General features: G+C 63.6%; 41 protein-coding genes and 1 pseudogene (1 of these 42 only partly in view). 15 read left to right on the top strand and 27 right to left on the bottom strand.

The window, feature by feature from the left end:
- The first annotated feature begins 450 nt into the window (after positions 1-450).
- Complete coding sequence (gene mazG / locus ACUJ46_RS05950) at positions 451-1248, top strand: nucleoside triphosphate pyrophosphohydrolase (protein WP_445389494.1); 798 nt, start codon at positions 451-453, stop codon at positions 1246-1248.
- 11 nt (positions 1249-1259) lie between these two features.
- Here mazG and hflX read toward each other — a convergent pair whose 3' ends face one another.
- The 7 genes and pseudogenes from hflX to dusB all read right to left on the bottom strand — a co-directional run bounded on the left by hflX (position 1260) and on the right by dusB (position 10509).
- The gene (gene hflX / locus ACUJ46_RS05945) at positions 1260-2582 is read right to left on the bottom strand and encodes a GTPase HflX (RefSeq protein WP_445389493.1); all 1323 of its coding nucleotides are present in this window, start codon (positions 2580-2582) and stop codon (positions 1260-1262) included.
- Positions 2583-2587: 5 nt separating this feature from the next.
- Positions 2588-2845 (bottom strand): annotated as a pseudogene (gene hfq / locus ACUJ46_RS05940) (RNA chaperone Hfq); the annotation flags it as partial.
- 177 nt (positions 2846-3022) lie between these two features.
- Positions 3023-4423 carry a nitrogen assimilation response regulator NtrX gene (gene ntrX / locus ACUJ46_RS05935; protein WP_445389492.1) on the bottom strand — a complete coding sequence of 467 codons (1401 nt, stop codon included), beginning with the start codon at positions 4421-4423 and terminating at the stop codon, positions 3023-3025.
- Positions 4423-6708 (bottom strand): ATP-binding protein, encoded by a 2286-nt coding sequence (locus ACUJ46_RS05930; protein ID WP_445389491.1) that lies wholly within the window; start codon positions 6706-6708, stop codon positions 4423-4425. Before ACUJ46_RS05930 ends, ntrX begins: the two co-directional genes overlap by 1 nt.
- An 86-nt stretch (positions 6709-6794) precedes the next feature.
- Entirely contained in the window at positions 6795-8291 is a 1497-nt protein-coding gene (gene ntrC / locus ACUJ46_RS05925; protein ID WP_445389490.1) for a nitrogen regulation protein NR(I), read from the bottom strand.
- A complete protein-coding gene (locus ACUJ46_RS05920; protein ID WP_445389489.1) occupies positions 8291-9409 on the bottom strand; it encodes a two-component system sensor histidine kinase NtrB in 1119 nt (372 codons plus the stop codon). Before ACUJ46_RS05920 ends, ntrC begins: the two co-directional genes overlap by 1 nt.
- The gene (dusB, locus tag ACUJ46_RS05915) at positions 9406-10509 is read right to left on the bottom strand and encodes a tRNA dihydrouridine synthase DusB (RefSeq protein WP_445389552.1); all 1104 of its coding nucleotides are present in this window, start codon (positions 10507-10509) and stop codon (positions 9406-9408) included. Before dusB ends, ACUJ46_RS05920 begins: the two co-directional genes overlap by 4 nt.
- A gap of 82 nt (positions 10510-10591) precedes the next feature.
- On the opposite strand from dusB, the gene ACUJ46_RS05910 reads away from it, so the two are divergent.
- A complete protein-coding gene (locus ACUJ46_RS05910; protein WP_445389488.1) occupies positions 10592-11842 on the top strand; it encodes a bifunctional 2-C-methyl-D-erythritol 4-phosphate cytidylyltransferase/2-C-methyl-D-erythritol 2,4-cyclodiphosphate synthase in 1251 nt (416 codons plus the stop codon).
- Between the two features lie 26 nt (positions 11843-11868).
- Positions 11869-12363: a CinA family protein gene (locus tag ACUJ46_RS05905; RefSeq protein WP_445389487.1), complete on the top strand. Its 495-nt coding sequence runs from the start codon at positions 11869-11871 to the stop codon at positions 12361-12363.
- A gap of 198 nt (positions 12364-12561) precedes the next feature.
- Here the strand turns inward: ACUJ46_RS05905 and ACUJ46_RS05900 are convergent, their stop codons facing one another.
- The 3 genes from ACUJ46_RS05900 to ACUJ46_RS05890 form a co-directional block, all read right to left on the bottom strand.
- Entirely contained in the window at positions 12562-13017 is a 456-nt protein-coding gene (locus ACUJ46_RS05900) for a type II toxin-antitoxin system RatA family toxin (protein ID WP_445389486.1), read from the bottom strand.
- Positions 13004-13927, bottom strand: a complete 924-nt coding sequence (gene lipA, locus ACUJ46_RS05895) for a lipoyl synthase (RefSeq protein WP_445389551.1) — start codon at positions 13925-13927, stop codon at positions 13004-13006. Before lipA ends, ACUJ46_RS05900 begins: the two co-directional genes overlap by 14 nt.
- Positions 13928-14079: 152 nt before the next feature.
- Positions 14080-14751: a nitroreductase gene (locus ACUJ46_RS05890; protein ID WP_445389485.1), complete on the bottom strand. Its 672-nt coding sequence runs from the start codon at positions 14749-14751 to the stop codon at positions 14080-14082.
- 102 nt (positions 14752-14853) lie between these two features.
- Here ACUJ46_RS05890 and pgsA point away from each other — a divergent pair, with 102 nt between their 5' ends.
- From pgsA to ACUJ46_RS05875, 3 genes are read left to right on the top strand one after another with little or no spacing between them, the layout of a single operon-like run.
- A complete protein-coding gene (gene pgsA / locus ACUJ46_RS05885) occupies positions 14854-15435 on the top strand; it encodes a CDP-diacylglycerol--glycerol-3-phosphate 3-phosphatidyltransferase (RefSeq protein WP_445389550.1) in 582 nt (193 codons plus the stop codon).
- Positions 15432-15686, top strand: a complete 255-nt coding sequence (moaD, locus tag ACUJ46_RS05880) for a molybdopterin converting factor subunit 1 (protein ID WP_445389484.1) — start codon at positions 15432-15434, stop codon at positions 15684-15686. Before pgsA ends, moaD begins: the two co-directional genes overlap by 4 nt.
- Before the next feature lie 4 nt (positions 15687-15690).
- The gene (locus ACUJ46_RS05875; protein ID WP_445389483.1) at positions 15691-16119 is read left to right on the top strand and encodes a molybdenum cofactor biosynthesis protein MoaE; all 429 of its coding nucleotides are present in this window, start codon (positions 15691-15693) and stop codon (positions 16117-16119) included.
- A 211-nt stretch (positions 16120-16330) separates the two neighbouring features.
- Here ACUJ46_RS05875 and ACUJ46_RS05870 read toward each other — a convergent pair whose 3' ends face one another.
- Positions 16331-17305: an NADPH:quinone oxidoreductase family protein gene (locus tag ACUJ46_RS05870; protein ID WP_445389482.1), complete on the bottom strand. Its 975-nt coding sequence runs from the start codon at positions 17303-17305 to the stop codon at positions 16331-16333.
- A gap of 55 nt (positions 17306-17360) precedes the next feature.
- On the opposite strand from ACUJ46_RS05870, the gene ACUJ46_RS05865 reads away from it, so the two are divergent.
- Entirely contained in the window at positions 17361-18395 is a 1035-nt protein-coding gene (locus ACUJ46_RS05865) for a 2-dehydropantoate 2-reductase (protein ID WP_445389481.1), read from the top strand.
- Here the strand turns inward: ACUJ46_RS05865 and ACUJ46_RS05860 are convergent.
- The gene (locus ACUJ46_RS05860; protein WP_445389480.1) at positions 18359-19285 is read right to left on the bottom strand and encodes a LysR substrate-binding domain-containing protein; all 927 of its coding nucleotides are present in this window, start codon (positions 19283-19285) and stop codon (positions 18359-18361) included. The two genes, ACUJ46_RS05865 and ACUJ46_RS05860, sit on opposite strands and share 37 nt — an antisense overlap.
- Positions 19286-19348: 63 nt before the next feature.
- Entirely contained in the window at positions 19349-20098 is a 750-nt protein-coding gene (locus ACUJ46_RS05855; protein WP_445389479.1) for a sulfite exporter TauE/SafE family protein, read from the bottom strand.
- Positions 20099-20304: 206 nt separating this feature from the next.
- Between ACUJ46_RS05855 and epsC the strand changes: the two genes are divergently transcribed.
- Positions 20305-21000, top strand: a complete 696-nt coding sequence (epsC, locus tag ACUJ46_RS05850) for a serine O-acetyltransferase EpsC (protein ID WP_445389478.1) — start codon at positions 20305-20307, stop codon at positions 20998-21000.
- Positions 20997-21332, top strand: a complete 336-nt coding sequence (locus ACUJ46_RS05845) for a DUF2794 domain-containing protein (protein WP_445389549.1) — start codon at positions 20997-20999, stop codon at positions 21330-21332. The genes epsC and ACUJ46_RS05845 overlap by 4 nt, the downstream gene beginning before the upstream one ends.
- A gap of 79 nt (positions 21333-21411) precedes the next feature.
- On the opposite strand, the gene ACUJ46_RS05840 is transcribed toward ACUJ46_RS05845, so the two are convergent.
- From ACUJ46_RS05840 to hisI, 6 genes are all read right to left on the bottom strand, one after another.
- Complete coding sequence (locus ACUJ46_RS05840; RefSeq protein WP_445389477.1) at positions 21412-22371, bottom strand: NAD(P)H-dependent flavin oxidoreductase; 960 nt, start codon at positions 22369-22371, stop codon at positions 21412-21414.
- Between the two features lies 1 nt (position 22372).
- Positions 22373-24547, bottom strand: coding sequence for a 3-hydroxyacyl-CoA dehydrogenase NAD-binding domain-containing protein (locus ACUJ46_RS05835; protein ID WP_445389476.1), 2175 nt, complete (start codon positions 24545-24547; stop codon positions 22373-22375).
- 46 nt (positions 24548-24593) lie between these two features.
- Positions 24594-25805 (bottom strand): acetyl-CoA C-acetyltransferase, encoded by a 1212-nt coding sequence (locus ACUJ46_RS05830; protein WP_445389475.1) that lies wholly within the window; start codon positions 25803-25805, stop codon positions 24594-24596.
- Between the two features lie 72 nt (positions 25806-25877).
- The gene (locus ACUJ46_RS05825; protein WP_445389474.1) at positions 25878-27674 is read right to left on the bottom strand and encodes an acyl-CoA dehydrogenase C-terminal domain-containing protein; all 1797 of its coding nucleotides are present in this window, start codon (positions 27672-27674) and stop codon (positions 25878-25880) included.
- 17 nt (positions 27675-27691) lie between these two features.
- Positions 27692-28069: a MerR family transcriptional regulator gene (locus ACUJ46_RS05820; protein WP_445389473.1), complete on the bottom strand. Its 378-nt coding sequence runs from the start codon at positions 28067-28069 to the stop codon at positions 27692-27694.
- Positions 28070-28396: 327 nt separating this feature from the next.
- Positions 28397-28744 (bottom strand): phosphoribosyl-AMP cyclohydrolase, encoded by a 348-nt coding sequence (hisI, locus tag ACUJ46_RS05815; protein WP_445389472.1) that lies wholly within the window; start codon positions 28742-28744, stop codon positions 28397-28399.
- Between the two features lie 123 nt (positions 28745-28867).
- On the opposite strand from hisI, the gene purF reads away from it, so the two are divergent.
- Together purF and ACUJ46_RS05805 are read left to right on the top strand one after the other, a co-directional pair.
- A complete protein-coding gene (purF, locus tag ACUJ46_RS05810; protein ID WP_445389471.1) occupies positions 28868-30352 on the top strand; it encodes an amidophosphoribosyltransferase in 1485 nt (494 codons plus the stop codon).
- Positions 30352-31098, top strand: coding sequence for an SDR family NAD(P)-dependent oxidoreductase (locus ACUJ46_RS05805; RefSeq protein WP_445389470.1), 747 nt, complete (start codon positions 30352-30354; stop codon positions 31096-31098). The genes purF and ACUJ46_RS05805 overlap by 1 nt, the downstream gene beginning before the upstream one ends.
- A gap of 11 nt (positions 31099-31109) precedes the next feature.
- On the opposite strand, the gene ACUJ46_RS05800 is transcribed toward ACUJ46_RS05805, so the two are convergent.
- Both ACUJ46_RS05800 and ACUJ46_RS05795 read right to left on the bottom strand, forming a co-directional pair.
- Positions 31110-32765, bottom strand: a complete 1656-nt coding sequence (locus ACUJ46_RS05800) for an amidohydrolase (RefSeq protein ID WP_445389469.1) — start codon at positions 32763-32765, stop codon at positions 31110-31112.
- Positions 32762-33619: an NAD(P)-dependent oxidoreductase gene (locus ACUJ46_RS05795; RefSeq protein WP_445389468.1), complete on the bottom strand. Its 858-nt coding sequence runs from the start codon at positions 33617-33619 to the stop codon at positions 32762-32764. The genes ACUJ46_RS05800 and ACUJ46_RS05795 overlap by 4 nt, the downstream gene beginning before the upstream one ends.
- Positions 33620-33757: 138 nt before the next feature.
- On the opposite strand from ACUJ46_RS05795, the gene ACUJ46_RS05790 reads away from it, so the two are divergent.
- The 3 genes from ACUJ46_RS05790 (at position 33758) to ubiG (ending at position 37168) form a co-directional block, all read left to right on the top strand.
- Positions 33758-35002, top strand: a complete 1245-nt coding sequence (locus ACUJ46_RS05790; protein ID WP_445389467.1) for a threonine ammonia-lyase — start codon at positions 33758-33760, stop codon at positions 35000-35002.
- Positions 35003-35535: 533 nt separating this feature from the next.
- Positions 35536-36318 carry an arginyltransferase gene (locus ACUJ46_RS05785; protein WP_445389466.1) on the top strand — a complete coding sequence of 261 codons (783 nt, stop codon included), beginning with the start codon at positions 35536-35538 and terminating at the stop codon, positions 36316-36318.
- A 94-nt stretch (positions 36319-36412) separates the two neighbouring features.
- Positions 36413-37168, top strand: coding sequence for a bifunctional 2-polyprenyl-6-hydroxyphenol methylase/3-demethylubiquinol 3-O-methyltransferase UbiG (ubiG, locus tag ACUJ46_RS05780; RefSeq protein ID WP_445389465.1), 756 nt, complete (start codon positions 36413-36415; stop codon positions 37166-37168).
- 48 nt (positions 37169-37216) lie between these two features.
- Here ubiG and ACUJ46_RS05775 read toward each other — a convergent pair whose 3' ends face one another.
- The 3 genes from ACUJ46_RS05775 to ACUJ46_RS05765 are packed head-to-tail and all read right to left on the bottom strand — an operon-like array spanning position 37217 to position 39058.
- Positions 37217-37768, bottom strand: a complete 552-nt coding sequence (locus ACUJ46_RS05775) for an LptA/OstA family protein (RefSeq protein ID WP_445389464.1) — start codon at positions 37766-37768, stop codon at positions 37217-37219.
- Positions 37765-38406 (bottom strand): LPS export ABC transporter periplasmic protein LptC, encoded by a 642-nt coding sequence (locus ACUJ46_RS05770; protein WP_445389463.1) that lies wholly within the window; start codon positions 38404-38406, stop codon positions 37765-37767. The genes ACUJ46_RS05775 and ACUJ46_RS05770 overlap by 4 nt, the downstream gene beginning before the upstream one ends.
- A gap of 40 nt (positions 38407-38446) precedes the next feature.
- A complete protein-coding gene (locus ACUJ46_RS05765; protein ID WP_445389462.1) occupies positions 38447-39058 on the bottom strand; it encodes a ribonuclease D in 612 nt (203 codons plus the stop codon).
- Between the two features lie 429 nt (positions 39059-39487).
- Between ACUJ46_RS05765 and ACUJ46_RS05760 the strand changes: the two genes are divergently transcribed.
- Entirely contained in the window at positions 39488-40156 is a 669-nt protein-coding gene (locus ACUJ46_RS05760) for an NUDIX hydrolase (protein ID WP_445389461.1), read from the top strand.
- Positions 40157-40174: 18 nt separating this feature from the next.
- Here the strand turns inward: ACUJ46_RS05760 and metH are convergent, their stop codons facing one another.
- The 3 genes in view from metH to metF are tightly spaced (each overlapping or abutting the next) and all read right to left on the bottom strand, a layout consistent with a single transcriptional unit that may run on beyond the window.
- Positions 40175-42784 (bottom strand): methionine synthase, encoded by a 2610-nt coding sequence (gene metH, locus ACUJ46_RS05755; RefSeq protein WP_445389460.1) that lies wholly within the window; start codon positions 42782-42784, stop codon positions 40175-40177.
- A complete protein-coding gene (locus tag ACUJ46_RS05750; protein ID WP_445389459.1) occupies positions 42781-43836 on the bottom strand; it encodes a homocysteine S-methyltransferase family protein in 1056 nt (351 codons plus the stop codon). The genes metH and ACUJ46_RS05750 overlap by 4 nt, the downstream gene beginning before the upstream one ends.
- Positions 43833-43855 carry the 3' end of a methylenetetrahydrofolate reductase gene (gene metF / locus ACUJ46_RS05745; protein WP_445389458.1) on the bottom strand. The gene runs 904 nt beyond the window's last position, so the window shows 23 of its 927 coding nt (coding positions 905-927); the start codon falls outside the window, past its right edge; the stop codon is at positions 43833-43835. The genes ACUJ46_RS05750 and metF overlap by 4 nt, the downstream gene beginning before the upstream one ends.

Below are 43855 nucleotides of genomic sequence, written 5' to 3'. Positions count from 1 at the left end.
ATGACCAGCCCCCACAAGCGTATGCGTCAGGACATATAGACGAACTTAAGTAACACAAATCCGAGCCTCGAAAACCCAGATCGTGGCACCGCCGTCCACATGTCCCTTCATATAAACCAACAATGAGAAAAAGCGTCACAGGCACCCCGCCGGTTTTTTTACCGGCCAAACCTTTCGGTCTGTTGAGGATCAACTCTGCTTCGTGAACTCGCCGTTTGGGGCAGTTCAGCGAAGCAGCGTCGCTGTGGAGGCGGCTTATGGCGATCTCGTCGGGGGCCGTCAACAGCTATTTTCAAAAAATGTTCACGGTTCTGAAAAAAGCGCTCGTTGCGCCTCTCTGCCCCCTTTTCAGTCCCTTCCTGCGACATGCCTGACAGGCGACGTAGCGATCCTTGCTCTTAAGGCGCCCACGCTCTTGAGACGCAAGCCTGCACATGGGAGATACGCTTTATGATAAATGACCCCGACACCCAGCCCGACACCCAGCCCGACACGGGGGCAGAGCTGATGCGTCTCCACGCGATCATGGCTCGCCTGCGGGGCCCCGATGGCTGCAGCTGGGACCGCGCACAGACATTCGACACCATCGCGCCCTACACGCTGGAAGAGGCGTACGAGGTGGCTGACGCCATCGAGCGCGGCGAAATGGCCGATCTGTGCGAAGAACTGGGAGACCTGCTGCTCCAGGTGGTTTTCCATGCGCGCATGGCTGAAGAGGCAGGACATTTCACGTTGTCCGATGTTGCCCGCAGCATCTGCGAAAAGATGGAGCGCCGGCATCCCCATATCTTCGGGCCGCATGCCATTCCCCTATGCGCCGAGGAAGTTAAGGCGAATTGGGAGAATATAAAGGCACGTGAAAAGCACCGGGAATCGCAGCTGGATGGCATAGCCCTCGCCCTGCCCGCCCTCACCCGTGCGGACAAGATCGGCAAGCGCGCGGCACGTGGCGGTTTCGACTGGCCCGATGCCAGCGGCCCCAGGGCCAAGATCCTGGAAGAGCTGGAAGAACTGGAAACGGCGCGCACGCAGGAGCATCGAATCGAGGAAGCAGGCGACCTGCTTTTCTCCGTCGCCAACTATCTGCGAAAACAGGGAATCGACCCTGAAGCCGCCCTTCGTGCCGCCAACCGGAAATTTGAAGGCCGATTCCGGCTTATCGAAAATCAGCCCGGTTTCCTCGACATGGATACAGACGAGAAGGAAGCCCTATGGCGGCAGGCGAAGGAAGGGACTCTGGGGCGCTGAGAAAGGAAGGATCAGAGTGTCCTGAATTTCGCGCCCGCCTTTTCCGTCAGCCGCACCTTCAGGCGGATCATGCCATCTTCCTCGGCTCGCGAAACCACCTCGCCATTGGCGTAAAGCCAGGCAAGACGCTGGCCGTCCGACGGGTGCAGGCTGATCGTCTCGAGCATGGTGGGCGCCGAAAGCCTTTCCGACAATATCGTCTTCAGCCTGTCTATTCCCTCACCAGTCAGAGCTGAGACCAGAACGACATCCTTCTGCCGTGCGGCGCGCTCCGCTTCCTCATCGCGGCGTTCAGGGTCCAGCAGATCGGCCTTGTTGAGGACTTCCAGAATCGGCACCCTGCCCTCGCCTTCCAGCACGTCAAGTCCGTCGAGCACGGCATGCACATCAGCCGCCTGCGCCTCGGTGTCAGGGTGCGCGAGATCGCGCACATGAACGATGAGGTCGGCTTCCGTGACTTCCTCAAGGGTTGCGCGGAAGGCTGCCACCAGCTCGGTCGGCAGGTCCGAAACGAAGCCGACCGTGTCGGACAGGATCACCTTGTCATGCCCCGGCAGGCGAATCGCCCGCATCGTCGGATCGAGTGTTGCGAACAGCAGATCCTTCGCCAGCACCTCGGCTCCAGTCAGCCGGTTGAAAAGTGTGGATTTCCCGGCATTGGTGTAACCGACGAGGGCAATCACGGGGTGTGGTGCACGTTGCCGGCGCGCCCTGTGCAGGCTGCGGGTTCTGCGGACGGATTCCAACTCTTTCTTCAACCGGGCAATCCGGTCCCGCAGGAGGCGCCGGTCCGTCTCGATCTGGGTTTCGCCCGGACCGCCCAGAAAGCCGAAGCCGCCACGCTGTCGCTCGAGGTGGGTCCAGCTGCGCACAAGCCGGCCAGCCTGATATTCAAGATGCGCCAGTTCAACCTGCAGGCGACCTTCGGCCGTGGCGGCGCGCTCACCGAAAATCTCGAGAATGAGACCGGTTCGGTCAATGACCTTGGCTTTCAGCCCTGTTTCGAGATTCTTCTGCTGTACAGGCGTGATGGCGGCATCGATAACCACCACCTCCGCACCATGCGCCTGAACGTCGGCCGCCAGTCGCTCGAGCTGGCCCTTCCCCAGCAAGGTGGCCGGGCTCAGGGCCCGAAGCTTCACGATCACTGCATCTCGAACATCGAGACGAATGGCCTCGGCGAGCCCGCTGATCTCTTCAAGCTTGGCTTCCGGCGAACGCCGGGCATCAGCCGAACCGCGCGCGATCAGCGGATGCACCACGATGGCAGGCGCGCCAAAGCTGGTGCCCCGCGCCTGATCGAAGCCGCGCGCGGGGCCAGTCACGTTGCTCAATCCTCGTCGTCCGTGCGCTCTGCCTCGAAGAGCTGCACCGGCGCTGCCGGCATCACAGTCGAGATCGCATGCTTGTAAACAAGCTGCGAATGTCCGTCCCTGCGGAGGAGAACGGAGAAATTGTCAAACCAGGTAATGACACCCTGAAGTTTCACGCCATTCACAAGGAACATGGTGACAGGGATTTTCTGTTTGCGAACGGCGTTCAGAAACACATCCTGAAGATTATTCGCCTTGTCGCTGCCCTTCGATTTGTCTGACATTCCCTTCACCTTTCCGGTCTTGGCGGGCAGTGGCGCCCGCACCCGCGCCGTTGCCCGGCGTCGGCCGACGGGCCAAGATGGCCCGACTGGCGGCGAATGTAGGCACTGACCCGGCAGTTCACAACCATGCAAATAAATGAAGGAAGGGAATATTCCGGCCAGCGTCATTGCCAGTCATTACTGATTACCGGAATCGCCATCCTCGCGCTCGCTTTCCGTTATGCCCAGGGCCTTCAGCTTGCGGTGAAGCGCCGAGCGCTCCATGCCAATGAAAGTCGCAGTGCGGCTGATATTGCCTGAAAAGCGGCGGATCTGCACTTTCAGATACTCGCGTTCGAATGCTTCACGCGCTTCCCGCAAGGGCGTTCCCATGATCGATTTCGCTGCATGGTCGGGCACCAGGCGCGTCGGCTCGGCCGTCAGTTCCGGGGGCAGATGCTCCAGTTCGATCCGAACCGTGCTGTTGGCGGGCGCCAGAATTAGAGTCCGCTCCACGATGTTGCGAAGCTGGCGCACGTTTCCGGGCCAGGAAAAGGCCTGAAGGGCGGCCATCGCATCGGGGCTTATCTGCGGTGTCTTCACCCGCCGTTCCCCGGCAAGGCGGGCAAGGAAATATTCGGCAAGGAACGGTATGTCTTCCCGGCGCTCTGCAAGGGGGGGCAGGCGCACCGGCACCACGTTCAACCTGTAATAGAGGTCTTCGCGGAAGCGGCCTGCCTGAATTTCCACGGCAAGATCGCGTGCGGTGGCAGACACCACCCGCACATCGACCTTGATCGACCGGGTGCCACCCACACGCTGGAAACTCTGGTCGGTCAGCACACGCAGGATCTTCGCCTGTGTCGTCAGGGGCATGTCCGCCACCTCGTCGATGAAGAGCGTGCCGCCATTGGCGACCTCGAGCAATCCGGGGCGAATGAGGTCGCCGCCCTGCTCTTCCCCGAAAAGCTCCTCTTCCACCCGCTCGGGCTCCATGCGCGCGGCGGCAACCACCACGAAGGGCCTCTCCGCCCGGTTCGACCAGTTGTGCAGCAGCCGGGCGGCAACCTCCTTGCCCGAGCCGGCCGGCCCCTGGATCAGGACCCGGCTGCCTGTGGCCCCGACGCGCTTGATGGTGGCGCGGACGGTATTGATCTGCTGGCTGGACCCGGTGAGTTCATTCTCCATGCCCACCAGGCTTCGCAGTTCATCCACTTCCCGGCGCAGGCGCTCGGTCTCGGTCGCGCGGGCGACAGCCATGAGAAGCTGGTCCGCCTGGAAGGGTTTCTCGATGAAATCCCATGCGCCGCGCTTGATGGCGGACACGGCGGTATCGAGATTGCCATGGCCCGAGATGATGAGGACCGGGAGCCCGGGGTCCTTTTCCTTGACCTTGTCCAGAAGCTCCAGGCCATCGAGGCGCGAGCCCTGCAGCCAGATATCGAGGATGAGAAGCGCCGGCCGTCGCTCGGCAATGGCGGCAAGCGCCTCGTCGCTGTCTGCGGCGGTTCGCGGCTGGTAGCCTTCGTCTTCGAGCACGCCGGCAATCAGGGCGCGGATATCGGCTTCATCATCAACAACCAGAATATCGAGAGGCATCAGCTGTTCACCTGTTCCAGATCATCATGGGCGCCGGGAGTGGAAAGAAGCGCGTGGTTCGCTGTCATGTCGAACTCGATGGACAGGACAGCGCCACCCTCGGGCCTGTTGCGGATGTCGAGCCGGCCGCGATGGTCCTCGACAATGCGCTTGACGATTGCGAGCCCGAGCCCCGTGCCACGCTCGCGCGTGGTCACATAAGGCTCGAACAGGCGGTCACGCAGCTGCCCGGGAACGCCGACACCTGTGTCGGACACTTCGATCAGCAGCGCACCGTCATTGAGGGAAATTCTTGTCAGAACCTCAGGTTCCACATTTTCATTTTTAGAATGAATAGATTCCGAGGCATTTTTCAATATGTTTGTGAACACCTGCGCTATCTGCCTTCGATCACACACAAAGGGGGGCAGCGCCTCCGGAACGACAAGCCGGAAGTGAATGTCCGGGTTGGCGACTTCCATCAGAAAAACTGACTGTTTCGCAATCTCTCCAATGTCTTCCTCGCTGAAGCTCGGAACCGGCATGCGGGCGAATGCGGAAAACTCATCAACCATTCGCCGCAAGTCGCCGACCTGCCTGATGATCGTGTCCGTGAGATCGAGAAAGAGCTTGCGGTCGGCATCTTCCGAAGGCTTGAAGCGCCGTTTAAGCCTCTCGGCAGAAAGCACTATAGGTGTTAAAGGATTCTTGATTTCATGAGCAATACGTCGCGCCACATCCGACCATGCCGCGCGGCGCTGGTCAGCCAGTTGCTGGGAAATGTCGTCGAAGGTCAGGATGTAGTTGCGCGCCTGCCCGGCATCCGCGGTCAGGCGAACGGCAAGCGTCTGCGTTTCCGAGCCGGCCCGGCCATGCGGACGGGCGCGCCGCACTTCGGCGCCCGCAATCCCTTCCCTGCGCGCCGTCTCCAGAAGATCGGCGAATTCCGGCACGGCATCCTCCAGCCTGCGGCCGGCAAGCCCCTGTGGCCCGCAGTCGAGAAGCGCTTCGGCACTGTCGTTCGCCAGCTGGATGACACCATCGGCATTGATCGAAAGAACGCCGGCTGAAACGCCCGACAGCACCGCCTCGATGAAGCGCCGGCGCTGGGCCGACTGTCGGCTGGCGCGGGTCAGCTCTTCCTTCTGCGCCTTGAGCTGGCTGGTCATGCGGTTGAAGCTGCGGGCAAGATCCGCGATTTCGTCGCCTGCCCCTTGCGGGTTGACGCGGGCGTCGAGATCGCCCTCGCCCACACGCTCCGCCGCTTCGGCCAGCGCCCCGATGGGCGAGACGATGCGCGACGCCAGAAGGATGGCGAACCAGATGGCCGTTGCCACGACAAGCAGCGCCACGGCAAGGAGGATGAGGTTGAAACGCCACTGCAAGGCACGCGAGCGCTCTGTCAGGTCCTTGTAATCCGAAAGCGCTGCCTGGGTGCGGGCCACCTGCTCCAGCACGCGCGGCTCGACCCTGCGGCTCACATAAATGAAAAGCGGCTCGTCAACGCTCAGCCGCACCACTGATTCCACCCGATCGCGGGCGGAGGCAATGACAACGGCCTCGCCCTGCGGAATTGTCGCATAGTCGATCTTCATGTCGCGCAAGCGCACGGGGGCACCATCGATGCTGGTTTCCGCCAGGATCTCAGGCTGTTCAGCCCCCGGCTTCAGGACGGCTGCCTCGGAAAGATTGCGCGCCGCCACCTGGAATGCGAGGCCATCCCGGAAAGATTGCGACGCGATCCCGAAATCCATGGAATAATTCGAGACATCCCGCCCCATGGCGATGATGTCATCCAGAATGCGGGACTTGTTCTCTTCCACATAGGCCTGCGCCACGCGGTCGGCATTGTCGAGCACGGTGCGCGCGCGATCGGAAAACCAGAATTGCACGCCGAACTGGAACAGAAGCGAGGCGAAAATGACCACGAGAATGCTGGGGGCGGCTGCCAGCGCCGCGAAGAGCGCCACCAGCCTGACATGCAGCTGGGCGCCGGCACGTCGCGCGCGGCGATTGGCGATCAGGATCGCGACACGCCTGGCAATAAGCAGGAGCAGCGCCAGAAGCGGCACCATATTCGCAAGCAGCAGGATCGTCACGAGCTGCGGCGAGAACCCCTCGGCCGGGGCGCGCTGCCCGGTCAGGACTGCGTAGGACGCCAGGCCGATGATGAGCGCGATGGCGGCGAAGCCGATCTCGAGGCCCGGAAAACGATCCGGACTGGCAGCCCAGCGGCCAAAACGCCTGCGCGCCAGTCGCCAGCCAAGAGCGACACGGTTGCGCGGGAATGTCAGCCTGTCTGCCATGCCGATGCATGGCTAGCAAAATTCCGTGGCAAAAGGAACACAGTATGGCACCAAAGCGTGGCGAACGGGCGACTCCCCATCGCCGCTCAGGCGCGGCCGCGTCCCGTATCCGCCTCCACACCCCGATCCGTCAGTTTCTTGCGCAAGGTGTTGCGGTTGAGCCCCAGAAGCTTCGCCGCCTTCAGCTGGTTTCCCCGGGTCAGGATCATGGCTGCCTCAAGCAGGGGGCGCTCGAATTCTTCCAGCAGCCTGTCATAAAGACCGTCATCGGGCATGGTATCCACCTGGACAAGATGGCGCTGCATCCATTGGCCGACAAGCGCCTCAAAACTGCCAGCAAGCATGTCGCCGTGCGCTGCAGGCCCCGTGCCGTCCGCAGGCAGGCTGCCCTGCCCACCAGCATCGTCCACGCGCGCAATCCACAGTTCGGCGACTGCGGCGCTCACCACCTCGTCACGCGCAAGGGCCGCAAGGCGGCGCATGGCATTTTCGAGCTCGCGGACATTGCCGGGCCAGGGCTGCTCCTTGAGCCAGGCGATGGCGCCAGGATCCAGGCTCTTGCGCGGCAGGCCTTCGGCTGCGGCCCGTTCCAGAAAATGGCGCGCAAGTTCGGGTATGTCCTCCCGCCGCGCCCGCAGCGGCGGAAGCCTGACGGGAACGACATTCAGGCGGTAATAAAGGTCTTCGCGAAACTGGCCCGCATCGATCAGCCGTCGCAGATCCTTGTGCGTGGCGGCAACGATGCGAACATCGGCCTTCTGCGATCGGGTTCCGCCGACGGTCGTGAACTCACCCGACTGCAGCACACGCAGAAGGCGGGTTTGCGCATCCATGGGCATGTCGCCGATTTCATCAAGGAACAGGGTTCCGCCCTGCGCCTGTTCGAACCGGCCGGTGGACCGGGTGGCGGCGCCCGTAAACGCGCCGCGTTCATGGCCGAACAGCTCGCTTTCAATGAGTTCGCGCGGAATGGCGGCCATGTTGATGGCAACGAACGGGCCTGAACGGCGAGGCCCCAGGTCATGCAGCGCACGGGCTACCAGTTCCTTGCCGGTGCCGCTTTCTCCCAACACCATGACTGTCAGGTCCGTCGGCACGACGCGGGCAATCGTCCGGTAGACATCCTGCATCGCAGATGATCGGCCGATCATCGGCAGGGCCTCGCCCTGCCCCGGCGCCTCGGGCGCGGGCGCATCCACCCTAAGACCTTCAATCGCACTCTGAACTGTCTTCGTCAGCTCATTGAGATCAAACGGCTTTGGAAGATAATCAAAGGCACCTTTCTCAGTCGCGCGAACGGCCGTCGAAAGCGTGTTCTGGGCGCTCATCACGATCACGGGCAGGCCGGGGCGGCGCGCCGTGATGGCCGGGATGAGATCGAGCCCGTTGGCATCGGGGAGAAGAACATCGGTGATGAGCACATCGCCGACCCCCTCTTCGATCAGCTTCCAGAGGCCGGCCGCACTGTCCGTGGCGCGAACGAGGTGGCCCGCACGCATAAGCGCCTGACGAACAACGGTGCGGATGCCCGCGTCATCATCGACAACAAGAATTGTTGCCGGGATCTCTGCAGGACCGATCATCATTCCTCCGCTGCAAGTGGCAGCAGCACGCGCATGATCGTGCGCCCATCCTGCCGGTCATATTCAACAACGCCACCATGATCGCCAATGATCTTCGCAACCAGTGCAAGCCCCAGCCCGGTGCCGCCCTCGCGCGCGCTGACAAAGGGGTCGAACAGATGGTCCACGATCCCCGGTGGTGCGCCAGGGCCTTCATCGATCACGCACACTTCAAGCGGAAGCGAAACACGGGCACCGCTGCCGGAAGAACGGACGCGAAGACCATGCCTGAATGCAGTCGTTAACGTTATGACTCCATTGTTTTTAGAAGCTTCAGACGCATTCTTCACAAGATTCAGAAAGGCCTGGACCAATGCGTCACGGTCGCAGGATATCGGCGGAAGGGAAGGATCGTAGCGCTCGCGGAACTGCACACCCTTTGCGAAACCAGTTTCTGAAATCTTTTTTACATGCCCAAGAATAGAATGGATATTTTCACGGGAAAAAATGCGTGGCCGCGTGTCCGTGAAGCCTTCCATACGGTCGATCAACGCCCGGATGCGGTCAACCTCCGACACGATGAGGCTCGTCAGTTCACGCCCCTCATCATCCGTGGAATCGGCCAGCAACTGCGCCGCTCCGCGTATGCCGGAAAGCGGGTTCTTGATTTCATGCGCCAGCATTGCGGCCACACCGACAGCCGAACGCGCCGCCCCCTGCTGCCCGACCTGGCGATCGACGATCGATGTCACGGCGCGCGGCTGGAAGCTGATTGCAAGCCAGCCCTCTCTGTCGGGAAGACGTCCGACGAGTATGTCGGCGCGAACGCGCCGCCCGCCCACAAACTCGATCATCAGATCATAGGCCGCAATGTCCGTACGACTCTCGACAGCATCCTGGACGAGGGCGCGCACCGGGCTGTCCTCGGGAAACAGAAGCTCCCAGCCCTTATCGCTGAGCTGGGCCTGGCTGATATTGAGAAAGGTTTCCGCAGCACTGTTCGCGAGCGCAACACTGCCATCAGGGGCAAGGAGCAGCATCGGCGCCGGCAAGGCGTTCCAGACGTCGGCGGGATGCGGCAGGCCTGCTTCCCGGGGCGCACTCCCGGATGCACTGCCAATAGCAGCCCCTTTCGTCATGCAGCCGCCGGAAGATTGCCAGCTTCCCGATCGATATGCTGATCCTCATGCTGATCCTCATGATGATCCTCGATCCGGTCGATCTGGGCATCGTAGAAATCCCGGACCATGCGCACGACCTGCCCGGCATCGGCAATCTGGTTAACCTTATTCCGGAATTCAGCAGAGCCGCGCAAGCCCTTGGTATACCACCCAAGATGCTTCCGCGCGATTCCAACGCCTGACTGGCCGCCATAAAGGTCGAGCATGTCCTCATAATGGGCAAGCACGATGTCACGCTGGCTCGGCAGATCGGGCGCGGAAACGGCGCCCCCGCCAGCCAGATCCGCCATCACCTGCGCAAGGAGCCATGGCTTGCCATAGGCGCCGCGCCCTACCATCACGCCATCAGCACCTGAATGCCGAAGGGCCTCACGGGCATCTTCCGGGCTGCAGATGTCACCATTGACAATGACCGGCAGGGACACGGCCGCCTTGACCTTCGATACGAAAGTCCAGTCCGCAGTGCCTGAATAGAGCTGGTTCCGGGTGCGCCCATGAACCGTGATCATCCTGACACCAAGGTCTTCGGCGATACGCGCAAGCTCAGGCGCGTTGAGACTGGAATGGCACCAGCCCATGCGCATTTTCAGCGTAACAGGAACGGAAACAGCTTTCACTGTTTCCTCAATAATCTGAGACGCCAACTTCAAATCCCGCATGAGATGCGAGCCGGCGTGTCCGTTAACCACTTTCTTGACCGGGCAGCCCATATTGATGTCGATGATGGCAGCGCCCCGCTGCTCGTTGAGGCGTGCGGCTTCCGCCATCACGCGCGGTTCGCACCCGGCAAGCTGCATCGAGACAGGCTCTTCGCAAGGATCCCATTCGGCCTTCTGCAGGGATTGCCGTGTTTCCCGGACCATGGCTTCGGACGCAATCATTTCCGTCACCGTCAGTCCGCAGCCGAAATGCTTGACCAGCTTTCGAAACGGCCTGTCCGTCACGCCTGTCATGGGCGCCAGGATCACCGGAGAGTCGATGCGGACGGGCCCGATCTGGATCGGACCGACCGGGGCCGGGTCAGAATGCGAACCAGGCTGATTAGAAGTATGTTGCATCATTGGATTGCCTAAAAAAGAGGCACGGACATAGGAGATCCGCCCCTTTTCGGCAAGGGCAAGAGCGACTATGGGCACCCCCATGACTGCGCCCAACACTGCCCGCACCAAAGCGGACACTGGCACTGCAGCCGCATGCACTGCGGCCATTGTCGTCGCGGCTGGCAAGGGTGTTCGCGCGGGCGGCGGGCTGCCGAAGCAGTATCGATTGCTCGCAGGCAAGCCGGTACTGCGTCACGCCGTGGAGGCAATGTGCGGGCATCCCGGCATCGGCCCGGTGCTGGTCGTGGTTGCCGAAGGCGAGGAAGAGCACGCAAACGCGATACTGCAGGGCCTCGATGTCGCCATCTGCATTGGCGGCGACACCCGCCAGCAATCGGTGCTGCGCGGCCTGGAGCAACTGGAAAGGCTGGAAGCGGACGGGCCTGTGCCAGCCAATGTCCTTGTCCATGATGCTGCAAGGCCGCTCGTGCCTGCCGACATGATCGACCGTGTCATCGCGGCCCTGTCCGTGGCCCCCGGCGCCTGCCCCGCCATGCCGGTGGTGGACAGCCTGCGCCGCGGCGAAAGCGTCATCGAGCAGGAGGTCGCGCGCGATGGCCTGTGGCGGGTGCAGACACCCCAGGGCTTTCATTTCAAACCCCTGATTACGGCACACAGGGCAGCTGCCGAAGGCGCGACGGATGACGCCGAAATCCTGCGGCGCGCCGGCCATGCGGTGCGGATTGTGGAAGGGGACGAGCGCGCCATGAAACTGACCCTACCGGGTGACTTCGACAGTGCCGGCCGCTTCCTTGACTGGGACATGGTGACGGGCACAGGCTATGATGTGCACCGCTTTGGGCCTGGCGATCATGTCTGGTTGTGCGGCGTGCAAATCCCGCACGATCACGGGCTTATCGGTCACAGCGATGCCGATGTGGCGTTGCACGCCCTGACGGACGCGATATTGGGCGCACTTGGCGCCGGCGACATCGGCACACATTTCCCGCCCTCGGATCCGCAATGGAAGGGAGCGCGTTCTGGCCAGTTTCTTGCGCATGCCGCCGGGCTCGTTTCAGCCGCTGGCGGGCGGATCATTCACTGCGACATCACACTCATCTGCGAAGCGCCCAGGATCGGCCCGCACCGGCCAGCCATGCTTGCCGAGCTGGAACGACTGCTAGAGGCGCATCAGCCAAGGCTCAGTGTCAAGGCCACCACGACCGAGCGCCTGGGTTTCACGGGGCGGAAGGAAGGAATGGCCGCACAGGCATGTGCGACGCTGAGGCTTCCTGCCCTGCCGCCGCCAACGCCGGTGCGCCCGTACAGGGGCGACGGAACCAGCGCGTGAACCAGACGATGAAAGGGAGCGGGCCAATGGGCTTCGACACCGAACTGACGGAACTCGCGCAACGCGTGGTCGTGGAAAACCGCGCCGCCGGACGTCGCATAACGACGGCCGAAAGCTGCACCGGCGGCCTTGTCTCGGCGGCGCTGACCGAAATAGCCGGCGCGTCCGATGTGATGGACCGCGCCTTTGTCGTTTATTCCAACGAAGCCAAAATAGAGATGCTGGGGGTTTCGGAAGACATACTGGCGACACTGGGCGCCGTATCCGAAGCAACTGCCTGGGCAATGGCGGAGGGCGCGCTTGCGCGCAGCGACGCCGATGTGTCCGTGGCCATATCCGGCGTTGCAGGCCCCTCCGGAGGGTCTGACAAAAAACCCGTTGGAACAGTGGTTTTTGCGCGCGCTCTCAAAGATAGTGGAAAGGAACCAGTCGTCGCCGACACGCATCATTTCGGCGATCTTGGCCGTTCCGAAATCCGTCGGCAAGCAGCCCTCGTCGCCCTGAGACTCCTTCTTCCCTGAGCCATGGGTTCACATTTGCATTAACTATTTTACAAAACTCGCAAATGATTGAAAAACCTACAAATTAACTTTTTGATCGCACAATTTGCGCCAATTCTTTTCTTTATTATAAATCAATCTAAATCAGTAATTTACCACAGATTATTCAATAATTAATAAGCCCAAAGCAGGGCAAGGATGCCCTTGGCATGCATGCGTTCAGCCTTCTGCAACTGCGTCGCGCGCACCATATAACCTGATCGCCCGGGCCTCGAAACTGGCGACCATTCTCTTGAAGGCTTCATGGAAGAATGCGCCTGCAAGCTTTTCAAAAAGCTTGGATCTGAATTCGAAATCCACGGAAAATTCAACCCGCGTCCCGCCACTCTCATGCGGGAAAAAATGCCAGTCGTTGCGCAGATGCTTCAGCGGGCCGGAAACATAATCCACGTCGATGTGAGACGGACGCGATAGCCCGACCCTGCTGGTAAAGGTCTCACGCAAGCTTTTGAATCCGACGGACATGTCGGCAATCATAAGGTCCGCCCTGCTCTCGCGTACACGCACGGCCGCAACCCAGGGCAGAAACTCCGGGTATCGGCGGACATCGGCAACCAGATCGAACATCTCTTCCGGCGTCCAGGGCAGGACGCGGGTTTCGCTATGACGCGGCAAGACCCTCGCCCTTCCCCTCCTGCGAGCGGCCATGCTGTGCGTCACGTGCGGCTTTCAGCTTCGCGAAATCCGCGCCGGCATGATAGCTCGATCGTGTGAGCGGGCTTGAAGCAACCAGCAGGAATCCCTTGGCACGCCCGATCGCGGCATAGCTCTGGAAGGTCGCCGGCTCCACGAACTCCACAAGCTTCGCATGGCGCGGCGTCGGCTGAAGATACTGGCCGATCGTCAGGAAATCGACATCGGCGGAGCGCATGTCGTCCATCACCTGGTGCATTTCGTGCCTCGTCTCGCCCAGCCCCACCATCAGGCCGGACTTGGTGAAAATCGTGGGATCGAGCTGCTTCACGCGATCGAGAAGGCGCAGCGAATGATAGTAGCGCGCGCCGGGCCGGATCGTCGGGTAGAGCCTCGGCACAGTCTCGAGATTGTGGTTGTAGACATCGGGCCGCGCATCGACGATGCGGGCAACGGCCTCATGCGCCTTGTTGCGGAAATCGGGTGTCAGAATCTCGATGGTGGTGCGCGGCGTGCGCTTGCGCAATTCGCCAATCACCTTCACGAACTGGCCGGCGCCGCCATCGGGCAGGTCGTCGCGATCGACGGAGGTGATCACGATATGCTCCAGCCCCAGCTCGGCCGCTGCTTCGGCGACATGGGCTGGCTCCAGCGGATCCACGGCATTGGGCATGCCGGTCTTCACATTGCAGAAGGCGCAGGCGCGCGTGCAGGTGTCGCCAAGGATCATCACCGTGGCATGCTTCTGCTGCCAGCACTCGCCAATGTTCGGGCAGGCCGCTTCCTCGCACACGGTGTTCAGCTTAAGCCGCCGCATCAGCTTGCGCGTTTCGGCATAGGCTGGCGAAGTCGGCGCACGCACGCGCAGCCACTCGGGCTTGCGGGCGCGCATCGCGCCCGCACTGTCGCCCACGGCGGGTGCAGCGGGGCGGTCTGAGGCGTTTCCGGTCATGGTGCCCGGCATAGACAAGTCCCTGCCGCCGGGCAATGCGCCCCGACGAGGCGACCAGCCGCGAAACGTCGCGGCTGGCCACTCCCTTGCTGTCAGATTCCGTGGAAGCTGGCAAAAGCCTCCAGCGGCTGCCGACGGGAGCGGAACTGGTTCGCCTTGTCGTCCGGGTCCGCATAGCCGATGGCCATGCCGGTGAAGAGCATGCGCTCGGCCGGAATATCGAGGAACTTCCCGATCGTCTCGGGGTAGATCGCCCAGCATTCCTGCGCACAGCTGTCCAGGCCTTCCTCGCGCAGCAGCAGCATCAGGGTCTGCAGATACATGCCAAGATCGGACCATTGCGGCGGGCCCATGGTGCGCGCCACCGTGCAGAACAGGGCGACAGGCGCCCCGAAGAACTGGAAGTTGCGCGCAAACCACATCCGGCGGGCCATCTTGTCCTCGCGCGGAATGCCGAGCGCCCCGTAGAGATCCTCGCCAACCTGGAAACGGTTGCTGGTGTAGGGCTCGTTCAGCACCTTTGGGTAGATGTCATATTCCGTCGGCTCGCCGGCGGGCTGCTCGGCGACGCGCTTTGCCATGATGGCCTTGAGCGCATCGAGCCGCTCACCGCCGACGACATCAATGTGCCAGGGCTGGATGTTGCCGCCCGATGGCGAGCGGGCGGCCATTTCGACAACACGGCGAATCACCGCCCCGTCGACAGGCTTGGGAAGAAACCCGCGAACGGAACGGCGGCTGTCTACGGCTTCACTGACATTCATCTCTTGTCCATGCCTCTTTATACTGAAGGTGGAAGGGCGATCTTGCGGCCCGATGCCGACGTGGTTGTTCGTGGCCTTCCGATTGCCTAAGGAAAGCCCATGCTGTCCAGCCTCCCCAATCTGCTGACGCTCAGTCGCATACTGGCCGTCCCGCTGTTCGTGGTGCTGATGTGGAATGCGGGCTGGGTGGGCTACACCCTTGCCTTCATCCTCTACTGCATCGCCGGCCTGACCGATTACCTCGATGGTTATCTCGCGCGGGCCAAGGGCACCGTGTCCAGGCTGGGCGTCTTCCTCGATCCGGTGGCGGACAAGATCATGGTCGCCGCGGTCATCGTGATGCTGATCCACAATGACCTCATCGCCGGCTGGCATGTCATTCCGGCGCTCGTCATCATCCTCAGGGAAATCACGGTGTCGGGCCTGCGCGAATTCCTCGCAACCGCCCGCATCTCGCTTCCCGTATCGCAGCTCGCCAAATGGAAGACGACCTTCCAGATGGTGTCCCTTGGCGCCCTCATCCTGGCGCCGGCCAGCAGCCACTGGTGGCCGGCCCTGCCCTCGCTTCCGGTCGGCATCGTCGCGCTCTGGGCCGCCGGCCTGCTCACGCTGGTGACCGGCTGGGATTATCTGCGCGTCGGGCTTCGCCACATGACGGATAGAAGTGCAGGCGAGCAGCAGTGACGGTCCGGCTTCTCTACTTCGCGTGGGTGCGCGAGCAGATCGGCAAGGCCAGCGAAGAGCTGACGCTTGAAGCACCGGCAACCCTTGCCGCGCTGATGGATCGCCTCGCCACCCTTGGCGAAGGTCACGCCCTTGCGCTTTCACGGCGCGACAGGCTGCGCGCGGCCATCAACAAGGATTTCGCGACGCCAGACAGTCTCGTGCAGCCGGGCGATGAAGTGGCCATCTTCCCACCCGTCACAGGCGGATGAAATCATGTTTACTATCAAGGTTCAGGAAGAAGACTTTGATATTAAATTGGAACATGGCGCCATTTCCACCCTTGGACCGCATGTTGGCGCTGTAGTCAGCTTCGTGGGTCAGGTGCGGGATGAGCCGCTGGAACTCGAACATTATCCTGGCATGGCTGAAAAGCAGATGGAAAGCATTCTTCAGGCAGCGCGTGAACGCTGGCCGCTGATTGGTGCGTGCGTCATACACCGTCATGGCAGTCTGAGTGTCGGCGACCAGATCGTTCTGGTGATTACTGCCAGCGAGCACAGGGCCGCCGCCTTCGAGGCCGCCAGCTTCCTGATGGACTGGCTCAAGACCAGCGCACCCTTCTGGAAGCGCACGCAAACCGGCTGGGTGGAAGCCAGGGACAGCGATGACAGGGCAGCAGAACGCTGGAACAGCGATCTATAAAATATTGAAGAATATGGTTAATTACCACAGTTAACCAATAATCGACAGTCGCCCGCCAGGGGTCCGCCCGTCGCCATTGCTGTCAACCGTTAACTATTTATTCTGTTTTCATAATCAGTGTCTTGGTGGTCGTACATAAGAAAAGGGGCGAGGCATTCCTGCCCCACCCCTCAAGCATCACTTTCGGTCTGCCGGTCAGATGGTCTGGCCGTCAGACGGTCAGGATCACCTTGCCCTTGGCCTTGCGGTCCATCAGCATGCGGATTGCCTCTGCCCCGCGCTCCAGTGGCAGATGGGCCGACACATGCGGTTTCAGCTTGCCTTCGGCATACCAGCGCATCACTTCCTGCATGTTCTCGGCATGAAGCTTCGGTTCCTGGGCTGTGAAGGCCCCCCAGAATACACCAACGATCGAAGCGCCCTTGATGAGCGGCAGGTTGAGCGGCAGCTTCGGGATCTCTCCGGCGGCAAAGCCGATGACGAGATAGCGGCCATTCCAGGCGATCGAGCGGAAGGCCGGTTCGGCATAGCGGTCCCCCACCGGATCATAGACGACATCGACGCCCTTGCCGCCGGTCAGCTCCTTCACGCGCTGCTTCAGGTCTTCCCTGTCGTAGTTGATCGTGGCGTCGGCGCCGTAGCTGCGGCAGAGTTCCAGCTTGTCTTCCGATGACGCCGCGGCGATCACGCGCGCGCCCATCACCTTGCCAAGCTCGACCGCCGTGAGGCCTACACCGCCTGCTGCCCCCAGTACGAGCATGGTTTCGCCCGGCTTCAGCTGCGCGCGCTGCTTCAGGGCATGGTGCGAGGTGCCATAGGTCATGGTGAAACCAGCCGCCACGTCGAACGGCATGTCCCCCACCATGGGGAGCACGCGGGCCTCGTTCGCGAGGAAATATTCCTGGAAGGCGCCGTTGCCGATCATGGCAATGACCTTGTCACCGGGCTTGTAGCGGGTCACGCCTTCGCCAACTGCATCGACGATGCCGGCTGCCTCGCCGCCCGGGGAAAAGGGCAGCGGCGGCTTGAACTGATACAGGTTCTGGATGATCAGAACGTCCGGGAAATTGACTCCGGCCGCCTTCATGGCGATCCGAACTTCGCCAGGGCCGGGTTCGGGAATGGGCAGATCCTTCACCACCAGTTTCTCTGGTGGCCCGTGCTCCACACAAACAAGCGCTTTCATGTCAGTCTCCCTCGGTGCATCTGGGGTGTAGCAGGAACAGCAAAGGGGAGGAACCATGGCAGGGGAACGCACAAAAATCGCAGTATTCGGGGCGGGCCTCATCGGCATCTACCTTGGCGGGCTGCTGGCGCGCAGCGCAGACGTCACCCTGATCGGCCGTGAAGCGATGCTCGCCCCTCTCGCGGATGGCCTTCGCGTGACCGATGCGGAGGGAATGGACGTCAGCGTTCCGGCATCCGCGCTCACATGCACGCCCAGCCCCGAAGGGCTTGCCGGCGCAGACCTCGTCCTCGTGACGGTGAAAAGCATGGCGACGCCAGAGGCTGCAGCCGCCATAGCGCGCCATGCGCCGGCGGATGCGCTCATCATCTCGCTGCAGAATGGCGTTTCCAATGCGGATGTCCTGCGGAGCGCCCTGCCCGCGCACCGCGTGCTGGCCGGCATGGTGCCCTTCAATGTCGCGCAGCGCGGACCTGCCCATTTTCATCGCGGCACGGGCGGCGGGCTGGTGGTGGAGGATTCAGCCGTCCTTGCCCCCTTCGAGCCGCTTTTCGAAGCCACCGGGGTTCCGATTGCAAAAAGTTCAGATATTGTTTCAATTCAATGGGGCAAATTGCTGATTAACTTGAATAATGCAATAAATGCACTTTCCGGCATCAGCCTCGCCAACGAACTTCGCCAGCGCGATTACCGTCGTGTCTGGGCCATGCAGATGGAAGAAGGGCTGAAGCTGTTGAAGGCCGCCGGGATCGAGCCCGCCGACGCAATCGCCATACCGGTGAAGCTCATGCCCCAGATCCTGCGCCTGCCCGACAGGCTCTACCGCTATGTCTCGGCCCTGTCAGGCGGCGGCAAGGTGCGGGTCGATCCGCATGCGCGCTCCTCCATGGCCGATGACCTGGCGCGCGGCCGCATAACCGAAATCGATTATCTGCAGGGCGAACTGGTCCGCCTTGCCCAGCGGCTCAATCGCAAGGCGCCGGCCAATGCCCGGATGGTGGAGCTTGTGCGCGCTGCCGAAAAGGGCGCGACCCCATGGGCCGCAGCCGACCTCTACCGGGATTTGCGTGACGCCGTCCGCGCCTCATAGGCTTTCCTGAGAGACTGGGCGAACAGCCGGTATTCATCCGCCCGCGGGCTGGATGGCCGCCAGGCAAGGGCGATGGTGCGGCGGGCATCAGGGCTTTCCAGCGGTCGCGTCTCGACATGGGTATTGCCCAGAATGCCGGCCTCTATCGCCATTTCCGGCAACAGGGTCATGCCGATCCGGTTTTCCACCATCTGCACCAGCGTATGCAGCGAGGTGCCCAGGACAGACTGGTCCGGCCTGAAGGTGGCGCGGCTGCAGGCAGCGAGCGCATGATCCTTCAGGCAGTGCCCATCCTCCAGCAGCAGCAGGCGGGATTCGTCGATCCACTCGGGCGCCACGGTGCTAGGTGGATCGGGCAGGTCCTGTTCGTGGAAGGCAAGGCGGATCGGGTCTTCGAAAAGAACCTCCGTCTCCACCTCGCCGCAATCATAGGGAAGCGCCAGCAGCAGGCAATCGAGCTGGCCATGGGCCAGCGCCTCGCAGGCCTGGCCGGACTGTTCCTCACGCAGGAAGAGTTTCAGTTCCGGCCATTCTGCGCGCAGCATCGGTAGGATGGACGGCAGAAGGAAAGGCGCGATGGTCGGTATGACGCCAAGCCGCAGATCGCCCGCAAGCGGCTTTCCCGCAGCGCGGGCCAGTTCCACGATTGCATCGGCTTCGGCCAGGAGCCGCCATGCGCGCTCGACGATGGCATCCCCCAGCGGCGTGAAGCGCACGACACGCCGGTTTCGCTCGACCAGCACGACACCCAGCAATGTCTCGAGTTCGCGCAGGCCCGCTGACAGGGTGGACTGGGTGACATGGCAGGCCTCGGCCGCCTTTCCGAAATGGCGGTGGCGCTGAAGGCTGACGAGATACTGGAGCTGCTTGATCGTGGGCAGGTAGATCATGCACAGGACTTAATCGTCAAAGGCGATCAATTCAATTTGATTTCAATGAAAAATCGATCATGCTCAAAGCAGTATGCGCGAAAATCCGTAAAGGCTGGTGGCCAGCAGAAGCAGCCCGACGAGGCGAACGAGAATTGCAGCCGGCAGATGCCTGGTGAGAAGCGCGCCGAAAGGCGATGCGATGACGGCCCCTATCAGCAGGCCGAGAACGGCCGTACCGAAACTTTTCCAGCCAAGCGTCATCAGGAAGGTGACCGAACTGGCGACGGCGACGAGAAATTCCGCCATGTTGACCGTGCCAACCACCTTGCGCGGCCATGCGCCCTGGATGATGAGATTGGGCGTGACGATCGGCCCCCAGCCACCGCCGCCTGCGGAATCGAGGAAGCCGCCCGCAAGGCCCAGCGGCTCGACGATGCGCGGTTCGCCATGGTGCGCATGATGGATGTGCCGGCGCAGCAGCAGCACCAGCCCAAGCCCCCCCAGGTAGATCTGGATGAGAAGCTTCGCCATCTCGACCGGCAGGCCGACCACGAGATAGGCGCCGGCAATGGCACCGATCACGCCGGGGATGGCAAGCCGCCAGAAAAGCCGCCAGTCGACATTGCCGGCAAGGGCGTGGCTCAGCCCGGAAATGGGCGCGGTCACGACCTTCACGGCGTGAATGCCAGCCGAAGCGCTGGCCGGCGGCACGCCGGTGGCGATCAGGACCGATGAGGAAATGATCCCGAAGCCGCCCCCGAGCGCGCCATCGATCAGCTGCGCCACAAAGCCGACAGCGACAAAGGTGAGAAGGATCAACTCGAGGTCCATGGACCACTGCTTGCGCGCCGCTGCGGCGGCGCGCAAGATAGTTGCCCTGCGCCCGCTGCAATTCCGGCTATGGGCCAGCTTTCGGCCATGATCGCACGCACCCATGCCCCCCGGAAAGCGACCGGCCTGCCGGCTTTGGCAGGGCCACTGGCGGCGCGAGGCACAAAGCATTATGTTGCCGTCTTTGGTTCCATGAAGGCGATGGGATGCTGAAAGCCCTTGGCAGCTATCTTTCCAGCATCCGCGCGCGCGATCCTGCGCCGCGGTCCCGCTGGGAAATCCTCACCTACCCCGGCGTCTGGGCCGTGGGTTTCCACCGCATTGCCCATGCGCTCTACCGGGCGGATCTATTTCTGCCGGCCCGCATGGTGAACCATCTGAGCCGTTTCCTGACGGCCATTGACATCCACCCGGGCGCCACGATCGGGCGCAATCTCTTCATCGACCATGGCTTCGTGGTGATCGGGGAGACATCGACCATCGGCGACAATGTCACCATCTATCAGGGCGCCACGCTGGGCGGAACGAACCCGACGACCGGAATCGGCGGCAAGCGCCACCCGACCATCGGCGACAATGTCATCGTCTCGCTCAATGCCGCCATTCTTGGCCCCATCCATGTCGGCGAAGGCGCGAAGATTGGCGCAAGTGCTGTTGTCACGAAGGATGTGCCGCCCGGCGCCACCATGGTCGGCATTCCAGCCAAGCCGGTGCCAGTGCTGGTGAAGGAAGAACCGGCCTTCGTCCCCTATGGCACGCCCTGCAGCGAGAAGTTCGACCCTGTGAGCCAGCGCTACGAGCTTCTGAAATGCGAACTCGAGACGCTGCGCGCACGGCTCGATGCCATGGCCCAGGAAGAACAGACGGCACGCAAGGCTGGAAAGGCTGGCGACGCCGCCTGATGAGCGTAACGCCCTTGTTTCCGGCGCCACCGGTCCAGATAGTCTTCGACCGCCTGGAGCTGGACAGGATCATGCAGCTTTACGGCCGCATGGTCGCAGCCGGCCTGTGGCGGGATTATGCACTCGACCTCGGGCGGGATCGCGCCGTCTTCTCCGCCTTCCGCCGGTCAAGCGAACGGCCCGAATGCAGGGTGGTGAAGGAGCCGGCGCTCAGGAACCGTCAGGGCCAATATGCCCTCATCGGCGAAGCCGGCCAGACGCTGAAACGCGGCAACGAGCTTGAAGCCGTGCTGGCGCCCGCCTTTCGCAGGCTGCTGAAACTGGCTGACTGAGCAGGCGTCAAAAAAGGCAGGGCGCGGATCAATCCGCGCCCTGCCTCAATCTTCCTGTTCGCCCTGTCAGACGATGCTGTCAGACGATGTAACGGTTCATGCCCCGGATCACCTCTTCCGCTTCGGCAAGCGTGCGGCGGATGATTTCGGCCGAAGGCAGAACTTCGCGCACGGCGCCCCCGCCCTGACCGGCTGCAAGGCACATGGTTTCAGGGTCGACATTGTCCACCACGCCCGCGATCGGGCCAAGGCGGTTCAGCTGCGCCGATTCCAGCGCCTGATGCGGGAAGGGCTTGGCTTCCCTGGTCAGATATTCATCGGTCGTCTTGTTACGGATGGCGCGCAGCGTCTTGCCGGTGAAGCCACGCGAGATGACGGTCGCGCTCTCGTCCATCTGCACGATGGCGTCCTTATAGGCCTGGCCCGCATGGGCTTCGGTCGAGGCAATGAAGCGAGTGCCCATCCACACGCCCTGGCAGCCCATGGCAAGCGCCGAGGCAAGGCCACGGCCGTCGAAAAGGCCGCCGGCCGCCACAACCGGGATCTTCACCGCATCCACGACCTGCGGCCACAGCGCGACGGAAGCAACGGCGCCGGTGTGGCCGCCACCTTCGGTTCCCTGCGCGATCACGGCATCGCAACCGGCCTGCTCGGCCTTGCGGGCGTGGTCCACCTTGCCGATCACGGCCATGACCAGAAGGCCCGCATCCTTCAACTTCTTCACGATCGGATAGGGCACGCCAAGGCCGGCGATGAAGGCCTTGGCGCCACCGGCGATGATGACATCGACGGCTGCCGTCAGGCTTTCGGGATCAGCTGCCAGAAGGTCAACGCCAAAGGGCTTGTCCGTGAGCGAGCGGACCTGCGCCATCTGCGCCTCGATCATCTTCGGCGGCACACCCGCCATGCCAAGGGAACCGAACCCCCCGCCATTGGAAACGGCCGCGACCACCTCGGCATAGGAGACGCCGCCCATGCCGGCCAGCATGATCGGATGATCGACCCCAAGAAGGTCGCAAAGGGGGGTTCGGATACTCATGTCAGGCTACCTTTCGTGCTGCGTTGCCATAGAAAGTCTCACCGCGCGCAGCCATGTCGCGCAGCATTTGCGGGGGCAGGAAACGCTCGCCATGGCCGCTGGCCAGACGGTCCAGCGTCTCGACGACATGGGCAAGGCCGGCCGTGTCCATCGCGCTGAACGGACCGCCCGTGTGCGGTGCGAAGCCCCAGCCGAAGATCGCGCCGAGATCCCCGTCCTGCGGAGTCTCGAGCACGCCTTCGGCAAAGCAGCGGGCACATTCCACCAGCTGCCTGTAGAGAAGGCGTTCCTTGAGGGCGGCCGGGTCCGGCTGGTTCGTGGCCAGCGGGAAATGGGCCGAAAGTTCGGGCCAGAGATGCTTCTGCGACCCATCCTGCGGATAGGCGTAGAAGCCCTTGCCGTTCTTGCGGCCGTAGCGGCCCAGATCCATCATTGTTTCGATGACCTTCTCGCCCGGACCGGGCTTGTAGGCATCGCCGAGATCCTTCTTCGTCTGCTGCGCCACCTTGTAGCCAAGGTCGAGCCCGACCTCGTCGTTCACGGCCAGCGGACCGACGGGCATGCCCATCTGGCGGGCCACATTCTCGATTGCCGCCGGCGCCACGCCCTCTTCGAGCAGGGCGAGCCCTTCCTGCACGAAGGTGCCGAAGCAGCGGCTGGTATAGAAGCCGCGGCTGTCGTTCACCACGATCGGGGTCTTGCGGATCTGGGCGACATAATCGAGCGCCTTGGCAATGGCTTGCGGCCCGGTCTTCTTGCCCACGATGATTTCGACCAGCGGCATCTTCTCCACGGGCGAGAAGAAGTGGATGCCGATGAAATTATCGGGCTTCGTCCAGGCTTCGGCCAGCCCCGTGATCGGAAGGGTCGAGGTGTTGGAGCCGAAGATGGTGTCGGCTCCAACGACGGCTTCCGTCTTCTTCGTGACATCGGCCTTGATCTCGCGGCTCTCGAATACCGCCTCGATGATGAGGTCGCAGCCCGCAAGGTCGGCATAATCGGTCGTCGGCTTGATGCGGTCGAGGATGGCGGCGGCCTTCGTCTCGTCCATCCGCTTCTTCTTCAAGCGGTCAGCCGTATAGGCCTTGCCCTTCTCGGCTGCTTCCATGCTGGTGTCGAGAAGGACCACCTCGATCCCGGCCTGTGCCGAAACCATGGCGATGCCGGCGCCCATCAGGCCTGCGCCCAGCATGCCCAGTTTCTTCGTGGGGCTGGCGGGCACGCCCTGGGGACGGCGCGCACCCTTTTCGGCCGCCTGCTTGGAAACGAACAGCGTGCGGATCATGTTGCCGGCCTGCGGATCAGCCGCCACCTTGGCGAAATATTTCGCTTCGAGCCGGGTCGCCCTGTCCATCGGCAGCTGCGATCCCTCGTAAACTGCCGAAAGGATCGCCTTGATCTGGTTCATGTTCCCCATGGTCTGGCGATGCGCCATGGCGGTGGCGCCCATGAAGGTCTGGGCAAAGGCCGGGTTCATGTGGCCAACCCCGCCGGGGAAACGGAACGTCTTTTCGTCCCATGGCTGCACATGCTTGCCGGGGTTTGCCTTCACCCAGGCCCTGGCGGTTTCCAGCACCTCTCCGGCAGGCACGACGGCCTGAACCACGCCAAGGCCCAGCGCTTCCTGCGGGCTCATGTTCTTGCCCTGCAGCAGGAACATCAGCGCCGGCTGCACGCCCATCAGGCGCGGCAGGCGCTGCGTGCCCCCTGCGCCGGGCAGCAGGCCTACGAGCACTTCGGGAAGGCCCAGCGTGATCTTCGGATTGTCGGCCACGACACGGTAATGGCAGGCCAAAACGATTTCGAGGCCGCCGCCCAGCGCCAGACCGTTGACAGCAGCGGCCACGGGCTTGCCGCAGGTTTCAAGGCTGCGCAGCAGCAGGTTGAGCCCGCAGACGGCATCATAGATCTGTGCCTCGCGCGACTTTCCGTCCCCGCCGGCAGCGGCCGAAAAGTTCATGCCCTTCAGGTCCGCCCCGGCGACAAAGCCGGAAGACTTGGCCGAGGCGAGGACGGCGCCCTTGACGGCGGGGTCGGTCTTCAGCCGCTCGACGGCGGCGGCAAGGTCGCGGGTCACGGCCTCGTTGATGACATTCATCGACAGGCCTGGGCAATCGATGGTGAGGGTCAGGATGCCGTCTGCATCGAGATCCTGGCGAATGGCTTGTTCGGTCATGTGTCTCTCCAGAAGTCAGGTAACGGGATGGCCGGTCGCTGGCGGATCAGATCCGCTCGATCACCGTCGCCGTTCCCATTCCGGCCCCCACGCACAGCGTCACCAGCGCCGTCTCTTTGCCCGTGCGCTCCAGTTCATCGAGCGCGGTGCCAAGGATCATGCCGCCGGTTGCACCCAGCGGGTGCCCCATGGCGATCGCGCCGCCGTTCACGTTCATCTTCTCGTGCGGGATGCCGAGATGCTTCATCATCCTGAGCACCACCGACGCAAAGGCTTCGTTCAGTTCAAAGAGGTCGATGTCTGCCACCGTCATGCCCAGCCGCTTCAGCAGCTTTTCCGTCACCAGCGCCGGCCCGGTCAGCATGATAAGCGGCTCCGAGCCGATGGAGGCCATGCCCTTGATGCGGGCGCGCGGCTTCAGGCCATATTTCTCGCCGATGGCCTTGCTGCCAACAAGAACGGCGGAAGCGCCATCGACGATGCCCGAACTGTTTCCGGCATGGTGCACATGGTTCAACCGCTCGACCTGCGGGTATTTCAGCTTCGCGATCTCGTCGAAGCCCGGCATCTGCTCGCCAAGGGCAAGGAAGCTGGGCGCCAGACTGGCAAGAGACTGCATGTCCGTCTGCGGGCGCATATGCTCGTCATGGTCGAGCACGACTTCTCCGATCACGTCCCGCACGGGAATGATGGACTTCGCGAAACGGCCTTCCTTCCAGGCGGTTGCGGCGCGCTTCTGCGATTCCACCGCATAGGCGTCCACATCCTCGCGCGAGAAGCCGTCGAGCGTCGCGATGAGGTCGGCGCCAATGCCCTGGGGCGCGAAATAGGTCTTGAAGGCGACCGACGGGTCCATCATCCAGGCGCCGCCATCCGAGCCCATGGGCACGCGGCTCATGCTTTCGACACCGCCGCCGATGGCGAATTCCGCTTCGCCGGCGATGACCTTGGCGGCAGCCATGTTCACGGCTTCGAGGCCTGAAGCGCAGAAGCGGTTGACCTGCACGCCGGCCGTCGTTTCGGAATAGTCTGCATTGAGCACGGCGACGCGGGCAATGTCGGCGCCCTGCTCGCCCACCGGTCCGACACAGCCGAGGATCACGTCATCGACGTCGCTGGTGTCGATGCCGCTCCTGTCCCGGATCGCCTGCAGCATCTGGGTTGCAAGCTGGATCGGCGGAATCTCGTGCAGCTTGCCGTCCTTGCGCCCCTTTCCTCGCGGGGTGCGTACGGCATCATAGATATAGGCCTCGGCCATGTGTCTCTCCCTTGCAAACGGGTGTCGGATGCCAGCCTGTTCCGCAAGCTGGCACAAGTTTCAGAAACGCGGTCAGAATGCGTCGGCGGGCATCGCCATGAGGGTTTCGGAACCAGCCTCAACCTGCGCGGCAAGCATATGGGCCGCCGGCATCTGCCGTTCGAAGAAATGTTTTGCCGTCAGCAGCTTGGCTTCAAGGAAGAGGGTGTCAGCATCGCCATCGTCGAGCTGGCGGCGGGCGACATCCGCCATCTTCAGCCACAGCATGCCAAGGGCGTTGATGGCCATCAGGCGCAGATAGGCAGTGGCGCCGGCGCCTGCATTGTCTGGGTTGGCCATGGCGTTCTGCATCAGCCACATGGTGGCCGCCTCAAGCTTCGCCTTGCCGCCGGCAAGCGTTTCGGCATGGGCGGCCAGATGGGTCTTGCCGCGTGCGTCGGCGATGGCTGCATCCAGTTCGCCCAGGAACGCCCTGAGGCCTCGGCCGCCATTCTGCATCAGCTTGCGCCCCACGAGGTCGAGCGCCTGAACGCCGTTCGTGCCTTCATAGATCATGGCGATGCGGGCATCGCGCACGAACTGCTCCATGCCCCATTCGGCGATATAGCCATGGCCCCCGAACACCTGCTGGGCATTGGTTGCATGGGCATAGCCCTCGTCTGTCAGATAGGCCTTGATCACAGGAGTCAGCAGAGACAGGAGATCGTCGGCCTTCTCGCGCTCTTCGGCGCTCTCCGCCTTGTGCGACAAGTCCGCCTGCAGCGCCGCCCACAGGGCCAGTGCGCGGCCACCCTCGTTGAAGGCGCGCGCATCCATCAGCATGCGCCGCACATCCGGGTGCACAAGAATCGGATCGGCCTTGGCCTCCGGGTTCTTCGTCCCGGTCAGCGCCCTGCCCTGCACCCGGTCACGGGCATAGGCCACGGCATTCTGATAGGCCACTTCCGACTGACCAAGCCCCTGCACGCCAACTCCAAGACGGGCGACGTTCATCATGACGAACATGGCCTTCAGGCCCTTCATCTCCTCGCCCACGAGATAGCCGGTCGCGCCATCATAGTTCATGACGCAGGTGGCGTTGCCGTGAATGCCCATCTTGTGCTCGATCGAGCCGCAGGAAAGGCTGTTGCGCGCGCCGGGCGTGCCATCCGGGTTCAGGATGAACTTGGGTACGATGAACAGCGAAATGCCCTTCACGCTGTCCGGCGCGTCCGGCGTCTTGGCGAGCACGAGGTGAATGATGTTCTCGGCCAGGTCATGTTCGCCCGACGAGATGAAGATCTTGGTGCCGCTCACTTTCCAGCTGCCGTCGGGCTGCGGCTCGGCACGGGTGCGGATGAGGCCGAGATCGGTGCCCGCGTGCGGCTCGGTCAGGTTCATCGTTCCTGTCCAGCGGCCGGAGATCATGTTGGGCAGATAGGTGGCCTTCTGCGCGTCGGAGCCGGCGACGTTGATCGCGCTGACAGCGCCCTGCGTGAGGCCCGGATACATGGAGAAGGCCATGTTGGCGGCCGTCTGGAATTCCTCCAGAGCGCTGCCGAGCACATGGGGAAGCCCCTGGCCGCCATATTCCTTCGGCGCCATCAACGTGCCCCAGCCGCCCTCGCGGAAGGCCGCATAGGCTTCACGAAAACCGGTGGGCGTGGTGACGCTGCCATCGGCATGGCGGGTGCAGCCTTCGCTGTCCCCCACGGCATTCAGCGGCGCGAGGACCGATTCGGCGAAGCGCCCCCCTTCTTCCAGAATGGCGCGCACCAAGTCGCGACCTGCATCCTCGAAGCCGGGAAGATGGCGGTGGCGGTCAAGCTCGAGCACATTCTCGAGCACGAAGAGAGCGTCCTTCACAGGTGCGCGGTAGGTTGCAGGCATCGGAAAATCCCTTTCCTTCAGAGCTTTTTCTCGATCGAGCGACAGAAGTCCTCGAGTTCGGCGATGGTGGCATCGATGGCGGCGCGCTGTTCCATGAGGGCGGAAATCCGCTCCCGGCTCTTTGACAGGGCCGCCTTCAGCTGGCCGCGCCTTGCGGGGCCGGGTGCATAGAGATCGAGCAGATCCCGGATTTCGGCCAGGCTGAAGCCGACGGAGCGCCCGCGGAGGATCCAGGCGAGGCGCGCCCGATCGGCTCGGGAATATAGCCGCGTGGACCCGCGACGGGCGGGGTGAATAAGCCCTTCGCCCTCATAGAAACGGATGGTCCGCGGGGTCACGTCGAACGCCCGCGATAGCTCCGTGATCGTAAAGGTTTCGCCAGTCTCCTCGCCCATGAAGATGAGCTTATTTTACCTTTACGTTCGCGTCAACATGGCACCAGAAACGAGGCAGATGATGAAATAAATTTTACATTAAAACAATTTGTTGACGGTATTTTCTAAACTATTTTGCCAGAAGGAAAAATCCGCCCGCCACCCCGCATGATGCAAGGTGACGGGCGGACATGTTCCGACCCTGAAAACGATTCCCGAAGGAATCACGGCCCCCGGCGCAGCGCCGGGAAGAGGCTGACAACCCTATACGCGCGTAGCGTCGAAATGTTTAGTCACATGATGTGACACGAGGCCATTCCGGCAGCGCACGGGCAAGGATCACCCTGCTCAGCCAGCCGGCACGAGGCTGCCGTCAGGCTCCAGCCGGCGGAAAAAGCAGCCTGGGGCACCGGTGTGGCAGGCCGGCCCTTCAGGAATGGCGCGCAGCCACAGGCAATCCTGATCGCAATCGACGAGGATTTCGGTCACGTTCAGGAAGTGGCCCGAGGTCTCGCCCTTCAGCCACTGCGCCTGCCTGCTGCGCGACCAGAAATGCGCCCTGCCCGTCTCGCGGGTGCGGGCGATGGCCTCGGCGTTCATGTGCGCCACCATCAGCGGCGCACCGGTTTCGGCGTGCACGACCACGGCCGTCACAAGGCCGGCGGAGTCGAATTTCGGGGAAAACATGTCAGCCATGCGGCCTTGATGACCTTTTGATGACGGATAGGGTAGCGACAAATCGCTGCGGAACGCCTAAATGCCCCGGCGACAAGCAGCCCACAAGGCAATCAGCAAGACAATCAGAAGGCAGACGGACCGATGGCAGCGGACGAGGTTGGCCAGATCATGCCCCTTTCGACGAACCCGTTTGATGATGACAAGCTGCGCGAGGAATGCGGCGTATTCGGTGTCTGGGGCGCATCCCAGGCAGCGGCGATGGTCGCACTTGGCCTGCATGCGCTGCAGCATCGCGGCCAGGAGGCTGCCGGCATCCTCAGCTTCGATGGCGCGGAGTTCCACGCCCATCGCGCCATGGGCCATGTTGCCGGCAATTTCGACCGGCCGGATGTGATCGAGCGCCTGCAGGGTGAGGCCGCGATCGGCCACAACCGCTATTCGACAACGGGTGAAACAGCCCTCAGGAACGTCCAGCCGCTCTTCGCCGATCTCGCGACCGGTGGATTTGCCATTGCCCACAACGGCAATCTGTCGAACGCCATGACGCTGAAGGCGGAACTCATCCGGCGCGGCTCCATCTTCCAGTCGACGTCCGACACCGAGGTCATCATCCACCTCGTCGCCACTTCCACTTTCCGCACCCTGCTCGACCGCTTCATCGATGCGCTGAAGCAGGTGGAGGGCGCCTATTCCCTCATCTGCCTGACCCGCGAGGGCATGATCGCCTGCCGCGACCCGCTGGGAATCCGGCCGCTGGTGCTCGGCAGGCTTGGCGATGCCCATATCCTCGCCTCGGAAACCGTGGCGCTCGATATCGTCGGAGCGCATTTCATCCGCGAGGTGGAACCGGGCGAACTCATCCTCATCAACAAGGATGGCATCACGTCGCTCAAGCCTTTCGGATCGGAAAGCGGGCGCCCCTGCATATTCGAGCAGGTCTATTTCTCCCGCCCCGACAGCTTCGCCGACGGCCTGTCCGTCTATCAGGTGCGCAAGGCCATCGGTGCAGTGCTCGCCGAGGAATCCCCGGTCGAGGCCGACATGGTCGTGCCCGTGCCCGACAGCGGCACGCCGGCCGCGATCGGCTACGCCCAGGCCGCCGGCATCCCGTTCGAGCTGGGCATCATCCGGTCGCACTATGTCGGGCGCACCTTCATCCAGCCCGGCGACCATATCCGCCACCTAGGCGTGAAGCTGAAGCACAACGCCAACCGCGCGATGATCGCGGGCAAGCGGCTCGTGCTGATCGATGATTCGGTCGTCCGCGGCACCACCTCGGTCAAGATCGTGCAGATGCTGCGCGAAGCCGGCGCCACGGAAGTCCATCTGCGCATTGCCAGCCCGCCCACGGCCCACAGCTGCTTCTATGGCGTCGACACGCCCGAACGCTCCAAGCTTCTGGCCGCGCAGATGAACATCGAGGCGATGCGCAGCTATATCGGGGCCGACAGCCTCGCCTTCATCTCCATAGACGGCCTCTATCGCGCGCTTGGCGAAAAGGGCCGCGACAGCGGTTGCCCGCAATATTGCGATGCCTGCTTCACCGGCGATTACCCGACCCGCCTGACCGACCAGGAGTCAGCCGGCAATGGCGCCTCCCTGACACTGCTGGCGGAGTCGCGCTGATGTCGGCCGCTTTCCAGGGCAAGCTCGCCCTCGTTACCGGTGCCAGCCGCGGCATCGGGGCATCCATTGCCCGCACGCTCGGCGGTAAGGGCGCGCATGTGATTCTGACGGCCCGCACCGAAGCCGGGCTGATCGAAACCGAAGACGCCATTCACGCCGCCGGCGGCAGCGCTACCATCGCACCGCTCGACCTGCAGGCCTATGATGACATCGACCGGCTGGCGGCAGCACTGGCCAGCCGCTGGCAGTCGCTTGATCTGCTTGTTCTGAACGCGGCCACGCTTGGCACGCTCACGCCCCTGCCCCACGCCACCCCGAAAGAGTTCGAGCAGGTGATGGCGCTGAACGTGACGGCGCAGTGGCGCCTGATCCGCGCCTTCGACGGACTTCTCCGGCGCGGCCGGGGAACGGTCGTCGCCCTCACCTCCTCCGTCGCCACCCAGGCGCGCGCCTATTGGGGGCCTTATGCCGCCTCCAAGGCCGCATTCGAGATGATGGTGGCCGTCTATGCCGATGAAATGCGGGCGCTCGGCGTCAATGTCCTGCTGGTGGATCCGGGCGGCACGCGCACATCCATGCGCGCCAAGGCCTTTCCGGGCGAAGATCCGGCAAGCCTCAAGACCCCGGATGTGGTGGCCGAAGCCATTGCCCGGGCGCTCCCCGGCCTGAAGCCGGGCTGCACCCGCCTGAAGGTGGCGAAGGACGGATCGGCAAGCCTTGAGGACATGCCCTCAAGTCTGGGCTGAGCCGCGCTTCCTCAGTCGCGGACGAAGACGCGGCGGCCAGCCAGCCAGGTTTCCTCGACATGGATGCGGTGCAGCGCCTCTGGCGGTGCGCGGAACGGGTCAGTGTCGACAAAGATGAAATCCGCCCAGTAGCCGACATCCAGCCGGCCAACCCTGTCTTCGGCAAGGCCGGCATAGGCTGCATCGTGGGTGAAGCCCGCCAGCGCCTGCTCCAGCGTCATCGCTTCTTCCGGCCGCCAGCCGCCCGGGGGCTGCCCTTCCCTGTCCTGCCGCGTAACGGCGGCATGGATGCCGTAAAAGGGGCTGGCAGGTTCGACCGGCGTGTCCGATCCAAGGGCCAGCTGCACGCCGGCTGCCCTCAGCTTCGCCCAGGCATAGGCGCCGGTCAGCCTGTCGGGGCCGACACGAGTCTCGGCCATGGCCTTGTCCGACGTGGCATGCACCGGCTGCACCGAAGCGACGAGTTGCAGTTCGGCAAGGCGCGGAATGTCAGCGGGGTCGATCAACTGCGCATGCTCGATACGGTTGCGGAAGCGATCGCCATAGGCCGGGCGGATTTCGGCGAAGCTGTCCAGCACTTGCCGGTTGGCGGCATCCCCGATGGCATGGGCCGCCACCTGATAGCCAAGGAAGTTTGCGCGGCTGAACAGGTTCTTCATGCGTGCATCGTCAAGGAAGCGCAGCCCGCTGGTCGCCGGCTCATCCGCATAGGGGGCCAGAAGCCATGCGCCCCGGCTTCCCAGTGCGCCATCGGCATAGAGCTTGATTCCCTGCAGCCTGAGCCTGTCTCCGTAGAGCCAGGGCGTCGGACGCAGCGGCGAGATTGCCTCCATCGCGGCCATGCCGTCGGCATAGCCGGTAATGCGGATGGTGAGCCGCCCTTCGTCACCAAAACTGCGGTAAAGCGCCCAGGATTCCGGGGTCACGCCCATGTCGTGCATGCCCGTAAGCCCCTGTATGGCGAGATGCTTCAGCGCAGCCTCGAAGGCCTTTTCCCGCTCGCCCGCGCTCGGAGGCGGGACATGCCGCTCAACCAGGTCCATCGCCGCATCGATGAACACGCCGGTCGGGTTCCCGGCCGCATCGCGCAGGATCCGCCCGCCCTTCGGATCCTTCGTCTGCCGGTTGATCCCGGCAAGCTTCATGGCCGCGCTGTTGGCCCAGCCGGCATGGCCATCGGCGCGCACAAGCCATGCCGGTTTGTCGACGGTGACGGCATCCAGTTCGGCGGCGGTCGGAAAGCGGTCGAGACCCCAGCGCATCTGGTTCCAGCCGCGTCCGCTGATCCAGCTCAGGGTGCCGTTCGAACGGACATGCGCCGTCACCCGCGCCTGCGCTTCGGCAAGGGTGCGGGCGGGCGCAAGATCGAGCTGGCGCAGGCCGAGGCCCAGCCCCATGATATGGCCATGGGCATCGATCAGGCCGGGCAGCAGGGTTCGACGGTTCGCGTTCAGCCTGAAATCGCCCGGGCCGATCTTCGGCTCCTGCGCGCCTTCCGGCAGAACAGCCATGACCCGGCCGTCATCGCCGACAAGCAGGGTGGAAAAGCGCATCCAGCGGCCGGCGGAATCGATCGTATAGCCATTGGCGTTGACAATCAGCGTGCGCGCGGCGTCCGCCGGGCCAGCCAAAAGCAGTGCCAGCGCCGCAATTCCGGCGCGGATCATGGCAGGCGCCGGATAAGGGAAGAGGTGTCGTCCCGGCCGCCGCCAAGCTTCTGCACATCGGCGTAGAACTGGTCGACAAGTGCTGCCAGCGGCAGGCTCGACCCATTGGCGCGCGCCTCTTCGAGAACAAGGCCGAGGTCCTTGCGCATCAGATCGACCGCGAAACCGAAATCGAAGCGGCCCTCGACCATCGTGCGGGCACGATTGTCCATCTGCCAGCTCTGCGCCGCCCCCTGGCCAATGGCATCGATGAGGGCATCCGTATCGAGCCCGGCCTTCAGGGCGAAATGCAGCGATTCCGAAAGCCCCTGGACAACGCCGGCGATGGCAATCTGGTTCGCCATCTTGGCAAGCTGGCCATGGCCGGCCGGGCCGATCCGCACCACTTTCCTGCCATAGGCCGCAAGAAAGGGGCGCGCCGCCTCGAAGGCGGCCTGGCTGCCGCCGCACATGATCGCCAGCTGCCCGGCCTCGGCGCCGGCCTGCCCGCCTGACACGGGCGCATCCAGGCAGTGAAGACGCGGGTGATTATCCGCCAGCTCGCGGGCGAGGCGGGCAGAAATGGTCGAGTGGTCGATGAAGAGCGCACCATCGGGCAAGGCCTGAAATGCGCCCTCCACGCCTTCGGTCACCTGCCGCACATCGTCATCATTGCCGACACAGGTGATCAGAATGTCCGCACCGCGCGCGGCTTCGAGCGGGGTTGCGCATGCAATGCCGCCATGGTCGGCCGCAAAGCATTCTGCCTTTTCAGGCGTGCGGTTATAAAGGCGCAGGCTGTGGCCGGCGGTGGCGAGGTGGCGTGCCATGGGCCGGCCCATGACGCCAAGTCCGATGAAGGCTATCGTTCCCATGCGCCTGCTCTAGCGGCAAGCCCGCCACCCGCAAAGCCGCAATGCGAGGCGCCAATCGGGCATGCCTGTCCGGCAAGGTTGCTCCATGCGCATGGCTGGTCTAACCCGCAGGCCTTCAACCATCACGGAAAGCCACCCATGGCCAGCCTTGCCACCGATCCTGCACAAAGCCTCGCAATCACGCCCGAAGACGTGCGCCGTGCGGCCGAGGCCATTGGCAGCCAGGTGGTGCGAACCCCGACGCTCGAATCCCGAACATTGTCGGAGCTGACTGGCGCGCGGGTATTCCTGAAGTTCGAGAATCTGCAATTCACCGCCGCCTACAAGGAGCGTGGCGCCCTCAACCGGCTGCTGAGCCTGACAGCCGAAGAGCGCAAGCGCGGTGTCATTGCCATGTCGGCAGGCAATCATGCGCAAGGGCTTGCCTATCACGCCCGCAGGCTGGGCATTCCGGCCACCATCGTGATGCCGCAGTTCACCCCCCTCATCAAGGTGCAGCAGACCGAGGGCCATGGCGCGGACGTCGCGCTTCATGGCGAAAAGCTCGAGGAAGCGACCGCCCACGCCCATGAGATCGCCGAAAAGCGCGGCCTCGTCTTCGTGCACCCCTTCGACGATCCGCTGGTGATGGCTGGCCAGGGCACCGTCGCTCTCGAAATGTTCGCCGACGCCCCCGACATCGATACGCTGGTGGTGCCGATCGGCGGCGGCGGCCTGATTTCCGGCTGCGCGGTCGCGGCATCCGAAGTCGCGCCCAACTGCGACATTGTCGGTGTGCAGGCCGAACTCTACCCGTCGATGAAATCCGCAATCGAGGGCCAGCCGATCATTGCCGATGGCGACACGCTGGCCGAAGGCATTGCGGTCCGTACGCCGGGCAGGCTGACGCTGGAGGTGGTGCGCAGGCTGGTGTCCGATATCCGGCTTGTATCAGAACGGGATCTGGAGCGCGCGGTGTCCATGCTTCTGGCCATCGAGAAGACAGTGGTGGAAGGCGCGGGCGCGGCTGGCCTTGCAGCCCTGCTGGCCCATCCGCACCGGTTCCGCGGTCGCACTGTCGGCCTTATCCTGTGCGGCGGCAACATCGACACCCGGCTGCTTGCCAATGTGCTGCTGCGCGATCTTGTCCGCTCCGGTCGCCTTGCCCGCCTGAAGATCCGACTGAAGGACAGGCCCGGCCAGCTGTTCGGCGTGGCGCGCGTGTTCGACCAGCAGCAGGTCAACATCCTCGAAGTGTCGCACCAGCGCATCTTCACCAACCTGCCGGCAAAGGGGCTGGTCACCGAGATCGAGTGCGAGACTCGCGGCGCCGACCATCTCGACCGGCTGATCGAGGCGCTGCGGGCGGCGGGCTATGACGTGAGCCGTGTCGAGCTGGCCTGAGGCCGGCAGACACCTCCATTACGGATGCATCGCCAGCGCACATCGCCAGCACCTCGGCTAAGGATATTGGCAGGCAGGCGGCCGGAAGTTTCCAGACCCAGCACAGGCGTGAAGACTTCCAGCCACCGGCTCGACAACAGGACGGAGGGGTCCTGCGCAACATATGGGTGCCTTGCGGCGCTTTCGGGCATGGTCTCGCCCATTACCGGCTGGCTCTGGTGAATTCAGCTCCCGGCAGCCGGGCTGCTGCTTCCCGCGCCGGATGCTGCGCCCTTGCCGGTTTGAAAGCCCGGGCTTCGATGATTGCGCCTTTCCCGGCTGTTGTGCATGATCCGCAGGCTTGCAGCCTGGGCCCGCAGCGTTGACAGGCTGCGGCCGTTCCGGTGGCGGAACTGGAATGATGAGCAAACGGAGCAGTCGGTGACGAAGGCAATGGGAAGCAGGGCGGGCATGGACGATCTGCAATATTCGCTGAAAGGCCAGCGCGGGCTGCCCAGCATGCACGCTGCGGCAAGCCACATGGCGCCGCACCCATGACCGACCAGTCCGGCCGCTTTCCCCGCTTCTTCGTCACGGCGGAAAGCCCCTGCCCCTATCTGCCTGACAGGCTGGAACGGAAGATCTTCGCCGAACTGCGTGGCCCCGATGCAAGACGGATGAGCGAGGGGCTTGGCCGCATCGGCTTCCGGCGCAGCCAGAATGTCGTCTATCGCCCCAGCTGCGAGGGCTGTTCGGCCTGCGTGTCCGTCCGCATCGTCGCGCCGGATTTCAGGCCAGGCCAGTCGCAGCGCCGGCTTCTCAGGCGCAATGCCGATCTCGATGTCGCCGCCTGCGACCCATGGGCGACAGAGGAGCAGTTCAACCTTCTGCGCCGCTACCTGCACCATCGCCACCCGGACGGCGGAATGACCAGCATGGATGGCTATGATTTCGCGGAAATGATCGAAACTTCCCCGGTTGACACGGTTGTCGTCGAATATCGCGAGCCTTCCAGCAACGGACAGCCGGGACGACTCGTCGGCGCCTGCCTGACCGACAAGCAGTCGGACGGGCTTTCGATGGTCTATAGCTTCTACGATACCGGGCCGGATGCCCGGCCCGGCCTCGGCACCTACATCATACTCGATCATGTGATGCGCGCCGCGCAGGTGGGCATGCGCAATGTCTATCTGGGCTATTGGGTGAAGGGATCACCCAGCATGGATTACAAAAGCCGCTTTTCGCCGCTCGAAATGCTTGGCCCCGCAGGCTGGATGCCGATGAAGCCGCCGGAAGCCGGCACCACCGGCCGCAGCATGCAGGCCGTGGCCGAATAACTGCCCTGATAACTGCCCTGATAAATGTCCTGAACCCGGCGGATGCCTTCGCGCCGCATCGACGCGAAGAGGCAACAGCGCTAGAAGACTGCGCATGAACAGCCAGAGCCGGACCAGCAGCAGCGGAACAGCCCATGCGGGCAATGTCGCCCTTTTTGGAACCCTCGCGGCGGACTGGTGGGATCCCGAGGGGCAGTCACGGCTGCTGCACAGGATCAATCCGGCCCGTCTTGGCTTCATCCGGGAGGCCGCCGTCTCCCACTTCGGCCTCGACCCGCGCGCCCGCAAGGCCCTCAAGGGGCTGAAAGCCATTGATATCGGCTGCGGTGCCGGGCTGGTGGCGGAACCGCTCGCCCGCATGGGCGCCGAGGTGTCCGGCCTTGATGCCGGCGAGGATGTCATCGCCGCCGCCCGCGCCCATGCGGCCGGCCAGAACCTTGTCATCGATTATCAGACGGGCGAAGTGCTCGATCATGCCGCCCGCAATGCCGGCGCCTATGATCTTGTCACCTGCCTTGAAGTGGTCGAGCATGTGGAAGATGTGCCCGCCTTCCTGGGCGCCCTTCGCCGCCTGCTGAAGCCTGGCGGTCTTCTCGTCTTTTCAACGCCCAACCGCACGGCGCTCAGCTATGCCGTGCTGATTGCCGGTGCGGAAAAGCTCACCCGCCTGATTCCCGAGGGCGGGCACGAGTGGAAGAAGTTCCTGACACCCGATGAACTGACCCAACGCATGGCGGTCGCCGGTCTCAGGGTGGACAGGCTGAATGGCCTTGGCTGGGGCCCCCTGCAAGGCTTCGCCATCACCAGCGACCTGTCGGTGAACTATATAGGCACCGCCCTGCCCGTCTGAACGGATGGCGGCAGAAAGGACCAGCCCTGACTGCCGCGTGCGCAGGCCTCAGTTCTTTCGTTCGGGAACGGCGAAGCGGCCGGTCACACGGCTGCCCGGCTGGCCGGTAGACGTGCGGCCATCCATGGTGGACCGCCCGGTCGACAGGTCGATCGTCAGGCGGTTGCCCGTCACGCGCGTGGTGCCCTGGCTCAGTTCGACACTGCCGATCAGCGTGAGAACGCGCTGATCCACATCATAGATTCCAAATCGCGCCGTCGCCCGCTCCGAAGGAGTGGCGAGACGCACCTTTCCATCGGCGTCCAGCCGCTGGATCACCGGGTCGCCGCTGGCCGGGCGGGTATAGGCGACACGGATGCGGTTCGCTTCCAGCGAAAGCGTGCCCTGCCGGACGCGCACATTGCCGGTGAAGATCGCCTGATTCTCCTTGTCGAGAACATCGATCCTGTCGGCATCGACATCGATCGGGGCCTTGCTGTCCAGCCCGCGCAGGGCCGATGTCGTGATGCCCTGCGCCACAAGCGGGGCGATGGGAGCAGCCGCCACCGGAAGGGCTGCCAGCACGATGGCGGCCAGGGGTTTCATGCTGGAAATGGTCATGGCAGATCCCGGTTCGGTGTGATCCTGAGCTTCACGCCGCCTTCCATGCGCACGTGTCGCCCGTCAATGTCGGCGGTGAAACTGTCGGCCTGGAAGCTGCCCATCGGCAGTTGCCCGGAAACCGGCTCGGCAGCGGTCACGCGCTTGGCGTTGATGTCCACCTCGATATCGTTTCCGTCAACGCTGTAGCCCGATTCAGACCGCGCGACGACCGGCCCGCGCACGACCAGCCGGTTTTCCTCGATGAAGAATTCGCCTGCGGGGGCCGTCACCCTCGCGGGCCCGTCAGCCTGGCTTATCTCCGCCGCAAGGCCCCTGAGCAGGACCACGGGCACGCTGCTTGTCTTTTGCACGCCGGATTGCGCACGAATGCTGAAGGCTTCCCCCTGCGATGTCTCGCCCCGATAGGTTGCCTCCTGCATGCGCATCCGCTCGTCCGCGCGGGCTGCACTGTCCTTCGAAAGCAGAAAGCTGAAATCGCGGGTCATGGAGGCGGGAAGCAGGACCATCGCCGCCAGAATGACAAGCGAGAGGCCCGGAAGCGCCCATTTCGCAACAGTGAGCACGCCATCGCGCCGGCTTCCCGGCAGCATCTGCCGGCGCCGCGCGGCCAGCTGCCTGACAGCCATTTCAGACATGGGCTCGCCCGATCATGATGCCGTTCGGTCCCGACAAGGCTCAGACATGGGCGAAAATGTCGATTTCCGGCCAGCCGGCCAGATCGAGTTCGGCCCGCCATGGCAGGAAATCGAAACAGGCCCGCGCAAGATCCGTGCGCCCTTCGCGTTCCAGCCGATCGTTGAGGATGGGCATCATCCGGTGCAGGTAGCGCACGTCGGACGCTGCATATTCCTTCTGCGCCTCGGTCAGCACCGGCGCGCCCCAGTTGGAGGATTGCTGCTGCTTGGAAATCTCGGCGCCCAGAAGCTCGCGCACCAGGTCCTTCAGCCCGTGGCGATCCGTATAGGTGCGGATGAGCCGGCTTGCCGTCTTGGTGCAATAGACGGGCGCTGCCACGACCTGCAGATAGCGGCGGATGACGGCCAGATCGAAACGGGCAAAATGGTAGATCTTAAGCCGCGACGGATCGGCAAGCACGCGCCGCAGTTTCGGTGCCGAATAATCGCCAGACAGGCGAACCAGATGCTCATCTCCGGCGCCGTCCGAAAGCTGCACGAGGCAAAGACGGTCGCGCTGCGGATTGAGCCCCATGGTCTCGGTGTCGACAGCAATGGGGCCGGGCAGGAAAATGTCGCCCGGCAGGTCATGTTCGTGAAGATAGATTGCCATGCGTGTGCGCCTTAGGGCCTTCGGGGCGTTACGGCAATCGGGGGCTTTGCCACGGACGGCATGCGCCGGGAGCATGCTGTTGCGATCAGGGGGCTGGCCGGGCTGAATTGCGCCAGGCGCAGCATCCGGAAGGCAAGCAGCATCAGGAAGACGAGAGGAAAAAGCCCAGCAGCAGGGCGTAGCCGGTCACCAGCCCGGACAGCAGAGCCATGACAAGATCAAGACGACTGGCGCCTTTCCGCGTGCGTGCCATGCGATGCCTCGCTCCCTTCAGTGAAGCAGGCTATGCAATCCACTCTCCCTGTCAAGAAGAATAGGCATGTTGCTGGACTCAGACAGGATTCCCGGCCAGGATTCCAGCGCCGCTGGCTGCATCCCGCGCTTTCGGCAGGCTGGACTCGTGGCGCCCGCGGCCGCAACATTGCCCGCATGAAGGTTCCCACTCCACGCGACGCCGCCACGCTCATCCTCATTCGCCGCGATGCCGAGCGGCCGCGCATCCTGATGGGGCGTCGTTCGGGCGGCCATGATTTCATGCCCGGCAAATGGGTGTTTCCCGGCGGGCGGATCGACAGGGCCGATTATGCAGCCCCTGTGGCAGCCGATCTCGACCCGGAAACCCATGGCGCCCTCGCCGGGACGGCGCGTCTCGCACGCCAGCAGGGCGAGCGACTGGCACGCGCCCTGGCGCTGACCGCCGTGCGGGAAACCTTCGAGGAAACCGGCCTCATCCTCGGCCGGAAAGCCGATGCCACGCGGGCGCCATCCTGCTGGCGGCCCTTCATAGAAACCGGCTATGCCGCCGATCTGTCGGGCCTGTCCTACATCGCCCGCGCGATCACGCCGCCAGCCCGGCACAAGCGTTTCGACGCCCGCTTCCTTCTGGCCGATGCGGAAAGGCTCGCCAGCCTCGAACCCAAGGACAGCCGCGAGCTGGGCGAACTGGCCTGGTTCGAGCTGGCCGACGCCCGCGACCTCGATTTGCCAACGGTTACGCGCGCCGTCCTCGACATCGTGGAGGGCCACCTGAAAGGCAGCCCGCCCGGCGAGCGCCCCTTCTGGCGCTGGACCCGTTCCAACCCGAAGAGCGCGCTCTAGGCTTTCCCCCGCCCCTTATCAGCCGTCGAGGTTGGGACGCAGCCACTGCCGCGCCTGATCGAGGCTGACACCGCGGCGCTTGGCATAATCCGCCAGCTGGTCCTCGCCCACGCGCGCCACGCCGAAATAATGGCTTTTCGGATGCGCGAAGTAGAAGCCCGAGACTGCCGCAGTCGGCAGCATGGCGAAGCTTTCGGTCAGAGTGATGCCCGTGGCGTCCGTTGCATGCAGCAGATCGAACAGCAGCGGCTTCAGGCTGTGATCCGGGCAGGCCGGATAGCCGGGCGCCGGCCTGATCCCCTGATATTGCTCACGGATGAGGGCCGGATAATCCGGCGCCGCCTTCGGCTCATAGCCCCAAAGCTCGGTGCGCATCCGGAAATGCAGGGCTTCGGCCATGGCCTCGGCGAAACGGTCGGCAAGCGCCTTCAGCAGGATGTCGGAATAATCGTCATGGGCGGCACGGAATTCCGCCAGCTTCTCCTCGATGCCATGGCCAGCCGTCACGGCGAAACCGCCGATCCAGTCCGCATCGGGGCTGACGAGATCGGCAAGGCATTCATTGGCCCGCCCTTCCCGCTTCTGCACCTGCTGGCGCAGCATCGGCAGCCGGGCGATGGGCGCATCGCGCGCTTCATCGGCAAAGACGAGGATGTCGTCACCGTCCCGGCGGACCGGCCAGATCGCGGCGACGGCCCTGGCGGTCAGCCATTTGCCTGCAATGATCCGCTCCAGCATCGCCTGCGCATCCTTCCACAGGTTGCGCGCTGCTTCACCCACGACTGCATCCTCGAGGATGGCCGGGAAATTTCCGTGCAGTTCCCAGGCGCGGAAGAAAGGGGTCCAGTCGATAAAGGGGGCCAGATCCTCCAGCGGCCAGTCCGCCCATTCCCAGCGGCCCGTGGCAGCCGGCTTCACAGGCGGCTCGGCTACGAAATCGATCGCAAGGCCATTGGACCGCGCATCCGCGATCGACGCCAGTGCCGACTGGCCGCCCTTCCGCCTGTCGCGGATGTCGGCATAGTCGGCGGCGATACCGCCGACAAAATCCACCTTAAGCGTATCTGACATGAGGTTGGATGCCACGCCGACGGCCCGGCTTGCATCGAGAACATGGATGGTCGGCCCGGAATAGGCGGGCGCGATCCTGAGGGCGGTGTGCACCTTCGACGTCGTCGCACCGCCGATCAGAAGCGGCATGGTGAAGCCGGCGCGCTCCATTTCGGTCGCCACCGTCACCATTTCATCGAGCGAAGGCGTGATCAGGCCCGAAAGCCCGATCATGTCGGCCTTCTCGGCCTTCGCCGTTTCCAGGATCTTCGCCCATGGCACCATCACGCCCAGGTCGATCACGTCGAAGTTGTTGCACTGCAGGACAACGCCGACAATGTTCTTGCCGATGTCGTGAACGTCGCCCTTCACGGTTGCCATCACGATGCGGGCCTTGGGGGCCGCACCCTCTTCCTTCGCGGCCTCGATATAGGGCACGAGATGGGCCACGGCCTTCTTCATCACGCGGGCGGATTTCACCACCTGCGGCAGGAACATCCTGCCCGTGGCGAACAGGTCGCCCACCACGTTCATGCCATCCATCAACGGGCCTTCGATCACGTCGATCGGGCGGGCGGCCGCCAGCCGCGCTTCCTCGGTGTCGGGGATCACATGGGCATCGATTCCGTGCACCAGCGCATGTTCCAGCCGCTTCGTCACCGGCAGGTCGCGCCAGGCTTCCGATTGCTTCACGGCCGCCTCGCCCTTGCCGCTGAATCGGCCGGCGAGCGTGATCAGCCGGTCCGTCGCATCGGGGCGGCGGGCCAGCACCACATCCTCGCAGGCTTCGCGAAGCTCGGGATCGAGCGCGTCATAGACATCGAGCTGGCCGGCATTGACGATCGCCATGTCCAGCCCGGCGGGGATGGCATGGAAGAGGAAGACCGAATGCATCGCGCGGCGCACGGCTTCGTTGCCGCGAAAGGCGAAGCTGAGGTTCGAAAGACCGCCCGAAATCCGCACGCCCGGGCAGCGCGCCTTGATCTCGCGGCAGGCCTCGATGAAGTCGAGGGCGTAGCGGTCATGCTCCTCGATACCGGTTGCCACGGCGAAGATGTTCGGGTCGAAGATGATGTCCTCGGCCGGGAAGCCGATGCCCGTCAGCAGGCGATAGGCCCGCTCGCAGATCTCGATCTTGCGGGCCGCCGTATCGGCCTGGCCCGCTTCGTCGAAGGCCATGACGACAACGGCCGCGCCATAGCGGCGGATTGTGCGCGCCTGGGCGAGGAAGGGCGCCTCCCCTTCCTTCAGGCTGATGGAGTTCACCACCGCCTTGCCGGCGACGCATTTCAGGCCTGCCTCGATCACCGACCATTTCGAGCTGTCGATCATCAGCGGCACGCGCGCGATGTCAGGCTCGGCCGCCAGCAGCTTCAGGAAAGTGGTCATGGCCAGTTCGCTGTCGAGCAGGCCTTCGTCCATGTTGATGTCGATGATCTGGGCGCCATTCTGCACCTGCTCGCGCGCGACATCGAGGGCGGCGGCATGATCGCCGGCGACGATCAGCTTGCGGAACTTCGCCGAGCCGGTGACGTTCGTGCGCTCGCCGATGTTGATGAAACGATTGGCTATGGTCATTGGAACACCGTGGCTTCCAGGCCCGAGAGACGCAGCGCCGGCTCGGGGACAGGGAGTTTGCGTGGCGGCAGGCCCTTCACGGCCCGGGCGATGGCGGCGATATGGGCTGGCGTCGTGCCGCAGCAGCCGCCCACCACGTTGATGAGGCCGGCTTCGGCCCAGTCATGGATGAGGGCGCCGGTTTCGTCTGGAAGTTCGTCATAGCCGCCAAACGCATTGGGAAGCCCGGCATTTGGATAGACCATGAGCAGCGCATCAGCCTGGCGGGCCAGAAGCTGCACATGGGGGCGAAGCTCGGTTGCGCCGAAGCTGCAATTGAGGCCGATGGTCAGCGGCTTCACATGGGCAAGCGACACCCAGAAGGCCTCGACCGTCTGGCCGGACAGATTGCGCCCGGCAAGATCGGTCAGCGTCATCGACAGCATGACCGGAACGCGCCGTCCAAGCGCTTCTTCCGCTTCCATGGCGGCAAAGGCCGCCGCCTTGGCGTTCAGCGTGTCGAACACCGTCTCGATCAGGATGAAATCGACACCGCCTTCCAGCAGTGCGTCGATCTGCTCGCGATAGACCGCCTTCACCCCGTCGAAATCCACTTCGCGATAGCCGGGGTCTTCCACCCGCGGGCTCAGCGAAAGCGTCTTGTTGGTGGGGCCAAGGGCGCCGGCCACGAAGCGGCGGCGGCCATCGGCCCTGGCGGCGGCATCGGCCTCGGTGCGCAGGATGCGGGCCGCGGCGCGGTTGATGTCGGCCACCAGCGCCTCGGTGCCATAATCGGCCTGGCTGATGGCATTGGCGTTGAAGCTGTTGGTGGCAAGCAGGTCGGCGCCGGCGTCCAGATAGGCGCGCGCGATCCCGGCAATGGCATCGGGCCGGGTCAGGTTCAGAAGATCGTTGTTGCCCTTCTGGTCATGCGTGACGGCAAGGTCGCCGCGATAATCCTCTTCCTTCAGGCCAAGGCCCTGGATGGCGGTGCCATAAGGCCCGTCCTTGACGAGGATTCGGCTTGCGGCGGCCGCACGGAAGGCGGCCTCGGCATCGGATGGTGCGATCATTTCGCGCGGACCCCAAGCA

The organism is Sandaracinobacteroides sp. A072 (assembly GCF_052616365.1).
This window is presented reverse-complemented; position numbering and strand designations above follow the sequence as displayed.

Excerpts from the sequence above, each read along its gene's own strand:
- mazG (WP_445389494.1), top strand. The coding sequence starts at position 451 with ATGATAAATGACCCCGACACCCAGCCCGACACCCAGCCCGACACGGGG.
- ntrX (WP_445389492.1), bottom strand. The coding sequence starts at position 4,423 with ATGCCTCTCGATATTCTGGTTGTTGATGATGAAGCCGATATCCGCGCC.
- ACUJ46_RS05930 (WP_445389491.1), bottom strand. The coding sequence starts at position 6,708 with ATGGCAGACAGGCTGACATTCCCGCGCAACCGTGTCGCTCTTGGCTGG.
- ntrC (WP_445389490.1), bottom strand. The coding sequence starts at position 8,291 with ATGATCGGTCCTGCAGAGATCCCGGCAACAATTCTTGTTGTCGATGAT.
- ACUJ46_RS05920 (WP_445389489.1), bottom strand. The coding sequence starts at position 9,409 with ATGACGAAAGGGGCTGCTATTGGCAGTGCATCCGGGAGTGCGCCCCGG.
- dusB (WP_445389552.1), bottom strand. The coding sequence starts at position 10,509 with ATGCAACATACTTCTAATCAGCCTGGTTCGCATTCTGACCCGGCCCCG.
- ACUJ46_RS05910 (WP_445389488.1), top strand. The coding sequence starts at position 10,592 with ATGACTGCGCCCAACACTGCCCGCACCAAAGCGGACACTGGCACTGCA.
- ACUJ46_RS05905 (WP_445389487.1), top strand. The coding sequence starts at position 11,869 with ATGGGCTTCGACACCGAACTGACGGAACTCGCGCAACGCGTGGTCGTG.
- lipA (WP_445389551.1), bottom strand. The coding sequence starts at position 13,927 with ATGCGCGCCCGCAAGCCCGAGTGGCTGCGCGTGCGTGCGCCGACTTCG.
- ACUJ46_RS05890 (WP_445389485.1), bottom strand. The coding sequence starts at position 14,751 with ATGAATGTCAGTGAAGCCGTAGACAGCCGCCGTTCCGTTCGCGGGTTT.
- ACUJ46_RS05875 (WP_445389483.1), top strand. The coding sequence starts at position 15,691 with ATGTTTACTATCAAGGTTCAGGAAGAAGACTTTGATATTAAATTGGAA.
- ACUJ46_RS05870 (WP_445389482.1), bottom strand. The coding sequence starts at position 17,305 with ATGAAAGCGCTTGTTTGTGTGGAGCACGGGCCACCAGAGAAACTGGTG.
- ACUJ46_RS05865 (WP_445389481.1), top strand. The coding sequence starts at position 17,361 with ATGGCAGGGGAACGCACAAAAATCGCAGTATTCGGGGCGGGCCTCATC.
- ACUJ46_RS05860 (WP_445389480.1), bottom strand. The coding sequence starts at position 19,285 with ATGATCTACCTGCCCACGATCAAGCAGCTCCAGTATCTCGTCAGCCTT.
- ACUJ46_RS05855 (WP_445389479.1), bottom strand. The coding sequence starts at position 20,098 with ATGGACCTCGAGTTGATCCTTCTCACCTTTGTCGCTGTCGGCTTTGTG.
- epsC (WP_445389478.1), top strand. The coding sequence starts at position 20,305 with ATGCTGAAAGCCCTTGGCAGCTATCTTTCCAGCATCCGCGCGCGCGAT.
- ACUJ46_RS05840 (WP_445389477.1), bottom strand. The coding sequence starts at position 22,371 with ATGAGTATCCGAACCCCCCTTTGCGACCTTCTTGGGGTCGATCATCCG.
- ACUJ46_RS05835 (WP_445389476.1), bottom strand. The coding sequence starts at position 24,547 with ATGACCGAACAAGCCATTCGCCAGGATCTCGATGCAGACGGCATCCTG.
- ACUJ46_RS05830 (WP_445389475.1), bottom strand. The coding sequence starts at position 25,805 with ATGGCCGAGGCCTATATCTATGATGCCGTACGCACCCCGCGAGGAAAG.
- ACUJ46_RS05825 (WP_445389474.1), bottom strand. The coding sequence starts at position 27,674 with ATGCCTGCAACCTACCGCGCACCTGTGAAGGACGCTCTCTTCGTGCTC.
- ACUJ46_RS05820 (WP_445389473.1), bottom strand. The coding sequence starts at position 28,069 with ATGGGCGAGGAGACTGGCGAAACCTTTACGATCACGGAGCTATCGCGG.
- hisI (WP_445389472.1), bottom strand. The coding sequence starts at position 28,744 with ATGGCTGACATGTTTTCCCCGAAATTCGACTCCGCCGGCCTTGTGACG.
- purF (WP_445389471.1), top strand. The coding sequence starts at position 28,868 with ATGGCAGCGGACGAGGTTGGCCAGATCATGCCCCTTTCGACGAACCCG.
- ACUJ46_RS05805 (WP_445389470.1), top strand. The coding sequence starts at position 30,352 with ATGTCGGCCGCTTTCCAGGGCAAGCTCGCCCTCGTTACCGGTGCCAGC.
- ACUJ46_RS05800 (WP_445389469.1), bottom strand. The coding sequence starts at position 32,765 with ATGATCCGCGCCGGAATTGCGGCGCTGGCACTGCTTTTGGCTGGCCCG.
- ACUJ46_RS05795 (WP_445389468.1), bottom strand. The coding sequence starts at position 33,619 with ATGGGAACGATAGCCTTCATCGGACTTGGCGTCATGGGCCGGCCCATG.
- ACUJ46_RS05790 (WP_445389467.1), top strand. The coding sequence starts at position 33,758 with ATGGCCAGCCTTGCCACCGATCCTGCACAAAGCCTCGCAATCACGCCC.
- ACUJ46_RS05785 (WP_445389466.1), top strand. The coding sequence starts at position 35,536 with ATGACCGACCAGTCCGGCCGCTTTCCCCGCTTCTTCGTCACGGCGGAA.
- ubiG (WP_445389465.1), top strand. The coding sequence starts at position 36,413 with ATGAACAGCCAGAGCCGGACCAGCAGCAGCGGAACAGCCCATGCGGGC.
- ACUJ46_RS05775 (WP_445389464.1), bottom strand. The coding sequence starts at position 37,768 with ATGACCATTTCCAGCATGAAACCCCTGGCCGCCATCGTGCTGGCAGCC.
- ACUJ46_RS05770 (WP_445389463.1), bottom strand. The coding sequence starts at position 38,406 with ATGTCTGAAATGGCTGTCAGGCAGCTGGCCGCGCGGCGCCGGCAGATG.
- ACUJ46_RS05765 (WP_445389462.1), bottom strand. The coding sequence starts at position 39,058 with ATGGCAATCTATCTTCACGAACATGACCTGCCGGGCGACATTTTCCTG.
- ACUJ46_RS05760 (WP_445389461.1), top strand. The coding sequence starts at position 39,488 with ATGAAGGTTCCCACTCCACGCGACGCCGCCACGCTCATCCTCATTCGC.
- metH (WP_445389460.1), bottom strand. The coding sequence starts at position 42,784 with ATGACCATAGCCAATCGTTTCATCAACATCGGCGAGCGCACGAACGTC.
- ACUJ46_RS05750 (WP_445389459.1), bottom strand. The coding sequence starts at position 43,836 with ATGATCGCACCATCCGATGCCGAGGCCGCCTTCCGTGCGGCCGCCGCA.